The 57,671-nt window shown below is 32.2% G+C and carries 55 protein-coding genes (1 of these 55 running past the window's edge); 20 read left to right on the top strand and 35 right to left on the bottom strand.

The window, feature by feature from the left end:
* Window positions 1-81: 81 nt before the first annotated feature.
* From GBO31_RS01350 to GBO31_RS01275, 16 genes are all read right to left on the bottom strand, one after another.
* On the bottom strand, window positions 82-966 hold the full coding sequence (locus tag GBO31_RS01350; protein WP_219006502.1) for a thiopeptide-type bacteriocin biosynthesis protein: 885 nt from the start codon (window positions 964-966) through the stop codon (window positions 82-84).
* Entirely contained in the window at window positions 966-3,200 is a 2,235-nt protein-coding gene (locus GBO31_RS01345) for a lantibiotic dehydratase family protein (RefSeq protein ID WP_219006501.1), read from the bottom strand. The genes GBO31_RS01350 and GBO31_RS01345 overlap by 1 nt, the downstream gene beginning before the upstream one ends.
* A gap of 17 nt (window positions 3,201-3,217) precedes the next feature.
* Window positions 3,218-4,438, bottom strand: a complete 1,221-nt coding sequence (locus GBO31_RS01340; RefSeq protein WP_219006500.1) for a lanthionine synthetase C family protein — start codon at window positions 4,436-4,438, stop codon at window positions 3,218-3,220.
* 137 nt (window positions 4,439-4,575) lie between these two features.
* Window positions 4,576-4,728 carry a hypothetical protein gene (locus GBO31_RS01335; protein ID WP_219006499.1) on the bottom strand — a complete coding sequence of 51 codons (153 nt, stop codon included), beginning with the start codon at window positions 4,726-4,728 and terminating at the stop codon, window positions 4,576-4,578.
* A 213-nt stretch (window positions 4,729-4,941) separates the two neighbouring features.
* Entirely contained in the window at window positions 4,942-5,094 is a 153-nt protein-coding gene (locus tag GBO31_RS01330) for a class I lanthipeptide (protein WP_219006498.1), read from the bottom strand.
* A 154-nt stretch (window positions 5,095-5,248) separates the two neighbouring features.
* Complete coding sequence (locus tag GBO31_RS01325; RefSeq protein WP_219006497.1) at window positions 5,249-6,979, bottom strand: helix-turn-helix domain-containing protein; 1,731 nt, start codon at window positions 6,977-6,979, stop codon at window positions 5,249-5,251.
* 136 nt (window positions 6,980-7,115) lie between these two features.
* The gene (locus GBO31_RS01320) at window positions 7,116-7,256 is read right to left on the bottom strand and encodes a hypothetical protein (protein WP_219006496.1); all 141 of its coding nucleotides are present in this window, start codon (window positions 7,254-7,256) and stop codon (window positions 7,116-7,118) included.
* Between the two features lie 92 nt (window positions 7,257-7,348).
* Window positions 7,349-7,522: a hypothetical protein gene (locus tag GBO31_RS01315; RefSeq protein ID WP_219006495.1), complete on the bottom strand. Its 174-nt coding sequence runs from the start codon at window positions 7,520-7,522 to the stop codon at window positions 7,349-7,351.
* Between the two features lie 204 nt (window positions 7,523-7,726).
* Window positions 7,727-7,876, bottom strand: a complete 150-nt coding sequence (locus GBO31_RS01310; RefSeq protein ID WP_219006494.1) for a hypothetical protein — start codon at window positions 7,874-7,876, stop codon at window positions 7,727-7,729.
* Between the two features lie 102 nt (window positions 7,877-7,978).
* Window positions 7,979-9,715: a helix-turn-helix transcriptional regulator gene (locus GBO31_RS01305; protein ID WP_219006493.1), complete on the bottom strand. Its 1,737-nt coding sequence runs from the start codon at window positions 9,713-9,715 to the stop codon at window positions 7,979-7,981.
* Window positions 9,716-9,791: 76 nt separating this feature from the next.
* Window positions 9,792-10,178, bottom strand: a complete 387-nt coding sequence (locus GBO31_RS01300) for a thiol-disulfide oxidoreductase DCC family protein (protein WP_219006492.1) — start codon at window positions 10,176-10,178, stop codon at window positions 9,792-9,794.
* A gap of 27 nt (window positions 10,179-10,205) precedes the next feature.
* On the bottom strand, window positions 10,206-10,874 hold the full coding sequence (locus GBO31_RS01295) for an ABC transporter ATP-binding protein (RefSeq protein WP_219006491.1): 669 nt from the start codon (window positions 10,872-10,874) through the stop codon (window positions 10,206-10,208).
* Window positions 10,871-12,079: an ABC transporter permease gene (locus tag GBO31_RS01290; RefSeq protein WP_219006490.1), complete on the bottom strand. Its 1,209-nt coding sequence runs from the start codon at window positions 12,077-12,079 to the stop codon at window positions 10,871-10,873. The genes GBO31_RS01295 and GBO31_RS01290 overlap by 4 nt, the downstream gene beginning before the upstream one ends.
* Window positions 12,080-12,149: 70 nt before the next feature.
* Window positions 12,150-12,509, bottom strand: a complete 360-nt coding sequence (locus GBO31_RS01285) for a TfoX/Sxy family protein (protein WP_219006489.1) — start codon at window positions 12,507-12,509, stop codon at window positions 12,150-12,152.
* Window positions 12,509-13,174 (bottom strand): DUF2461 domain-containing protein, encoded by a 666-nt coding sequence (locus GBO31_RS01280; RefSeq protein WP_219006488.1) that lies wholly within the window; start codon window positions 13,172-13,174, stop codon window positions 12,509-12,511. The genes GBO31_RS01285 and GBO31_RS01280 overlap by 1 nt, the downstream gene beginning before the upstream one ends.
* 128 nt (window positions 13,175-13,302) lie before the next feature.
* Window positions 13,303-13,665, bottom strand: a complete 363-nt coding sequence (locus GBO31_RS01275; protein WP_219006487.1) for a VOC family protein — start codon at window positions 13,663-13,665, stop codon at window positions 13,303-13,305.
* A gap of 92 nt (window positions 13,666-13,757) precedes the next feature.
* Here GBO31_RS01275 and GBO31_RS01270 point away from each other — a divergent pair, with 92 nt between their 5' ends.
* From GBO31_RS01270 to GBO31_RS01260, 3 genes are all read left to right on the top strand, one after another.
* Window positions 13,758-15,161, top strand: a complete 1,404-nt coding sequence (locus GBO31_RS01270; RefSeq protein ID WP_219006486.1) for a hypothetical protein — start codon at window positions 13,758-13,760, stop codon at window positions 15,159-15,161.
* 85 nt (window positions 15,162-15,246) lie between these two features.
* On the top strand, window positions 15,247-15,825 hold the full coding sequence (locus tag GBO31_RS01265; RefSeq protein ID WP_219006485.1) for a Crp/Fnr family transcriptional regulator: 579 nt from the start codon (window positions 15,247-15,249) through the stop codon (window positions 15,823-15,825).
* A gap of 103 nt (window positions 15,826-15,928) precedes the next feature.
* A complete protein-coding gene (locus GBO31_RS01260; RefSeq protein ID WP_219006484.1) occupies window positions 15,929-16,375 on the top strand; it encodes a nuclear transport factor 2 family protein in 447 nt (148 codons plus the stop codon).
* A 151-nt stretch (window positions 16,376-16,526) separates the two neighbouring features.
* Here GBO31_RS01260 and GBO31_RS01255 read toward each other — a convergent pair whose 3' ends face one another.
* Genes GBO31_RS01255 through GBO31_RS01230 form a run of 6 tightly spaced genes read right to left on the bottom strand, consistent with a single transcriptional unit; the run spans window position 16,527 to window position 25,016 of the window.
* On the bottom strand, window positions 16,527-17,837 hold the full coding sequence (locus tag GBO31_RS01255; RefSeq protein ID WP_219006483.1) for a TolC family protein: 1,311 nt from the start codon (window positions 17,835-17,837) through the stop codon (window positions 16,527-16,529).
* Complete coding sequence (locus GBO31_RS01250) at window positions 17,824-20,970, bottom strand: efflux RND transporter permease subunit (protein ID WP_219006482.1); 3,147 nt, start codon at window positions 20,968-20,970, stop codon at window positions 17,824-17,826. The genes GBO31_RS01255 and GBO31_RS01250 overlap by 14 nt, the downstream gene beginning before the upstream one ends.
* A complete protein-coding gene (locus tag GBO31_RS01245; protein ID WP_219006481.1) occupies window positions 20,967-22,082 on the bottom strand; it encodes an efflux RND transporter periplasmic adaptor subunit in 1,116 nt (371 codons plus the stop codon). The genes GBO31_RS01250 and GBO31_RS01245 overlap by 4 nt, the downstream gene beginning before the upstream one ends.
* Before the next feature lie 6 nt (window positions 22,083-22,088).
* On the bottom strand, window positions 22,089-22,451 hold the full coding sequence (locus tag GBO31_RS01240) for a hypothetical protein (protein WP_219006480.1): 363 nt from the start codon (window positions 22,449-22,451) through the stop codon (window positions 22,089-22,091).
* 11 nt (window positions 22,452-22,462) lie between these two features.
* Window positions 22,463-23,713 (bottom strand): hypothetical protein, encoded by a 1,251-nt coding sequence (locus GBO31_RS01235; protein ID WP_219006479.1) that lies wholly within the window; start codon window positions 23,711-23,713, stop codon window positions 22,463-22,465.
* Complete coding sequence (locus GBO31_RS01230; protein ID WP_219006478.1) at window positions 23,700-25,016, bottom strand: DUF4270 family protein; 1,317 nt, start codon at window positions 25,014-25,016, stop codon at window positions 23,700-23,702. The genes GBO31_RS01235 and GBO31_RS01230 overlap by 14 nt, the downstream gene beginning before the upstream one ends.
* Window positions 25,017-25,243: 227 nt before the next feature.
* Between GBO31_RS01230 and GBO31_RS01225 the strand changes: the two genes are divergently transcribed.
* The 7 genes from GBO31_RS01225 to GBO31_RS01195 all read left to right on the top strand — a co-directional run bounded on the left by GBO31_RS01225 (window position 25,244) and on the right by GBO31_RS01195 (window position 30,602).
* Window positions 25,244-26,152, top strand: coding sequence for a DUF6268 family outer membrane beta-barrel protein (locus GBO31_RS01225; RefSeq protein WP_219006477.1), 909 nt, complete (start codon window positions 25,244-25,246; stop codon window positions 26,150-26,152).
* Window positions 26,136-27,155, top strand: a complete 1,020-nt coding sequence (locus GBO31_RS01220) for a Kelch repeat-containing protein (protein WP_219006476.1) — start codon at window positions 26,136-26,138, stop codon at window positions 27,153-27,155. The genes GBO31_RS01225 and GBO31_RS01220 overlap by 17 nt, the downstream gene beginning before the upstream one ends.
* A gap of 78 nt (window positions 27,156-27,233) precedes the next feature.
* Complete coding sequence (locus tag GBO31_RS01215) at window positions 27,234-27,578, top strand: DUF4907 domain-containing protein (protein WP_219006475.1); 345 nt, start codon at window positions 27,234-27,236, stop codon at window positions 27,576-27,578.
* 31 nt (window positions 27,579-27,609) lie between these two features.
* Window positions 27,610-28,635: a sensor histidine kinase gene (locus GBO31_RS01210; protein WP_219006474.1), complete on the top strand. Its 1,026-nt coding sequence runs from the start codon at window positions 27,610-27,612 to the stop codon at window positions 28,633-28,635.
* A gap of 1 nt (window position 28,636) precedes the next feature.
* Window positions 28,637-29,365 (top strand): LytR/AlgR family response regulator transcription factor, encoded by a 729-nt coding sequence (locus GBO31_RS01205; protein WP_219006473.1) that lies wholly within the window; start codon window positions 28,637-28,639, stop codon window positions 29,363-29,365.
* A gap of 148 nt (window positions 29,366-29,513) precedes the next feature.
* Window positions 29,514-30,095 carry a hypothetical protein gene (locus GBO31_RS01200; RefSeq protein WP_219006472.1) on the top strand — a complete coding sequence of 194 codons (582 nt, stop codon included), beginning with the start codon at window positions 29,514-29,516 and terminating at the stop codon, window positions 30,093-30,095.
* Window positions 30,096-30,101: 6 nt separating this feature from the next.
* On the top strand, window positions 30,102-30,602 hold the full coding sequence (locus tag GBO31_RS01195; protein ID WP_219006471.1) for a nuclear transport factor 2 family protein: 501 nt from the start codon (window positions 30,102-30,104) through the stop codon (window positions 30,600-30,602).
* Window positions 30,603-30,607: 5 nt separating this feature from the next.
* On the opposite strand, the gene GBO31_RS01190 is transcribed toward GBO31_RS01195, so the two are convergent.
* The 6 genes from GBO31_RS01190 to GBO31_RS01165 form a co-directional block, all read right to left on the bottom strand.
* The gene (locus tag GBO31_RS01190) at window positions 30,608-31,261 is read right to left on the bottom strand and encodes an HAD family hydrolase (protein ID WP_219006470.1); all 654 of its coding nucleotides are present in this window, start codon (window positions 31,259-31,261) and stop codon (window positions 30,608-30,610) included.
* 15 nt (window positions 31,262-31,276) lie between these two features.
* Window positions 31,277-33,685, bottom strand: a complete 2,409-nt coding sequence (locus GBO31_RS01185) for a TonB-dependent receptor plug domain-containing protein (RefSeq protein WP_219006469.1) — start codon at window positions 33,683-33,685, stop codon at window positions 31,277-31,279.
* Window positions 33,686-33,688: 3 nt separating this feature from the next.
* Window positions 33,689-34,408, bottom strand: coding sequence for a DNA repair protein RecO (recO, locus tag GBO31_RS01180; RefSeq protein WP_219006468.1), 720 nt, complete (start codon window positions 34,406-34,408; stop codon window positions 33,689-33,691).
* A complete protein-coding gene (locus GBO31_RS01175; protein WP_219006467.1) occupies window positions 34,408-36,690 on the bottom strand; it encodes a two-component regulator propeller domain-containing protein in 2,283 nt (760 codons plus the stop codon). Before GBO31_RS01175 ends, recO begins: the two co-directional genes overlap by 1 nt.
* Before the next feature lie 123 nt (window positions 36,691-36,813).
* The gene (gdhA, locus tag GBO31_RS01170) at window positions 36,814-38,157 is read right to left on the bottom strand and encodes an NADP-specific glutamate dehydrogenase (protein ID WP_219006466.1); all 1,344 of its coding nucleotides are present in this window, start codon (window positions 38,155-38,157) and stop codon (window positions 36,814-36,816) included.
* Between the two features lie 103 nt (window positions 38,158-38,260).
* Window positions 38,261-39,400: a cystathionine gamma-synthase gene (locus tag GBO31_RS01165; protein ID WP_219006465.1), complete on the bottom strand. Its 1,140-nt coding sequence runs from the start codon at window positions 39,398-39,400 to the stop codon at window positions 38,261-38,263.
* Window positions 39,401-39,652: 252 nt separating this feature from the next.
* Between GBO31_RS01165 and GBO31_RS01160 the strand changes: the two genes are divergently transcribed.
* Window positions 39,653-40,342 (top strand): DUF3298 and DUF4163 domain-containing protein, encoded by a 690-nt coding sequence (locus GBO31_RS01160; RefSeq protein ID WP_219006464.1) that lies wholly within the window; start codon window positions 39,653-39,655, stop codon window positions 40,340-40,342.
* Here the strand turns inward: GBO31_RS01160 and GBO31_RS01155 are convergent.
* On the bottom strand, window positions 40,337-40,792 hold the full coding sequence (locus GBO31_RS01155) for a DinB family protein (RefSeq protein ID WP_219006463.1): 456 nt from the start codon (window positions 40,790-40,792) through the stop codon (window positions 40,337-40,339). The two genes, GBO31_RS01160 and GBO31_RS01155, sit on opposite strands and share 6 nt — an antisense overlap.
* Before the next feature lie 160 nt (window positions 40,793-40,952).
* On the opposite strand from GBO31_RS01155, the gene GBO31_RS01150 reads away from it, so the two are divergent.
* Both GBO31_RS01150 and GBO31_RS01145 read left to right on the top strand, forming a co-directional pair.
* Complete coding sequence (locus tag GBO31_RS01150; RefSeq protein ID WP_219006462.1) at window positions 40,953-41,306, top strand: arsenate reductase family protein; 354 nt, start codon at window positions 40,953-40,955, stop codon at window positions 41,304-41,306.
* Window positions 41,299-42,198: a DMT family transporter gene (locus GBO31_RS01145; protein ID WP_219006461.1), complete on the top strand. Its 900-nt coding sequence runs from the start codon at window positions 41,299-41,301 to the stop codon at window positions 42,196-42,198. The genes GBO31_RS01150 and GBO31_RS01145 overlap by 8 nt, the downstream gene beginning before the upstream one ends.
* Here the strand turns inward: GBO31_RS01145 and GBO31_RS01140 are convergent.
* A complete protein-coding gene (locus GBO31_RS01140; RefSeq protein WP_219006460.1) occupies window positions 42,182-42,658 on the bottom strand; it encodes an acyl-CoA thioesterase in 477 nt (158 codons plus the stop codon). The genes GBO31_RS01145 and GBO31_RS01140 overlap by 17 nt on opposite strands.
* Before the next feature lie 88 nt (window positions 42,659-42,746).
* Between GBO31_RS01140 and GBO31_RS01135 the strand changes: the two genes are divergently transcribed.
* A complete protein-coding gene (locus GBO31_RS01135) occupies window positions 42,747-43,655 on the top strand; it encodes a helix-turn-helix domain-containing protein (protein ID WP_219006459.1) in 909 nt (302 codons plus the stop codon).
* A 2-nt stretch (window positions 43,656-43,657) separates the two neighbouring features.
* Here the strand turns inward: GBO31_RS01135 and GBO31_RS01130 are convergent, their stop codons facing one another.
* Window positions 43,658-44,029 (bottom strand): hypothetical protein, encoded by a 372-nt coding sequence (locus GBO31_RS01130; RefSeq protein WP_219006458.1) that lies wholly within the window; start codon window positions 44,027-44,029, stop codon window positions 43,658-43,660.
* Window positions 44,030-44,161: 132 nt separating this feature from the next.
* Here GBO31_RS01130 and GBO31_RS01125 point away from each other — a divergent pair, with 132 nt between their 5' ends.
* From GBO31_RS01125 to GBO31_RS01100, 6 genes are all read left to right on the top strand, one after another.
* Window positions 44,162-44,929: an SDR family oxidoreductase gene (locus tag GBO31_RS01125; RefSeq protein WP_219006457.1), complete on the top strand. Its 768-nt coding sequence runs from the start codon at window positions 44,162-44,164 to the stop codon at window positions 44,927-44,929.
* An 80-nt stretch (window positions 44,930-45,009) separates the two neighbouring features.
* On the top strand, window positions 45,010-46,011 hold the full coding sequence (locus tag GBO31_RS01120; protein WP_219006456.1) for a bestrophin family protein: 1,002 nt from the start codon (window positions 45,010-45,012) through the stop codon (window positions 46,009-46,011).
* Window positions 46,011-46,967, top strand: coding sequence for a YheT family hydrolase (locus tag GBO31_RS01115; protein WP_219006455.1), 957 nt, complete (start codon window positions 46,011-46,013; stop codon window positions 46,965-46,967). The genes GBO31_RS01120 and GBO31_RS01115 overlap by 1 nt, the downstream gene beginning before the upstream one ends.
* A gap of 215 nt (window positions 46,968-47,182) precedes the next feature.
* The gene (locus tag GBO31_RS01110; protein WP_219006454.1) at window positions 47,183-50,827 is read left to right on the top strand and encodes a S8 family serine peptidase; all 3,645 of its coding nucleotides are present in this window, start codon (window positions 47,183-47,185) and stop codon (window positions 50,825-50,827) included.
* Window positions 50,828-50,936: 109 nt separating this feature from the next.
* Window positions 50,937-51,452 (top strand): GNAT family N-acetyltransferase, encoded by a 516-nt coding sequence (locus GBO31_RS01105; protein WP_219006453.1) that lies wholly within the window; start codon window positions 50,937-50,939, stop codon window positions 51,450-51,452.
* A gap of 24 nt (window positions 51,453-51,476) precedes the next feature.
* Entirely contained in the window at window positions 51,477-52,199 is a 723-nt protein-coding gene (locus GBO31_RS01100) for a phosphodiester glycosidase family protein (RefSeq protein WP_219006452.1), read from the top strand.
* A gap of 563 nt (window positions 52,200-52,762) precedes the next feature.
* Here GBO31_RS01100 and GBO31_RS01095 read toward each other — a convergent pair.
* From GBO31_RS01095 to GBO31_RS01080, 4 genes are all read right to left on the bottom strand, one after another.
* Window positions 52,763-53,419 (bottom strand): CoA transferase subunit B, encoded by a 657-nt coding sequence (locus GBO31_RS01095; protein WP_219006451.1) that lies wholly within the window; start codon window positions 53,417-53,419, stop codon window positions 52,763-52,765.
* Window positions 53,420-53,506: 87 nt separating this feature from the next.
* A complete protein-coding gene (locus GBO31_RS01090) occupies window positions 53,507-54,205 on the bottom strand; it encodes a CoA transferase subunit A (RefSeq protein ID WP_219006450.1) in 699 nt (232 codons plus the stop codon).
* A gap of 101 nt (window positions 54,206-54,306) precedes the next feature.
* Window positions 54,307-56,631 (bottom strand): transglycosylase domain-containing protein, encoded by a 2,325-nt coding sequence (locus GBO31_RS01085; protein ID WP_219006449.1) that lies wholly within the window; start codon window positions 56,629-56,631, stop codon window positions 54,307-54,309.
* A 22-nt stretch (window positions 56,632-56,653) separates the two neighbouring features.
* A protein-coding gene (locus GBO31_RS01080) for a penicillin-binding protein 1A (RefSeq protein WP_219006448.1) crosses the window boundary here: on the bottom strand, window positions 56,654-57,671 show its final stretch. It continues 1,313 nt past the right edge of the window; only the last 1,018 of its 2,331 coding nucleotides appear in the window; the start codon falls outside the window, past its right edge — the gene reads right to left on this strand; it ends in the stop codon at window positions 56,654-56,656.

Genomic DNA, 57,671 nt, shown 5'->3' with positions numbered 1-57,671 from the left:
TATTATAAGAACTAAATTAAGACGAATTCTTTTTGGAAATTTCGAAACAAAAAATCTATTTACGAAATCTCTTAGATTAGACTATGTTTTATTTTTAAACTTTCGAATTCCCCAAGCAATTTTATAGTTTCTATATAGTAAATCGTAAAGTACCATTTCGTGTATACGGTTTTTGGATCTAAATAATCTATTCATCAACATATGGATGTAGCTACCCATTCTGTCATCTAATGTTGCAATATCTACTTTGGATTTTATATCTTCAATCAAAGCACTGCTACTTTTGCTTTTCTCTTCTAATACATCAATAATTGGACTATAATCCGGATTCGTTTCTTTATTTAAACTTAAGAAGCTTTTAATCTTATCTTGCTCATTTCTGAATTTTTTATCCATTTGCTTCTTAAGATTCTTATTCATCCCAAACTCTGCCCCAAATCCAGTTTTTAGTCGTTCCATTAACACCATCTTCTGGTCTTCATCATAGCCAAAATCAGCAAGCAATTGATCTATAGCTCTTATACTAAACAACCATCTTAACTCTTCCCCTTCATCTCCATCAATTAAATCCAGAAAATCCACAATCATCTTACTATCTAGAAAAAATATCTCTTCTGAGGCATCCATCGTATCAATTCCGTATCGTTCTATCTCTCTTTGATATGTATCTAACTGTATTTTCCAAATCATATCTTCATCAGAAAATTCTTTTAATGATCCATATAGGGTATTAATAACTGTTGCTACATTTTCTGGTTTGTTATAATGAAATCTAACTCTAATATGGTGCTTAGGATCATTATAACGAATAAAAAACCACTTATCAATAACACCAAGCTCCAAGAGATGTTCAGCAGTTGGTTTAATAATTTCGGTAAGAATTAAGTCTGAAGTCTTGGGGCCTGTATATATTTTATAATATAACCATTCGCTGCCAACAATAAAAGATCTTTGTATACCCATCATTAATTCTGCATATTTTTTAGTTTCTTTTCATTGTAAAAAGACACTACAATTTGATTTGTAAACGCTTTACTTTTACTAGTTACTACACTATCTTCCGTATGTAAAAATTCCTTCAATTTAAACCTTCCCCTTTTCTTTACAGTATTTAATAACATTTTCATGGATGTTACATTTCCTGTATTGACAAGCAACTCATTATCTCCATCTGCCAAAAGCACAAATTGAGGTAATTTTTTAGCATCGATTAATTTTTTTAATTCTGCTAAGAACTTTTCTTCATCTTTTAGTGTATCTAAAAGTGGTTTTATATCGGTAGAAGAAATATTCCATGAAGCACTAGAAAGTATGATATCTCGATACTCTACTCGCGGTAAAAACTCATATTCGTCTGCAAAAGGTCCCCAATCGAATCCGATACCACCTCTTAAGTTTTGTGTTTGCATATTTGCTAAAAACTGGTAAATAGGTAACGCATTATTAGAATAGTTATGTGCATTTGTAAGATGTGGAATAACCTCTTTATCGAATTTTTTAGATCTCAATTTCACCTTTCCATTTGGAGTTGCGGAAATCATTAAATCATCTAATAATAATTGATTTTCATCTTCTATAATAGACTTAGCCAAATATGGGATTTCATGCCTTCTAAAATTCGGTCTCATCAAAATATTTCCTACTCTTGACTCAGGTAGATGAACAATTTCTGCTAGAATTTTATCTGGATTTAACTTTGCCTCTACGTCAATTATTTCCTTGGTATACGCATCTAAATCCTGATCTCCGTGACAAAAGCGCCCTAAGAGATTTGCTGCACTGGAACCACCACAATTGGACATTTTTATTTTTTCTTTACCATCAATACGAACCAGTTCGATCATAGATGAGATTGTATCTGGTAGATCTTCCCAGTTCTCTTCTAATCCTTTAAAGTCTTCATCGGCGATTTCTATTACATGTTGATCATCTTTCATACTTTTCACTAACTTCTTTTGAAGAATAGCATCAATAGAAGACCATTTAACATCTCTAACAGACACTTTTGAAGGCTTGTAAGGTAAAACGATATCATCAATAATTTGACTTACATCTCCCGAGTCTTTATCCTGTAAAAATCCTATTCCCAGTTCCACATCTAAAGCATTAGATAAGGAAACCTCTCTACTTTCGTAACGTTCATAAAATGCTGTTCTAAATCTAGAAATAAAAGTTTCTTTTGGAGGTAACGTCAGTTTGTTAAGTAATGAAAGTCCCTTTCTGATTTTCTTTACCGTATCATAGTTAAGAGTATTTGCCTCTACAGATAAACTCATATCTGTTTGAAACATAAATTTCAATTCAAAATCAGTTCCTAATTTCTTTAAGGATTCACTCAGATCAGTATACTCTTTAGCTACATTCCCTAAGCCTTGATCAATTCGATGTAAAGTTGTTTGAACATTTTCTAATTCAGAAACAATATGTTCGGTTCCTGATAATTTTTTAAGAACTGGCATTATTTGCTCTAGAAACTCTGGTCCAGAGACGGAAGGTTCCAACTCACTAATCAATAATTGGCCATCTACTAATTGATCAATAAATCCAGAAGCTTCTTCAATCGTAATTTCATCATCAACTAAGGAGCTTGCTAAATCACTTAGTAATGCTCCTTTTCTTGCTTGTTTTAGTATTTTCTGTAAATACTCAGAATCTTCTACAGCTACAATGTGGTGTACCCTTCTACTTTTAATGTATGAGTATTCTACATATCTCAATTGTTTTCCAGCCTTGTATATACTTGTATTTGGGTAAAAGAGCAACTGACTTTTAATACTTTGATCTTTTACAATATCCTGAGATAAGGCTACCAAAAAATTCATATCCAATCGTGTATGACGATTGTTTTCTGATTTGTCTGAAAGCTCAATGTTTTCTGTTTCTGAAAATGTTCCAACGGATGTTCCCGCAAAAAGACCAAATGGTGTACATCTTGAAGACATTCTACTTAAATATTTAAGCACAGAATACATCATTCGTTCTGAAGCTGCTTTTTCCTTAAGATTGCCCTCTAACCACTTCTCAAATTCTTGATATAATGACGGTGAAGCCAAAAAAATTGCTTCTTTAATAATTTCATCTTTACATACTTCTTTTAGTTTTTCCTCTTTTAGTTCTTCCCCTTCTGTTAATTCTTTAAAAAAAGAGAAAGAAAAAAGCGGTGCACGCAAAACATACTTTGAAAAATTTCTATAGCTCATACGATCGCTATTTCAAATTAACTGATTAGTAAACATTCATCCCATTCTGTTTCGAATGGTGCTAAATAAGAGATGATACTTAAGCCAATACCTGCAATACCTTCCAATAAATTCATTTCTGTTCTCCAGCCCTCTTCTTCACCTCCGAACCACTGTTTGTAGCCAACATATCCATCTTTATGTGTTGCCATACTAATCCCTTGGTCCATCCAGAAATCTGCAGTTTCCTTAAAAATCTCTTTTTTAGTTTCTTTATACATTGAATTGTATATCTGCACCATACCAAAGGTGCCATGACACAGACCATTGTCTTTTACTCTGGTTTCTGTAAGATCCCTTCTTTTACAAGAGTTCTCTACTGTGGTCAATCCTTTTTGAGTAATCACATTATCGTTTAATACTTTTCCAACTCTATACAAAGTAAGTCCAATACCCAAATCTCCATAGCACCAAGCTAGACGCTCCTGACCATTTTTTTCCATACCGTCATACACCCAACTTGGAAAAGATGAAGAGCAAGATACATCATCGTTTGCGTATTTAAGAATAAACTGTGTTGCTTTCTGAAGTATTGGCATTACCTGATCTCTAAAATCATCATAACTAACTAAACGAGATAAAAAGTTAATAATACTTGCCATACCATGTGACAGACTCAAATTAGCTCCGATAAGAGCTGTTTCTTTACTAAGAGAAGTCTCCCATCTCATGGTATCGTCCTCCTCTATAGCCGTTCTTTTAAGAGAGGCTACAAGCTCTAATAGTTTCGTTTTGTATGATTTTTTTAATGCCTCGGACTTTGTATTTTTATATCTTTTGAAAAAGTAAAAACCAATTCCAATTGTACCATGTAAGAAATCATAGAACTTATCTTTTTCTCCCATTTGTATAATAGCACTGCTTAAGTATTCGTCTAAATCTACCAATAATTCATCACTATCTACATCTACAAATCCTTCTTTAGCTAATAATTCTATAGTCCAACCAGCACCTGCAATACCTGTGCAAAATGTTGGAAAACTATAGCCTTCATTAATTTTTTCAATAACGGTTGATATCATTTCTACTCCTATATCTGCATAGGCATCATTATCAGTAAACTTTGCGTAATAAAATTGAAACAATGCAATTCCAGATATTCCTGATAAAACCCCTACATGTTCGTTAGTTGTATAATTCTCTGAAAGGATATTGCTAATTTTTTCTAGCTTATCTAATAAAACTGATTCTTTGTTCATTTTCTCTTTAAAAATGTTTTAAAAAAAAACTGCCTAAAAATAAGGCAGTTTCTGCGTTCAAAATATTAAAAAAACTTGTATTATGACGTATGTTATGAAATCATTTTAGAAAACTATAACACTATCATAGTTTTTTATTAGAAACAATATCTTCCTGGAGGAGGACAGCTATTAAAAGCATCTAATGTAGGACAGCAATGTGTTGGATCAAGACCTCCTTTTACTTTACTAAGATTTAAGTCACTAATTGTTTGTTTTTTAAGCTCCAACTTTTTCAATGATTTTTTCATGAATGTAATTTTAATTAAGATACCTACTCTGTTCTTAAGGTTTTCGGTTGCCCCTTCTCAAAACAGATTGTCAACAATATTCCATTTTGATTCTCCCACCAAATTAGCACAGAGAAACGCAGTAAAAAAGTGTCATTTCCTCATTTTGGATAAAATAAGGCATAAAAAAAAGCCTTGAAGATTTTCAAGGCTTTCCGTCTACTTTTTTTAATTCTATGGAACGTGACTATGATCACAATATACATCCGACTCACAATGTTGTGTAGGTATACAATCACCTCCCTGAATTTTTCTCATACCATCATCATTAATTCTGGCAACAGTAAGCTTTTTGAGACTAATACTTTTCTTTAATTGCTTTTTCATTATGTAATATTTATAAGACCCTAAAACCGTTAAAAAACAAATAAGATCTGTAGAGTTAAGATAAATGAAATATAATTTTTATCCCTTAAAATTCATAATTAGCAAACCTCATTTTGTTCAAAATGAGGTGTCTTAACACTTATTTTTAATGGCTTTACGATTTTACAGATAATTTCTCAATATTCTTGATATAATAGGAAGGATTCAGTCCTGTTTTGGCTTTAAAGTGCTTAGTAAAAGAATTATCACTTTTATAACCAATCTCGGTAGCAATCGAACTAATAGAAAATGATCTAAACTTATTGTCATTCTTTAATCGCTTTAACACATAGTCAATTCTCAAATCATTTATATAATCATTAAAGCTTTTACCCTTGTAATTATTAATAATTCGAGAAAGATAAGTGGCATTTGTTTTCACCTTTTTTGCAATAGATCTTAAATTACAATCAACACTCAAAAAATATTCTTGCTTTTCTAGCTTATCCAATCCTTTTAAAACAGCGTTAATTTTTTCATCATCTATAGTTATTTCTTTTACAGATTCTTTGGTTTCTATTATTTCCTTGGTATCCTTAGCTTCCAGATCCGAAATCTTTTGAATAAGTCTATTAAAAAGTTTCTTATTCGCTTTTTGTTTTTTGAAATAAGTTATGAGAATAGCAATAAATAAAATAAATACTACACTCAACGCTATTAGAATGTAACTCTTATACTTTTGTTCTGTTACCTGCCTAGTTTCTAGTTTTTTAATTTTATCATCGAGTTGTTGTGTATTTTGATCATGAATTTTGTGAACTGTTTTGTCTTTATCCTTCTGAAACTGATCTTGTAATTCCTGATGCTTAGAGAACCAGATTATAGAAGCTTCTCCATCTCCTATTTCTTTATAACTCTTAGCCAATAACATATGAGCATCTATCACTCTATTTTTTCTAAGGTCATTTTCTTTTAACCCATTGATTGTTTTTAGCAGATAGTCAATAGTTTTTTCATAAGATCGTATGTCATAGAAATAACTCGCCAAGAAATAATTTACATTGATTCTTTGATTGGATCTATCACTAATTTTTAATTCGTTTAATATCGTTTCTGCTTGATATAAAAAATTTAGCGCTTGATCATAGTCCTTTCTTTCATAAAAGACAATTCCTTTTTTGGTGTATAAATCTGCTATCCCTATTTTATAGTTCAAAGGAGTGCTAATTGCAGTGCCGATATCTGCATATTTTAAAACCGAATCGAACTGTTCTAAATCTAAATATACTTCGCTTATAATAGTTAAAACATTTACATGATTTTTACCATTTTTAAATGATGTCTTGTCGATAAAGTTTAATAAATTTCTACAATCTTCTAGCGCTCTATCCAGTTGATTCATCCTGCGGAGAACAATGGCTATATTGGATTTGACAACAATTTCTTTTTTTAGATTCCCTCTTTTCTGAGCCATTTGCAATACTTTATGATAGGTATCCAAGGCTTTTTGATTTTGCCAATCTTGTAAATAAGAATTTCCTAGTTTTAGATACGCATTAGAAAGGGTTTCATTATCATTATTGATTTTTGCAAGATCAATTGCTTTTTGAAAATATGAAATGCTTATTTCAGATTCTTCTTTTCTATAAAAACTATATCCTATATCAATGTAAATCTCTGCAAGTTTTTGATTTGGAAGTTTTTTGCTTTTTAATGCATTTTCGTACAACGCAGCTTTTTCCTTTGTAGAGGTTTTGATCAGATCTATTATCTGATCAATACTTTTAAATTGGATACTATCCGTATTTTCAATGTTTTGAGCGCTTAACTCTATAAACAAAAAATTAGATACAAATATCCAATAAAATATACATTTCAACGCATATCTCTTAACAAAGAAGCCCATTTAGATTCGTATTGTGTGATCATCAAATGTAGCAATTCTTTTTAATCCGTTTCGTCAAATTATATTCCTTGATTTTACAGTTAAAAAGCTCTTCAACTAATGAAGAGCCTTTTCTTAAATATAGTAGCTCCTATCTCTAATGAACATGTGGAGGACAATCAATTCCACCATTTCTAATACATAGTAAACCTGTTATATCTTCACCACCTTTTACAGATAGTTGTTGTTTCTTTTCTAGAACACAAACATTTGCTATTTCTAAAATTTTATCTAACATAACTATTAATTTTATATGCCTACTCTATTTTAAGGTTTTCGACTTCCCCTTTTATCCTCTAATTTTAGAAAACTTCAGATTGTAAGCAGTTATTAATGAAGTATTTGATAACAAGTTCCATTTGGAGCACAATGACCTGAACAAGTTGCCAGACATTTCTGAAATTCTGAATCCGGACAAGTAGAACAATGTCCTGCTAGAATTGATCGTTGTTCCTTATGATTTAATTTTTTGACTCCTTCTAAATTTAAAATGTTATTAAGCATAATTATATGTTTTAAGTACCTACTCTATCTAAAAGGTTTTCGGTTTCCCCTTATCAAAACAGATTGTCGACATCCTATTGATTTTGATACTAAAGTAGCTTTGAAATTTGCCGATTAAAAACAAAACAACCCCGTTTTTGACAAAACAGGGTTGCAAAAAACTCTTCACATAAAAGAAGGTTTTTGAGTTACACTTTTCTGTGATCATGGATCTGTAATACAGTCTCCTTCTGCGGTATGCCTTGGACCTGTATGAACACTGCTTCCTCCCTTTATTCGATTCATACTATCTCTGCTCACTCTAGCAATAACAAGCTTTTTTAGATCGATTTTACTTTTATTATTTTTCTTCATAAAAGATGATTTAATTAATATTTCGTTTTCTTTTTAAAGATATTTTTTATCAAACAATCATCACAATGTAACAACCCTTTATTGGACAAAAACGGGTTGCTTTTATGCATTGTTACTATCATCATTATTCTTGGATAATTTCCCTATATTTTTTATATAATATGATGGATTTAATCCTGTTTTTGCCTTAAAACGTTTGGCAAATGCATCATCACTTTTATATCCAACCTCGGCAGCGATGGATTTTACCGAAAAAGCCCTGAACTTAGCATCGTTCTTGATTCGCTGCAATGCATACTCTATTCTTAAATCTGTAAGATATTCGTTAAAATTTTTGTTTTTATGTGCATGAATAATTTTAGTGAGATAGGTTGTATTCGTTTTTACTTTCTTTGCGGTATTGCTTAGATTACATTCCATTTTTAGAAAATATTCTTGTTGCTCCAATTTATCGAGTCTTCTTAAAACATCTTTTACCGTATCATCATTAATTACAATAGGTGTATTCTTAAGACTACTTTCATTTTTAGGTTTATTAATTTCTAAAACATTAACCTTTTCGACAAGTTCAGAGAATACAGCTCTATTTTTTTGTTGTTTTTGATAATATCGAAACCCTATCAATATGAACCCAAACAAAAATATGACAGCACCTATCAGTACATTGTTCATTCTGCTTTCCTTCTTTTTTAATTGTGCGATTTGATGCTCATACTTGCTAGTTTCTCTTTCATAAATCTTATCTACTGTTTTATTTTTATCCTCTTGATGCATTTCATTAAGTTGTAGGTATTGATTTTCCCAATAATGTGCTTGTTCAAAATCTTTCTTTTCAAAATAACAATTTGCTAATAGCAAATATGATTGTATCACTGGTAATTTACCTAAGTCATCAGTATCAATAAAATCCATAGTTCTGCATAAGGAAGCAATAGCATCATCCAACTTATCCTGTTCAAAATAGCAACTCGCTTTATAGTAATTAACCTTTACAATAGGAAAAACGTTATTGTTAATCTGATAATTTTGTAAGAGTCCTTCTGCATTTTGTAAATACTCAAAAGCATTTGGATAATCCCTTTTATTATAAAAAACGATACCCATTTTAATATATAAATCCACCAAACCTTCTTTAAAGTCCAAAGATTTACTAATTGCTATTCCTTTTTCTGAGTAAAATATCACAGAATCATACTGCTCTTTACTTAAGTAAACTTCATTGATATTAGTAAGAATTTTTGCATGATTAATACTGTTTTTGAAGGAACTGTTGTTAATTAGAGTTAAGGTTTCTTTAGAAAGTTCTAGTGCCAAATCAAGTTTATTCATTTTTTGTAAAACTAGAATTAAACCAGAATTGGCTATAATTTCATTTTCAAGATTACCTTGCTCTTTGGCAATTTGTAGCATTTTCTCATAATAATCAAACGCCTTTTCATGATATCCTTGTCTTAAAAAACTAGCTCCTTTTAATAAAAGACTACCAAATATAAGCTCGTCATTTTCTAATTTTTCTCCTATCTTTAAAAGCTTATCAGAATATTCAAAAGTCTTTTTAAAATCTTCTTTCCTAAAGAAAAAATACGCTAACTCTTTATACACAAGACCTGTAGCAATATCGTTATCTTGAAGGTTTTCCAATACTTTTTCATACATCTCATAATTCACAGAATCAGAGACTATAATTAAACGCGCTAGCTCTTGAGGTGATTTCAATCTTAGGCTGTCTGAAGTTTTAGAACCTAGCTCCTGAGCAGAAATAATGGTGGTAATAGCTATAAAAATGGTGATGAGGCAAATCTTTAATAAAGATAAAACCCTTTGACTAAAAAAAATCATTTTTGTATTCGAGTAGTGTGATTCTCAAATGTAATAATTCTTTTTAATCTGTTTTAAAAACCTTTAGGAAGAAAAACTATCTAAAATTAATGGTACAACTAGTAGATTGCCCGAACCATTTTACTCTATTACGAGAAGCTAACTTATAAATACCATCACGAATCATTCTCGGTACGAAAGCTAATAAAGCCGCTACAAGCTTCCATCGTGGAATCTTAGAAACTATTCTTAAAAAGCCATCAGAATGTGTATGAGCTCCATTTTCATCTATTAAAATAACGGTATCTAATCTTTTCGTTGGATATCCATGTTTTTTTAATAGCTCCTGACCTTGCGGAGACTGAAAAGGAGTAAAATGAAAAAGATCTTTTGGAGCGAATTTCATTAACCAACCAACAACACCATTACATAAATTGCATTCACCATCAAAAATAATAATACTTTTGTCAAAAGAAGTTTCCATTTTATTGATTTTTAAGTTTTTATACGATCATAGTCGTACAACTCCATCAATCATTTCAATACTTCTATCAGAATTATGATAAATTTTAGAATTGTGGGTAGCAATTACTACTGCTTTATTTTTAGATCCAGTGATTTCCTTGAGTAATTCAAATATTAGTTCTGAGTTTTTTTGATCTAAATTTCCAGTAGGCTCATCGGCTACAATTAAAGAAGGGTTATTTATCAATGCTCTAGCAATCGCTACTCTTTGTTGTTGACCTCCAGAAAGTTGATATGCAGGACGTTTTGCAAAAGATTTCATTCCAACTTCTTCCAGCAAACTCAAGGCATCACTTTCAATCTCTTTCTTACTTTTTAAAGAAAGCTTCATAGCAGGTAACATTACATTTTGCAACACATTAAATTCTGGAAGCAAATAGTGAAATTGATATACAAAACCGATATGTTTATTTCTAAAATCAGTAAGTCCTGTAGCTGTTAAGCCTTTAATTTCCTGATTATATATCGTCAGATCTCCATAAAAATCGGTATCTAAGGTTGACAAAATGTATAGTAATGTAGATTTACCACTTCCTGACTCGCCAAATACAGAAACTAATTCACCTTCAGAAATGGATAAAGAAACGTCGTGTAAAACCTGATGTCTTTCTGGCTCCGTAAAGTATTTATTGATATGTTTTGCTTCTAAAATCATATGCCTCTAATAATCGTTACAGGATCCACTTTACTAGCTTTTCTGGATGGAAAATATCCAGCAAAAATGGTGGTTAAAACACCAAATAAAAATCCTAATATGTAAAACCATAGTTTAAAATTAATAGGATACGTTTCTACAATAATAAAATCTGAAGTATCCAAAGGAGTAGTGGAGATTACATAACACATACCATATCCTAATAGCACTCCAAAAAACGCACCTAAAACACCAATGATGATAGACTGAATAAGGAAAATAAAAACAATATCATTACTAGAATAGCCAATTGTCTTCAGCACAGCAATATCCTTTCTTTTTTGAATTACTGTAATATTCAGAATATTATAGATCCCGAATCCTGCTACTAACAGTAATGCAAAAGAAACAGACCAGGTAAGAATATCTCTCACTTTATTTCCTATAACAATAGTTTTATTACTATCCTTCCAATCTTCGGTAGTAATGCCATCAAACTTTTGAATAAGATCATTTTTTACATCTACATTATTTCTATCTTTTAATTTAATATGAATATTGGTGATCTTATTGGTGTATCCAAGTAAATTTTGAATCGTTTTTGCCGAAACATAAGTTCTTACATTATCAATCGTAGTGATTCCGAAGCTAAATATCCCTGCGACTATCAACCTTTTATTCTTTCCATTTGGAAGAATCATATTAATGGAATCTCCTACTGAAACGTCTAATCTTTTTGCAAGACTGATACCGATAAGGATTGTATTTTCTTTGGATAAACTTTGAAAACCTTCACCTGCTATCAATCTTCTTTCAAGATCTACCATCAAACGTTCTTCGTCGGCAAAAACGCCATTGATACTTCCGGGAAATTGTTTTGAGTTGCTTATTAAAATTGCCGGAGAAATAGTCTGATGAGCAAATGCTTTTATATTCTGTTGTTCCTCAAGAAAAAGATCAATCTTGTCATAATTTTCTAAAAAACTTCCTTGACCCAATAAGGAATTAGACTTTTTTACATCTTTACCAATAATAATATCAGGACTCCCACTAAAAACAGCATCATCTAAAAAGTCATTGACTCCTGTCATAAAATTAATCATCACTATAAAAGTAGTGACTCCTAATAATACACCTATCATTGCCAAAAAGCTTTGTTTTTTTCTAGCAAATAAATATTGCAATGCTATGAATGTATTGGTTTTTGTATAGACTGTTTTAGACATATCCTATAGGTCGATATCACACTTTGACAATTACAAAGATATGTCTGCTAAGGTAAAATAATAATTGTAGCTATTTTTTCTTACTACTTTTTGCCATTGGATTAAAATCAAGGCATAATTGTATCCAATATTCTAAGTCTTCATCCAAATCAAAACCATCTGGGCTAACAAAGACATATCCTTTCATTGGTCTTCCTGTAAAATCCATTGGGTAGCATCCATTTTTTTTGATTGCACTGGGGTATGCATCTTCCCCAATTCGAGCCATCAGTAAATCCGTTTCTCTTTTTTTATCGAAATGGATTCCGCAGCACATTTTATCATCCACCATAAAGCAGAGACCACCCATCATCTTTTTGGTATAGAAATTCGCCCTTTTTTCTCTAAAGATCTGGTGAATTCGATCTGAAAGAAATTCATTATACGCCATTACCTAATTGCTTTAGTTAAATATTCATTTACAGGCCTCATCACCTTCCAATATTCCATTAGTTCTTCAATTAGCGATTCACTAGTTAGTAGAGAGGGTGATTCCTCTCCAACAAAATAAAATTGTTTATTCGCAATAAGCGGTTCTTTTTCATACGTTTCTTTCCATTCTTTTGGAATTCTTTTTAGTGCTCGGCCTTTAATTTCTCCAAATCTTTGAACAAAATGCTCATTATCTATTAATTTTCTAAACTCAGAGATATCTTGACTCATTGTAGTCCTTAAATTATGTAATTGTTCTTTTGTAATCCCAAAACATCCTCCCATAATACCAACCATAACTGGTGAAAAACGTAAAAATAATCCTGGTATGCTTTTATCTTTTCGTCCTCCTTTTGATATAAAAGCGGTATAATGAATATTATAAGGTGACTTATCATCAGAAAAACGAATGTCTCTATTTATTCGTAGTATACAATCTTTAGGTTCGATTTGTAACGCAGCGTCAAACTTTTGAATTTCTTGAATCATTCTACTCACAAAAATCTCAAAAGGCTTTTTGACGCTTTGCTCGTACCTTTTTTTATTAGCATGAAACCATTCTTTATGATTATTCTGTTCCAACTCTTCAAAGAAGGTTACAAAATCGTGTGTGAAATATGGCATAGTTACATCTATTATTGATTAAATATAACCAAACTCTATTTGGTCAGCAACAAAATGAAAAGGATCGAAAACCGCTTTCTGCCTATTTTCAAAATAGATTCCAAATAGAGTTTGATAACAAAAGTTTTCTATTTCATAGAATGAAACGCCACTCTATTTCCTTCAGTATCTAAAAAAATAGCCATAAAACCGTTTTCTCCTATTGAAGTTTTTGGCATTAAAACCTTTCCTCCAGCTTTCTCTACTCTTGCTAAAGGAATTGATAAATCATCACCTCCATTAAGATAGGCAAATGTTCCTTCTTGAGAAGGTGTATTTCCATTTCCATGAGTTACACATCCTCCTACTCCTCCATCTTTATATGGAAAAAATGCCATTTTAAAATCCATTTCCATAGGTTGAAGTTTTGTGTCTAAGAGCTCACTATAAAACTTTACAGCCCTTTCAAAATTTGTGCTTGGTATTTCAAACCAACTAATTGCATTTGACATAATAAATATTGTATTGATTAAGAATAACTCAAAGGTATATGATAAGTGTCTTTGAAAAAAGTATTAATTTTACAAAAACATAGGTTTCTAAAATGAAAAAAAACGAAGAACTATTTTACCTTATCAAATCATTAACCAAGAGTGAAAAGCGTTATTTCAGGCTCAGTTCCAAAAGTGGAGAAGATGCCGAATACCTACTTTTATTCGATGCTATTGAAGCTCAAAAAACATATGATGAAGCTTTGATCAAAGTACAGTTTTCAGACAAACCTTTTATTAATCAACTCACCACTATAAAGAATTATCTAAAACAGCGAATTTTACAATCACTCCGTAACTATCATGCAAAAATTTCTATACAAGCAGAGTTAATAAGTATTATTAAAAATGTAGAAATTTTATTCCACAAAGGATTATATACTATTTGCAACAGCGAATTAAAAAGAGCCGAAAAAAAAGCTATTAATTTTCAACAAAACGTATTACTATTCCAGATTAAAGATTGGAAAAGAAAAGTTCACCAAGCACTCAATCCTCAAGATTTTGAAACATTGAAAAGTATTATTTCCGAGCAAAAAAAATGCCTAAACTCTACCTCTGATTACATAAACCTTCTGCTAGCTAATACAGACCCTATAAACTCTTCATTATCTCACAAAAAGACACATCACCTCCAAAACAAAACCCTAAAAACACTCCATTCTTATAGGAAATACCTCGCTTCAAACAATCGAAAAAAGGCAAAACAACTTATAGAAAAACTGATCAAAGAATGGGAACAACAACCAGAATTATTGAAAGAATATTTCACAACATACTTTTCTGTTTATAATAATTATCTTGGATACCTCGTTTTTGAAAAATTGCACAAAGAAGCGTTTATTAGAATATTAGTTTTAAAAAAGAAAGCTTCGGAAATCACAATCAATTCTGCCGCATTAATTAAAGAAAAACTCCGCCTTTACAATATTGAATTAGAAATACATAGAAATTTAAAAGACATACATAACACACAGGAAGTGATCGAAAACATTCATGATTTTATTTTAAAAAACAAAAAAGTAATTCCAGACAGCTACTTGCTCTCTTTTAGGTTCCAGTTTGCAAACATTTATTTCCAAAAAAAAGATTTTCAGAAATCACTTCACTGGATCAACGACATTCTTAACAATCAAACAAAGAAGGATCGAAAAGATCTAATAACCTACACCTATTGGCTTAATATTTTAACACATTATGAACTTGGAAATGCATTCTCAATGAGATACTTGATTGATGCGCTTAAAAAACGTATCAAAAGACAAAAAAACATAGAATTCTATGAAAAGGCCATATTCAAATTTTTAAGCAAAACGATTGAACTTTCAGAAAAAGATAAGAAAGATGCTTTTGGGCAATTAGCTATTGATCTAAAAAAAGACCCAATTCCTGATTTCATTCTTGGTTATGTAGATTTTACTCAATGGATAGATCGGAAATATGAATTATCGTCTTAATTTCTTACAGTCAGATAATTTTGTAATCTTTTTTCTTAAATAATACTTTTACAATTACGTATCAAACACCAAGAGTAAGACCAGCATGAATGATGCAATCAATCTTCTAAAAACCACCTTAGACAACTTCCATAAGCTTACAGATGAAGAGTTTCATGATTTTTCGAAAATCTCCGAATTCACAAGCTTCCAAAAGAAGGAATTTCTCTTAGAAAGTGGACACTATAATCATGGAATATTATTTATAACCAAAGGAATTCTAGGTTTATATGAAACTATAGAAACAAAGGAAATTTATACCTCTTTTTTTCAGGTATCAGACTTTGCAACAGAAATTACAAGTTTAGCATCTCAAAAAACTTCTCTAAAAAACATAATTGCAATTACTAATGTAGAAGGGTTTTACATAAAAAGAAATGACCTATTACAACTATATGACAAATCTATTTCTTTTGAGCGTTTAGGAAGAAAGTTATTAGAACATCTCTTAAGTGAGCAGCATAGATTTACTACAATGCTTACTTCTTTAAAACCTAAAGACAGGTACAAATATTTATTAGAAAACAATCCTAAACTGATTCAGCAAATCCCGGTTCAATATTTAGCATCTTACATTGGAATTGCTCGAGAAACCCTAAGCAGAATCCGCAAAAGAATGTCTTAGCAAATTCCAATCAATATTAATTTCATTTTGTGATAATCGTCACAAAAATCTCATATCCTTATACCTAGTTTCACATTGTTTAAAATTCTAAAAAATTATAACAATGAAAAACTTAGTAAAAATTGTGTTATGCGTGGCATTTCTTGGTACCGCTGATTGTAAATCTCAAAACTCACAAAATGATATGAAAAATGAAATTATAACCATTATAAACAAATTTGTAATAGCAGGAACAGAACGAAATATAGCTGCTTTTGATGAAATTTTACATCCTGATTTTAGGGTTGTAGTTAATCAATATCCTACACCAGACAAAACTGCAATTATACCAAGTGCAGGATATATTGCACTAATGACTCAAAAGAAAATAGGTGGTACAGCATACCATACTGATATACTACATTTGGACGTCAAAAAACACTCCGCAACTGTAATTGTACTATTAAAAACTCCTAAAAACAGTATGCAAGTAACTTTTTTACTTGTTAGAAATAAAGAGAATCAGTGGAAAATTATCTCTGATTTCGCAATTCAAAATCCAAAAGTGTAATGTGATGTAAAAGCCCGTAGTTTTACACTACGGGCTTATTCGATTTATAGTTATTGATTATGAAAAACTATAGTGAGCTTAATTAAGTTATAAAAAATCAAACTATAAATCTATTGTAAACAAACCTAATTCATCAATCATTCACAACTTATTATTCAAATAAGATACCAGCTAACTGGAGTAAGTTTATCTCCGCAATCTTAAGATCATATTTTGCCTTCGCATAATTATTCCGAGCATTAAATAGGTTAATTTGCGCCTGTCTAAATTCAATTGCAGATACCTGACCAAGCGTAAATTGTTTCTGTGTTTTATTAAAACTTAACTCACTAGTAATTATATTTTTATCTTCTGCTTTTAGAACAAACTGTTTATTCGAATAATCTTCATACGCATTATACACCTCTGTTTTTAATTCTTCCTGAGCCTTATATAATTCTATCTCTCTATTTTGTTTTGTTATTTTAGATGTTCGAATTTTAGTTCTATTTTTCCCGCCATCGAATAAATTCCATGACAAACTTAACCCCAGATTTACACCATAACTTTCATTATTAAGAGCGAATGAAGTCACTGGGTTTTTACTTTCATTCCAATTATAACTTGCGCTACCATTAACTTTAGGAAGGAATTTAGCCTTATTTATTTTTATCTCTAATTCACTTAATAATACATTCTGTTGATTCAGTATAGATCTCACATTATTACTCATAGCACTTTCGAGTATTTGATCTTCATTAAGTTTTTCTGAAAAGACTACTGTTGTGTCTATATTATACTCTTGGTTGACATCTCTACCTAACAATAAATTTAAGTTTCGCTTTAAATTTTTATAATCTTTATAAGCAGATTCATATGAAATACTATCATTATTAAGGTCAACTTGCGCATTGAGCTCATCTAATTTCGTGCCTTGTCCATATTTCAATTTTCTTTTTGCTCGTTCTAAACGATCCTTAGAATTCTCAATATTCAATAGAAGATTATCTGTAATCTGTTTTTGATAAGCTACGTTATAGTAGGTGTCATATAAAGAAACTATAGTGTTTTCTATAAGTTGTCGTTCTTCTATTTTTTTGAGATTAAAATTCTCATCATTTCTTTTAGCATTGAACTTACGTTCTAATCCATCAAAAATTGTGTATTCAGCAGTTAAGGAAGCATTATAAGATTCTGTAATTGCATTATTTACTTTGGTACTGGTTCCATCAGCAAAAGTCACATTTTGAGTTTCATCAGCATAATTTACACCTCCAGAAACTGAGACTTTTGGTAAGTACCCCTTATTAAGTAATCCTCTTTCGATATTCGAAATATTTGTGTTATTTTTTCCAATACGAACATCGTAATTTTTCTCTACTGTTATTTTTATTGCTTCATCTATTCTAAGTAAATCTTGTGAAACTACCGGAGAAACAATAAACATACCTAATAATACTACCAAGATCTTATTCTTCTTCATTTGCTACTTTTTGTTCTATGATTGCTCGCTCCACTTCTTCCTTATTTGGTTTTTTACCGGTTTTTATATATCTGATATATACTTTGATAGTATTCGAAAAGGAAAGAAAAACTGGAAGTATAAATAGTGTTAACGCTGTGGCAATAGCTATTCCATAAGATATTGAAATTGCCATAGGGATTAAAAATTGAGCTTGAAGACTTCTTTCTAACATTAAGGGTGCGAGTCCTGCTATCGTAGTTATTGAGGTTAAAAAAATAGCTCTAAAACGCGCCCTTCCCGTTTGATAAAGCGCTTCTTCAAACGATAAGCCTTCTTTTAAAAATGAATTAAATTTATTGGTAAACACTAACCCATCATTTACTACAATACCTATCAAACCTACAATACCTAAATACGATAAAATACTCATTGAAAATCCATGTAAATAATGCCCCCAAGCTACTCCTATTATACAGAAAGGGATAAGTGACAATAGTATAAATGGCTGGCTAAAAGATCTAAAAGTGAACACGATTACCACATATATTAAAAAAATAGCAGCAGGTAAAACCGAAGCAGCCGAATCTGCTATTTTATTAACCTCCCTATTTTGCCCTTCTGCAGAAACTGCAACTTCAGGATACTTACTTTCAATAATATCAGCAACTCGTGTTTTTAAATCTAACATTATTTCTGACGCACTAACTTTTGCATTTGCAATATCAGCTTCAATCGTTACTTCTCGAATTCCATCTAAATGATTAATGGCCACTTCACCTCTTTCTATAGTATATGAAGCAACTTCGGATAAAGGAATACGTCCATTAGATGTACTAATCTCAATGGTATTAATATTATTAATGGTAGATCTGTTTTCCTTATCATATCGCACCCATATTTTTACTTCATCTTGACCACGTTGAATGCGTTGTACTTCATTTCCATAGAAGGCATTTCGAACTTGTGTCATTAAACTATTATAACTTAAACCCAAAAGCTGAGCATTATCCTTCATTTTTAAGTTAATTTCTTTGATTCCTTTTGGTCCAGAATCTGTAATATCTTTAACATCTGGATTCTTCTTTAATTCTGTAAACACAATCTCCTTTGCCTTATTGATTTGCTCAATATTATTTCCTTGTAGAGATACCGAAATTGGAGATCCTCCAACATTTGCACCTGAATTAAACGATAATTTTTCAACTATTGGAATATCTCCAACCAAAGCCCGAATTTTTTCGGTGATTTCAACTGATGAAATAGAACGTGTTTCGCTAGGAGATAAGTTAATCATAATACTACTAGATGAACTGCTTGGACCAACTCGCTTTACTGTGCCAATGATATGAGATCCATTAACTTCATTAGGTCCTAACTCTTCATTAATTTCCCAAACACTATTTTCAATATAAGATGCAATAGAATCTGTAACACGTTCACTGGTACCTTGAGGTGTATTGACTGTAGCGATTATTTGATCACTTGCGTTTGTCGGGAAAAAAGTTAATTTGATAATACCGCTATTAAAAGCTCCCATTGTGATTATAAATAAGAATAGAATAATAGCGAATGACAAAAATTTATTCTCAAGGCATTTTTTATAAATGGGACTATATACCTTATCCCGTAAGAAGTTCATAAACCGTTCTCCTAGTTTATTGAATTTACTAACCTTCGTTATATCTTTAATATCTCTAGAGTGTGCTATATGAGCTGGAAGAATTAATAAAGCTTCTATTAAAGAAACAAGCAGTGTTAATGTAACTACCATAGCGATATCGCCAAAAAAATCTCCAATTTGCCCATCTAAAAAGAAGAATACTGAAAAGGCCAATATTGTTGTAGCGATTGCAGAAAGAATTGGTTTTAATACCTCTAAAGTACCGTTAATGGCGGCTTTGATAGGAGATTCCCCTTTTTCTCTTCTACTATAAATGTTTTCTGCGATTACAATACCATCATCTACCAATATCCCAATTACCAAAATCATCCCAAACATAGAAAGCATGTTTAGTGTTACACCATAGTTTGGTAAAAGAATGAACATTCCAAAAAAAGATATAGGTAATCCGAAAGCAACCCAAAATGCAACACTAGGTCGTAAAAAAAATGACAAAAGCACTAAAACTAAAAGCATTCCAACAACAGYATTCTCAAGCAACAAGGAAATTCTATCCTCTACGAGATCTGCTGTATTAAATATTGATTTTAACTCAATGTTTTCATTTTTTGCATTAAAATCTTTAATATATTTTTTTACACTATCTACACTGCTAATTAGATCTTCAGAATTAGTATTCTTCAAGTCAATTTGGATTGCCTGCTGTCCATTGTAAAACAGTTTATCCGGATTCTCGCTAAAAGTATCATTTAATTTGGCAATATCCCTAAGGTATACTTTTGGTCCATTGACAGATGATTTAATCACTATATCACTAAGACTTTCTGCAAAATATGCTTTATTATTAGCCCTAATCAAAAACTCTTCATCCTTTGTTTTTATGGAGCCTCCAGAAACATTAACATTCGCTTCTGACACAGCTTTTGCAACTTGCTCGAAAGTCATATTATAATTTCTGAGCTTGGCTTCAGAAATAGAAATTTCTATTTCTTCATCTGGAAATCCTGCCAATGAAATTTGAGAAATACCGTCGAATCTTAATAATTCATCTTGGACTTTTTGCGCATACTGTTTTAATATTCGTAATGGAACATCTTTACCTGTAATGATAAATGTGATAGCAGATCTTGTCGGTTTAACTGTTTCAATTACAGGAGGTTCTATTGTTTTAGGGAATGAGGGAATTCTATCAACTGCATTTTTCACATCGTCTAAAATCACGTTAATATTAAAATCAGATAATGTTTCGATGGTAATTGTGGCATTATTTTCCTGTGAAACTGAGCTGACTCTATCGATCCCAACAATGCCCTTAAGGTTTCGTTCTATTTTTTCCACTATACCTTCTTCAACTTCTTCTGGAGAAGCTCCTGGATAGGTAACCGTAATCTGTATTGTTCTAGCTTCTGATAAAGGAAAAAATGAAGAATTCATTTTTTGATATCCTAAAAAACCAAAAATCAAAAATCCAATGATAAAAATATTTACAGCAACTGGATATTTTATAAAATAGGCCAGAAAGTTCTTCATAATTTTTGATTCATTTTTATTGACATACCTGGATAGGCGTTAGCAATATTTTGATTGGCAATAATATCTCCTTCCTCTAATCCTTTAACAACTGAATTATTTCCTTGATAATTGATTACTTGTATTTTTTTCAATGCCAATTGATTATCTTTTACTACATACACCTTATTACCTTCAAGAATTAGCGCATTATCTATTATAAACACATCAATTAATTCTTTCCCATTGATCTGAGCCTTTAAATATTGACCATCTTTTAGAGACTCATTGGCTACTTCAACAATAACATTAACACTCTGCGTATCCTGATTTATTTTGCCATTGATCCTTGAAATTTTGCCTGTAAAAGAACTAGAATCATCTATTGTTTTAAGATTTACAGAAATTCCTTTTTTTAGATATTTATTATCTGATATTGGGATTGAAAGATTTAGCTCGAAATTAGAATCATCTACAAATTCTCCGATTTTCTGACCACTTCTTATTAATGTTCCTATATTTATATTAGACTCTGTAACTATACCATTGAAAGGAGCGGTTATATAGTATTTGTCTAAACGTTCTTCTAAATTGAGAATGTTATAATACGTGCTATAAATGTTTTTCCCAGATATAAACAGTTTTTCTTCATTGGAACTAAATTCTGGTAGTATTGGTGTTCTAGAATTTACACTAAGGCTTTCTAAATAAACCTCCCATTTTTTGTACATATCTGGATAGTCAATTTCCATATCTGGAAGCATTGCTGCTATTTGATTCATTAAATCACTACGAGCTGATTTAATTTGAGCGGCATGCTCTCTACTATTAATAGCTATTAAATGATGGCCTTTTCTAAATCTATTCCCAATTTTAAAACTGGTATTTGTCTTTTGAACGATTCCCTGTACTTCACTATATAATTCTATCTTTTCAGTCGCTTTGAGTACACCTGTAGCTTCCGTTATATAGGGCACATTGATTAATTTAACAKATTTTACCTTAATTACCTTTATAGGCGACTCCATGATATCATCATTTGCCTTATTGCTTTTTACACCTAGTAAGTAAAAGACTAAGATTCCCAAAACCACAAGTAAAATTCCTAAAATTATGCTTATGTATTTTCTCATTTCCTGTTACATTTTCATGTTTTTCTTCATATGATCTCGAATATCTGGTGCCACATCTTCTTCAAACTTTTCTAGTTGCTCAGTGGTCAATACTTTTTCCAATTCAGACAACTTTTGTTTTTTTATCTCTTTCATATCTCCAATTTTACCAAACATGCTTCCGTCAGCTTCTATTAAAACAACCATTTCACTAGTGTATTTGAGGTTAATCGCTTCCACCTTTTCAATTTGTTCATTATTTAAATCTAATTCTTGAATCATTTTTTGAGTTTGATAGTCTGCCATTTCATTTACATCCATTTTTTGTTGTGCAACAATAATGGTGTTCGTAATAAGAGTGATTATTACGATAAGGATGTTATTTTTCATCTAAACAATTTTTAATTAAACTTCAATTTTCTAAACCATATATCCTTTAGACTAATATTCACATTAATCATATTAAAGTTCTCTTCCACGAGAATTCCCGAAACGGTTCCTCGTTTCCCCGTTGCATATGAAATATTAAGCTTTGAACCACCCCTAACACTTATAGGAAAACCTATACCAACCGTCATACTATAATTATCAATCGCTTCATCATTTACTTTTAGATATCCAGAATCATAATTAAATCCTGCTCTAAACTCGATATTTTCCCAATACTTTAATCCAAGTTCTTTGGCTCTATACTCAGCTCCAAAACTGAATATACTTTGATCCACATAATCACCTATATCATCACTTTGATTGGTAAAACCCCACAAATTTCCTTGGTAATCCAAATTGATTGTAAGTGAATTGAAAAAGGTAGCTTTAGCTCCTAAACCTAGCTCTAACGGGAGTTTAAATTTTTGAATCTTTAGATTATTTTCATCTTCCACTTCAGTGGGAATGAAGTCCAAACTTTTAGAAACACTTCTATCTTGAGATCCATTAAGAGAAGTAGGAGAGTTTGACGTAAAACCTATAGTATATTGATCATCTATTTTATATTGTAATCCAAACCCTAATCGAAAACCATTATAATAGTTCTCTTCGATAACATTTAGAAATGTATTATTAAAAATGATGTTTTCTGTTTGATCTATTGAACCGAATAAAAAAGATGGTCTTACCCCTAGACTAAAATTATCAAACAATTGATATCCATAAAAAACACTCAAATCATTGAGGCCTCCGGAACCTGTTATATTACTAATAAATTCTTCCTGAGATCCTTCTATATTAGTTTTAATTCCAATTAATGCATAACCAACATCCGTAAACGGAACTATTGATATTCCCATTCCTGACCTTTTGTTAATACTAAAACCCATAGCCAAGTTTGAGAAATTAGAGGAAAATCTGTTTTCATCTTTGTCATTCGTAGAAACTTTATTTAACTCTCCTAAGAAACCTATATCTAGTAAAAAGCTCTTATCAGAAATACTTGCAAAAGATGCCGGATTAAGTGTATTCAGTAAATCATTACTTTCTAAAGCAATTCCACCTCTTCCAAGTCCACTATTTCTTCCTATATTTGAGTTAGTTTGTACTCCAAGTCCAAATAGTGAATACGGTGATCCTGTTAATGAATTAGTTTGCGCTTTGATAATTGGCATTGAAAAAAACAATACCCCAAATACTATTTGATACTTATTCTTCGTCATAAATGGCATATGTCAATATTAAACGAGCTTTAAAATCTGAACTACTTTCTCCTTCCAGTAATATGCGATCAACAGTCTGATTAAAATCTTGTGAAAAAAGAACTAAGGAATTGTCTACTAACGGAGCTTCTTCAAGTTCTTGTTCTAGATAAAATCCAATAGGTATTTCATATATGACTTCATTAAATTCTACATTTTCTTGATTGATTGTAGCAAAAACGTTTCCTCGACCATTAAACAACCTATCAACCAAATCATTATTTTGGTCAGCAATATCTACTGAAAGAGAGTCCCTAATAGGCAATAAATCATCAAAAGTTTGAGGAGGTGGTTTTATTTGCAGCGTTGCATTAAGAATTGTGCCTGTACCTGGAATATCATAAATTTTATGAATAGAAGGAAATTGAATTCGAGTAACATAACCTACTCCTGCCTGAATATAACTTCTGTTATTAGTATCATCAGATGATGCATTAATTTCTTGATCCACGAGTGAATCCAAAAACGTGTTTGATACATTACTTTTAATGTTATTAAAAGATGTTGGGGAAATTGTTGCAGGATCTATAAACAAATCAAAGGTTTCCTCGTCATCACCAAACTCTCCTGGAACGGTATAAAAAAATCGGAGATACGTATTCTCTTGATTTTTAGAAAACCCTACTATAGATGCATTGTCATTCTCTCCTGGTTGTAATGAAAAACCTTTGAAATTTCTTCTCAATTCTTCGTCATCTTCAATATCTCCATCTTTAATTTTATCAAATATGTTTTGTCCAAAATCCCTTGGTAAGGAAACATGAAGAGAGTCTTCTTTAAAAGGTTTAGGAGAATAACTTCTACTTACAATTGGTATTGATTCAAACGGTAAAACACTTGTATTATAGAACACATCATCTTCTGGAATTACATCATCCGTTAGTACATGAATATTTACCTGACAAATTCTAGTTGTATCACTATAAAAATACCTGTCGTATCCTAATATCATAGCAATACTATCTAACTCAGCATCGTCTGGCAAACTATAATCAGAAGGAGTAAGCTCGAAGTAGTTAGAAGCTCTAATAATACCAAAAACATCATCATGATACTGCCCAAGTAACAGCCTATTACTATTAGAAGTATTAATACTATCAAACTTAAATGTAGATAATTCAACAGAGAAGGTATCAATAGAAATGATCCTAACATTAGAATCTGTGAAATCCTGACCTACTTCAAGCGTCGGAATATCACCTTCTTGATCAGAACAGGCAAGTGTACAAAATATACTTATTAATATACCCATTAGTTTCTTCATTCTATTACTATTTTGAGTAGCAAAACAAAGAGACTTTTGAGTAACAAAAAATCATAATCTACTGATTAGCAACAATCCTATACCAATCTTTTTTTTTAATCTACCAACCACCAATATGGAGTTTCATCGACACAAACGCTTTATTCGTATATAAAAAACAACCACAAGTATATCTTTTTTTATGATACTTCAGCCCTATTCTACTTTTATCCCAAAATCATTATAAAGTGAAGTATCCATTTACATTAATAATTATAGTTTCTGGAATCACCAATATACTATGGAGTCAAAACCCTAAGGGTGAAATAGGAGGTTTGGAATACGGTATTATTCCAAATGTTGGAGATACTCAAATTGAAAAATATGCTTTCAATCTGAACTTTGGATCTCAATTAGGAAAAAACGTTTTTGGATTTGGTTTTTCCTATACTTTATATGATTTCTTATTTAAAAAAGATTCCTTTATTGATCTAGATCTTACAGATTACGAAAAAATTCAAGACATACAATTAAGACTGTTTTATCGGTATAAGATTAATGACTCTTGGTCTGGTAACATCATATTTTCCCCTTCTTTATCATCTAATTTCAAAGGAAACATTAGCGGTAATGATTTATTGATAAATTCAATAGTTTCAATATCTAAAAGATGGGGTAATTACAAAAAACAGGCAATACTAAGGTTTGGATTAAGTTTTGGTACTGGATTAGGAAGACCTCAATTACTTCCTGCAATTTCTTTTAGAAAAACTATCAACCAAAATTGGAGCTATTCTATTGGCATCCCAGAAACAGGAATAGATTATAATTTTAGAGAAAGAAATACTATATCTATAAAAGCAACCTTTGATAGTCTTTATGGAAATGCCTCTTCATCTGTTACATTTCCAGACTCTGGTAGCCTAACAAATACGAAATTACTATATACCTCCTTGAATACAGGTTTTCAATATAACTATAGGATTCAACCCAACTGGACAGCAACTATCAATCTTGGTTACACACCTTGGAATCAGCTAAGAATTTTAGATGGAGACAATAATGAATTATACGATATAGGATCGGAAAGTTCTGGGTATATATCCATGGGATTAAAGTTTAACTTAAATAAAATGATGAATGAAAACAAAAAATAATCTATTTATAATTTGGCGAATACAACTCCAAACGTTGAGTCTACTATCAATGGTTTTTCTGATAGTTGTAGGATGCTCTGATGACGATGATGATGAGCTATTAGGAAATTGGGTTGATCGATCTGTATTTGATGGGACTCCTAGAAGTAGTGCGGTAGCATTTTCTATTAATAATATTGGTTATATGGGTACTGGTTTTGACGGAGACGATTATCTAAAAGATTTTTGGAAATACGATATGGAAGGAAATTTTTGGAGTCAACTAGCTGATTTTCCAGGTATAGAACGAAGTGCTGCTGTTGGCTTTGCCATTAATAATAATGGATATATAGGGACTGGTTTTGATGGAGACAATGAACTAAATGATTTCTATCAATATGATATATCTACAAATACTTGGGTTCAGATTTCAAATTTTTTAGGCGGTAATAGAAGAGGCGCAGTTGGTTTTAATTCTGATTCTGCAGGATATGTAGGAACTGGTTTTGATGGGGATAATGATAAAAAAGATTTTTGGAAATACAATCCTTCCACAGACGAATGGACAGAGTTAGTCGGATTTGGAGGTGACAAAAGAAGAGACGCTCTAACTTTCACTATAGCTGACAAAGTATACCTGGGAACAGGAATTTCTAATGGAATAAATCAAGAGGATTTTTGGGTTTTCGATATTTCTAATGAGACTTGGACTGCATTAAAAGATTTAGACGACAATGATGATTATCAAATTACAAGAAATAATGCCGTAGGGTTTAGTATAGGGAACAAGGGATATGTAGCTACAGGAAATATAGGTTTTGGTCCATCAACATCAATTTGGGAATACGAGCCTTCAACTGATCTTTGGGTAGAAAAAACGGCATATGAAGGAATTACTAGAGAAGATGCTATTGCCTTTTATAATGGTACGAAAGCTTTTGTTGCATTAGGTAGAAGCGGAACATTATACCTAGATGACAATAGAGAGTTCTTTCCCCTTGAAACGGAAGATGAAGATGATTAATAATTATGATCAGGTAGTATACTTGTTTTGCCACACTACACCTTCCGTGCACATGCTACCTGATCTATTTTAAAAACTATGAAAAAGTTTCTTAGATATTCAATTACATTTACACTAATCGTTTCCAGTGCAGTTCTATTAATTTTACTTACTCAAAAAACAGTTTCTAACGAAAATGAGTATATATATACCCTTAGACTAAAAGAGCTCTCAGGAAATACCTGGTATTACGAAATATATACAAGGAACAAGTTAATTATTAAACAAGAAACTATTCCAGGTATTTCAAAAATACAATATTTCAATACCAAAGAAGAAGCCGAAAAAATTGGGCTCTTAGTAATTCGTAAACTAAAATCAGGTATTATCCCGACGATATCAATAAATGAATTAAACCAATATGATATCACTTTCAAAAAATAACTATCTTAATCCTTACAAAAAAGTAATTCTATTGAAAAAAGGCTATAAGATTAATGAAATTTGGATCCATATTATTATTTGGCTATGTTTTTTTACACTGCCTATAATAATTGCTATTCCCGAATTAGAAGAAATACGAATAGATTTTATTTTTAGAGGTCTTAGTAGCGCTTGTCTATTTTATATAAACTATTTAGTGCTTGTTCCAAGGCTTTTGTTAAAGAAAAAAATATTCTTATATATTATAGTGTCTATAGGAGTTTTAGTTTCTTTTAATTACTTACTAAGAAATTTTTACCCCATCCCTCCATTAGAAAAATTGGATAAGTATTTAGAGTTGGAAAATGACCGTCCTATCAAAAATTTAAAATATATCATCCCCGCAATTTTCTCATTTGCCTTTTTCCTATTAGGAGGTATATTTAGTCTCATGGTGGATTTTTATAAAAGAGAACAAACTGCTAAAGAAATAGAAGCAAAAAGAACAGAAAATGAGCTTCGATTTTTAAAAACTCAATTAAATCCTCATTTTTTATTTAACTCTTTAAATAGCGTCTATTCATTAGTTCGTAATAAATCAAATGAAGCGCCAGAGGCAGTAATCACTTTGTCAGAATTAATGAGATACATGCTATATGAAGCAAATCAGGAAATAGTTTTTCTGAAAAAAGAAATTGAATACATAAAAAATTATGTCTCTTTACAACGATTAAGACTTGCAAATAGCGAAAATGTAAAACTTTTAATAAAAGGAAATTATGAAGATAAAAAAATATATCCGCTGCTATTGATCTCTTTTATTGAAAATGCTTTTAAATATGGAACAGATTTTAAAGGAAATACCATTATTGATATCAAAATTCAAGTTGAAGAGAATACTCTTAAAGTAACCATAAATAATATCATAGGAACGTATAAGAAAAATGAAGACTCTTCAGGAATTGGGCTAACAAATATCAAGAATCGTTTAGAGCTTTTATACAAAGATGCGCATACGCTATATATTAAAGAGGAAGAAAACTATTATAAAGTTGATTTAACACTAACACTACAATAAAATGAAGTGTATTATCATAGATGATGAACCATTGGCACTAAACATCATAAAATCATATTGTGATGATTTAGGAACTCTAGAAGTAGTGGGAACCTTTACGAATGCGTTGGAAGCATTAGATATTATAAATAGTCATAATATCGACCTTGTTTTTTCTGATATTGAAATGCCTCAAATTAACGGTATCGAATTTATTAAAGCACTTAACCATAAACCGCTTTTTATTTTTACAACAGCGTATTCCCAATATGCTATTGAAGGATTTGAGCTAAATGCCGTAGATTATTTAGTAAAACCAGTTCCTTTTCCAAGATTTATTAAAGCTGTAAATCGAGCAAGAGAAATTTTCGAACTAAAAAAAAACTCTACCCCTATATCAATTTCTAAAAAAGAAGAAACCCAATCAAATACTGCTCCGCATCAATTTATTTTTGTGAAATCCGAATATGAAAACATCAAAATAGAATTAGCACTGATTAAATATATTGAGGGCCTAAAAGATTATTTAAAAATTCATACTAACACCGGAAAACCTATTCTTACCTTAATGAGCTTTAAAGATATCCAAGCCAAGCTTCCGGAAAACAACTTTGTAAGAATTCATCGATCATTTATTGTAAATATAGGCCACATTGAAACTGTCCAAAAAAGCAAAGTGATTATTGATAAGACTAGAATTCCGATTGGAGACAGTTACAAGGCTGATTTTCTTAAAAGAATTGGAATATAATACTACCTAAACTCTGATTTTGGAATATATTTATTAGAACGAAAATGTATTAATCGTAGTTTTAATACGCAGGCAAATATCCATAAGGTTTTTAATTTTTAGTTGCAACGATATTGTTTATTTTTGGTCTGTTATTCAAAACCATACAATGAGATTATTGCTTTCTATATTATGCTTACTTACCATTTTCTTTTCTGGTTGTAAAAAAGAAAATACCAATACCATTCAAGAGGAAAATGATATTGTTCAATTGGATAGTTTATCTAAAGAAAAAGCGACTATTGATATTTTAAAGTTATCTCCAGAAGCTTCTAAAGATTTAGAAAGTTTCGAAGATTTCCAGAATCTTAAAAATCTGGTTATATCAATGAAAGAATCTAATCCATTTTATGTTAAAAAGTATGCTGATAGTATGAATTTAATGGTGTTAAACTTCAAGGAAAATATTTCTGAAGATCTTAAAGTAAATACTATTATTTCTCGTATAGCCGTTTTAGCTACAGAATCGGGTTTACTTTTACAATTAAGTGAAAATAAAACGCCGGATTCTCAAAAGCTAATCAACGCCAATATTAGGTTAATTACAGCATATAACAGCCTTGTTATTCAGCTAAATGAATTATCTCTTGCCATTCCTGAAAATATAGAAAAAGAACTATTACGAGAGCGAGATATTTTGAGAGATTCTATCGAAAATCCTGAAGAAGATATTATAGAAATTGAAGAATAGCTTATTATGAAAAAAATTATTGTCTGTTTATTTTTATCGATATCACTAAACTGTTTTGCTCAGCAAAAAAACGAAGCAAAACAAGATATCAATGAAGTGTTAGAACAATGGCATAAAGCAGCCGCTGACGCCTCTTTTGACACGTATTTTGGATTAATGACAGAAGACGCCATATTTATAGGTACTGATCCCACAGAAAACTGGGATTTAGCATCTTTTAAAGCGTTTTCAAAGCCTTATTTTGACAAAGGAAAAGCATGGAGTTTTAGTACGCTTGAAAGAAACATCTTCACCCAATCAAAATCCAACTTAGCATGGTTTGATGAGCTATTGGATACTCAAATGGGTATATGTAGAGGTAGTGGAATATTAGAAAAAACAAATACAGGCTGGAAAGTTAAACACTATGTATTATCCATAGCAATACCTAATGAAAATGTAAAGGAAACTACTGCACTTAAAAAAACGTTTGATAGTGACTTAATGGAAAAATTAAGAGCTCAATAAATCTTTTAAATCAGTGAAGTAAGAAAGTCTTCTAAATTTGGATAACATTGAGTAGCCCCGTTATCCATTAATTTCTCTCTATTCTTTTCTCCTATTCCAATAAAATCTAAAGAAAGGTTTTGTGCAGTTTTTAAATCCCAAAGTCCATCACCAAGAGACACTATTTTCGCAAAGCCTGATGTGTCATAAAAAGACTTTGCTCTTTCTATTGCATCCATAACGAATCCCTCTCTAGATTCATGAGTTTTAGAAGTTGCTAATAACCTTTCATCATACCAAATATCACATTGGTCTAACTTTAAAAATGCTGGTTTGGGCAATGCTCCTGTAGCAAAACAAAATGGTATTTGATGGTCTTTAAAATGGTTTATTAAATTTTTCGCTCCTTTGATCTCCTTTACAGGATCAAATTCATTCATTGCAACTATCAAATGGTGCTCAAATTCATCTAATAAATCAACCGGAACACTTTTATCAAAATTACGTTCATAATTGTAACGTAATGCATAGCTATCCGTATGATGCTTGTAGTTGTTATAATCTGTATCTATATCAATAATATTCAAAGCCTGCATAGCTTTAGTAACAGACATAAGATACATAGGAACACTATCCGTTAAAGTGCCATCTATATCAAATATATATAATGTATCGCTCAAGAATGTATTTTTGATTTACAATGAATATTTTAAGGAAGCAATAAAGTTTCGACCAGCTCCAGCAATACCTGACGAATACGGTCGGTATCTTTGATCTGTAATATTTTCCACCGTAAAAGTAGCCTGTAAGCTTTTAGTGAATTGATATCTGGAACGCACATTGAGTGTATACCAAGAAGGTGAATAAGGATTACCATTCTCATCCAATGCATACAAAAAAGCATTATTTTGCTGAGATGGTGCTAAATCTTCAAAATCAAACTGACCATTATAAATAGCAGACACATCAACCATCCATTTATCATTTGCATAGGTCAGGTTAGTAGTTCCAAACTGTGGCGCAACATGTCTAGATGGCGAAATTGATCCATCATCTAACTCTTCTTCTCCTCCTGTAAACGTATATTTAGCAGCCAGATCTAAGTTCTTAGCAAAATTATAGCGAAATCCTGCTTCAAATCCATAAACCTGTGCATTTGCTGCATTCTGTATTGCTTGCACATTGCTTAATTCACCTCCGAACAAAATTTCAGTTTCTCCATTAAGAGCAAAATCTCTACGCACCAAAGCATTGTCAAGCTGTGTATAATACGTTGCTAGATCAATCTTAAAATGTTTACCCACATTTGCAGTTACACCTAACTCTCCATTATAAGCATATTCAGGTTCTAAATCGGGATTAGGAACTACAACAGATCCAGGTTCGGAATCAAAAATCTTTCCTACATCATCAATATTCGGTGCTCTGAATGCTGTGGAAAAGTTCAATTTCCAATGGAGTATATCATTCGGAAGCCAGCTAATACCTGCAGTACCTGTAAATGCTTCAGTATCTAAATTAGCTTCAGTAAATGGAAAATCAAAGAAGTTATGATCAAATTCAGAATATAAAATAATCCTATTATAGCGCAATCCTCCTTGAAATCTTAATTGTTCACTTAGCTTACTTTTAAGACCAACATACGCAGCTATAGACTGCCAAGTAGATCCATCCGGATACCTAGATGGTGCAGCAGCAATTTCATTGGTCGATATATTGAGTTCAGAACCTTCAGAACCTACTTGGTTCAATATATATTCTAAACCATAATGTATCGTTGTCTTATCGTCAAATTTTTTTTCAAAATCTAAATTTGCAGAATACGCGTCAACATTTTCTTTTGTACGGGTTAAAATAACGTCTCCAAAATCTCTATCATTCCTACTTTCCTGGAAATTTTGATAGGCAGCAGTAAACTTTAATTTATCATACATTTTATTCTTCCACTTGTTGGTAAGTTGAAGATTTCCCATTAACCATATTTGTGGCCCATAAAACCATTCCGCAGATCTTAAATTCCCATTTGTGCGTCGAATTAATCGATCATATCTTGGGTAATTTGAAGTTTCAGTATAAATAAATCCCGCATTAATATCCCATCTTTCGTTTGGGATAAAATGAACTTTTTGTAAAAAATTAATTTGATCATACCCTGTAAAAACCTGTTTTTCAGGTTCATCATTCTCAATCACAGTATCAACTCCATCAATAGTCTCTACGAATTCAGTTCGTAAATAGTCTTCGGGACCATGGCTACCCATTCTTAGATCATCGAAATCGGTATAACTCACACTTGTCAAAAATGCCCACTTTTCTAAACCTACATTAAAATCAATATGTCCGGTCTTTTCATTACTCGCACTTGCATATCTCACTATAGCATTACCACTTAATTTATTTTTACCACTAATGGCAAATTTTGGTTGTGGAGTATAAAAGTTCATAACACCTCCCACCGCGTCACTTCCATAAACAACAGATCCAGGTCCAAGAATTACCTCTGTTCTATCAACAGTAAAAGGATCGATAGATATTATATTTTGAACATTTCCACCTCTAAAAATAGCGTTGTTCATTCTTACCCCATCGACTGTAAGCAATAATCTATTAGTAGAAAACCCTCTAATAATAGGACTTCCTCCACCTAACTGACTTTTTTGAACAAAAACCTGACCGCTATTTTGTAAAAGATCCGCTGAAGTTTGCGGAGTTGAAAAAGCAATTTCATCCGAAGCAATACTAACAATTTTTTGAGTTACATCTTTTTTATCTTGCTCCCATTTAGAAACCGAAATAATAACTTCTGATAATTGATTTTCATCAACATCCAAATACACAATATTAGAAGAAGCAAGTATTTTAGTTTTTGTAGCAGAAGAAGTAATGTGAGATATATGCACAAAATACAATGTTTCAGATTTTGAAAAAGCAGAAATATCAGCTACACCATCAAAATCAGTGATTGTTGTTTTTGATTTCGCTTTATTGTGTATAGTAACACTTGGAATAGGCTGATTATTAGATCTACTAAGTACCGTAATACTTTGAGCAGCACCATCCATGATAAAAAATAAGGTAAATACAACAACGAAAAATAAGCGCATTACTTAACTAAAAATTTCATTCAAAATTGAAAGTGATCTTGGTTTTTTAAAGCCGTGCAAATGTAGCTCAAAATATACTAATAACATGCTAAGAATCTCATTTCTTGCCATTCTGGACAATTTAATATCCATACTCTCCTCAAATGTCGTGCCTAAAAACTCTTTAAAGTAAGAAACCGTTTGTCCATCCATACAATAAATATTAGAGCTATCATTTTGAAAACAGCCATCTTGCATATTAAAAACCGTTAAAGAAATATTAGATACATCTGGATAAAAACCAAGAAATTGCATAAGCTTTATCAAAAATGATATATGAAAATTACTTATGTTCTGATGCGCATCTAGCCAAAGAAAAGTAGTTTCTAAATAATGAAATAATTCTTCATTTACTTCTTCCTCCTGAATTGTATTTTTTAATATTTCGGAAAGAAAAAAGACTAGAGAACTTTTAACAAAATCAGTGTGTAAAGATTTATAAGGAACCAGGATTTTGGCTTCTTTAATTCTTTCTAAGGTTCCTTTATTTCTATGGTTAGCTTCAATTTCTAGCAAAGTTAAAGGCTGAAATAAAGAAGCTCTAATTTTTCCTCGTTTTGATTTAAGAACACCTTTAAGGAGATATGATCTTAATCCACTTGTCTTGGTTAGCAAAGAGACAATCAGGTCACTTTCACCATATCGTAAAGAATGAATAACTATAGCTGGAGTTTGTACAGTCATTATCTTACAATCAAAAGCTTAGAAACAGTCGTTTCTGCTTGATCTTCTCCAGTAACCAAAATTAAATATACTCCAGATGCAACACGATGCCTACCGAAAGCAGTAGTATCCCACTGGATGCTTCCTCCTTCACTTACTTCCTCGTATACTAAGTTCCCCTCGATATCCGTTATTTTCACATTTGCTCGACTTGTCAATCCTCTAATCGTAACACGTCCATTAAAACCAGGTCTCACAGGATTAGGAAACGCCACAACTTTATCCAAATTACTTTCTGGTCCAGTCGCTGTACCTTTAAACTCTAGTAAACCTTTTCCTGTGGCAAAATATACTGAACCCGTAGAATCATCAATCGAAATATCTCTAACATTATTTGTAGGCAAGGGAGAATTGTCTTCCGTGAAATGTGCTAATGTTTCCTGTCCATCAGGAGAAAAATAAAACACTCCTGAAGATGCTGTTGCCACCCATTTATTATTTGATCCATCAGCTTCTATATCTGTGATAGTTTCATCAAATAACAATTCTTGTGGAACACCTTCATCATCTAATATAATAATCTGACTTGCTTGTGGATTACTTTGTTGAAATGCTCCAGAAGGATTAAATAAAACTCTAATTCCTCGAAAAGTACCAATCCATAATTGATTATTTCTATCCATTTCTAACGCCAGTACATAGTTACTAGGCAGGTTAGAACCTTCTGCTTCTCCCAGCAACTGAAATTGATCATTTGTATTAGGATTATACCCAACTACACCCGATGTTTGACCTCCAACAAACAAATTTCCATCTCTGTCAATTACCGTATCTGAGAATCCAAGGTTTGATCTGGCATCTGATATAGACTCACTCAAATCTACATTCAAGATCTGTGTAGCTCCTGGAGAAAACCTTTTCAAACCATTATCAACTCTAGAATTATTGACCCATAAATTTCCGTCATTATCGAATACCGAACCATTTAAAAATATAAAATCTCCATCCGCTACAGTTGATGTAAAGGCCTCAAACCCATCAGATACTTGATACAAATTGGTAACAGTATTATCATTGATTTCTAATAATCCATCTTTTAAACTGCTAATAAAAACCTGATCTTCATTATTTGGGTTTATGGAAATATGAGATAATGAGGTAGCTCCTAAAACATCATCTCTAGAGATATTTAACCAACCTTCTGAAGTAAGTTTACTGATACCTCTTCTTTGTAATGGGAACGGATTAAAACTCACATCATATTGCCCAAATACTACCCATAAATTATCATTTAAAGCTTCCAATCCAAACACAAAATTGTTTAATGGACCTTCGGGTGAAACCAAAGTTTTAGTTGTTGGGTTACCTAGATCTACCTCTAATAATCCTCTAATACTCGTTCCTAAATAAATAGTATTACCTACACTTACCGATGTATTTAGAGAAAAAGAATCATTTGTGGTACTTAATACAGAACTTACTTCTGAAAAGTTTGTATCAAAAACTAAAGCTCTATCACTCAAAGAAACCGTTAAGTTTTCAGAGTCCGAATACATATCCCTAATTTCAGATGGCGTAGTTAACACATCGGTTAACACATTGTTTTCTAAACTTCGAATTAAGTCCAAATTTTGATGTACCAAAATTTGATTATTAAATGGTATAATTCCTCTAAAACTTCCTGGAATAGGATTGGCCCATTGATTAAAATCAACCAAATTTGGATTCGTAATATCAGCTACAAATATTCCATTATTAAAAGTTGTAGCATATAAAGTATTTCCTGAAACAGCAGTTCCAGAAATATTTATCTGCGACCCTCCAGGACCAATAAAAAAAGTATCTCCAAATTCAATTCTTTCCAAATTGAACTCTACAATTCCGAATTCTGTAGCTATATATAAGTTATTACCATTTTCGAAAAAATGATTTATTCTTTTTTCTGTTGGCGGAATCGTTGGAGCATCTACAATATCAATAAACGTTCTAACCTCATCATCTAAAATCAGTTCCAAAAGACCATTATCATAACCAATCACAGTAATATCAAACACTGTACTATGATAAATAGAAGATATTGTTTCTCCAGATAAACCGTTGACCGTTGAAAAAGTTTCAGAATTATTTGTCTCTGTATCGAAAATAAAAATTGAATTTTCGGATGCTGCATAGATTTGATTTTCTGCTGCATAAGAATCATTAATCTCAAAATAAGAATAATGCCCGGTCCATTGATTACTAAAATCTTGAGAAAAAAGAAATAATGGAAAAATTAGAAGTATTGATAATTTGAGATATTGCATAATTTTTGAGTGATATTAACTCTGCATTGATAACACGCTAAAATACTAATTATTGCTTTCAAATAACGAAAAAAGCCGTTCTAATACAGTGAGAACGGCTTCTGATATAATGATTATTAAAATTTAAACCACTCCTTGTGCTAACATAGCATCTGCAACTTTTACAAAACCTGCAATATTTGCTCCTTTTACATAATCCACATAGCCATTATCTTCAGTTCCATACTCTAAACAAGCAGAATGAATATCCTCCATAATCTGCTTTAATTTTTCATCTACTTCTTCACGTGTCCAGTTATAACGTAAGGAGTTTTGTGTCATCTCAAGACCAGACGTCGCAACTCCTCCTGCATTAGAAGCTTTTCCAGGTGCGAAAAATATTTGTGCTTTGTGAAAAGCAGCAATAGCCTCTGGAGTACTTGGCATGTTCGCTCCTTCACTAATACAATTACATCCATTCGCAATCAATTGCGCTGCATCCTTTCCATCAAGTTCATTCTGAGTTGCACATGGAAGCGCAATATCACATTTCACACTCCAAGGTCTTTCTCCTTTATGAAACTCCGCAGAAGGGTACTTCTCAACATATTCGCTGATTCTTCCTCTTTTGACATTTTTAAGCTCCATTACAAAAGCTAATTTTTCTTCATCAATACCATCCTTATCATAGATATAACCCGATGAATCTGATAAAGTAACTACTTTTGCTCCTAATTGCGTTGCTTTTTCTGTTGCATATTGCGCTACATTTCCAGATCCTGAAACGGTAACTACTTTTCCTTTAAAAGAATCATTTTTAGTAGCTAGCATATTTTGAGCAAAATAAACCGCTCCATATCCAGTTGCTTCAGGGCGTATTAAAGATCCACCCCAAGTAATTCCTTTACCGGTAAGTACTCCTGTAAATTCATTACGCATTTTTCGGTACATCCCGAATAGGAATCCAATTTCACGACCTCCTACTCCAATATCACCAGCAGGAACATCGGTATCTGGTCCAATATGTCTAAAAAGCTCACTCATAAAACTATGACAAAAACGCATAATTTCGTCATCTGATTTTCCTTTAGGGTCAAAATCAGATCCACCTTTACCACCACCCATTGGCAATGTTGTTAGACTGTTCTTAAACACTTGTTCAAAGGCAAGAAATTTAAGAATACTTAAATTTACAGAAGGATGAAAACGTAACCCTCCTTTATATGGTCCAATAGCAGAATTCATTTGAATTCTATATCCTCTATTTACATGTATTTCTCCTTCATCATCTACCCAAGGCACGCGAAACATAATAGCTCTCTCAGGCTCAACCATTCTTAAAAGAATGTTTTTTCCATTATATATTTCTTGTGTAGCGATATACGGTATTACAGTTTCTGCAACTTCTTGAACCGCTTGTAAGAACTCAGGCTCATGAGAATTACGAGCTCTTACTTCGTCCATAAATGCATCTATTTTTGCTTGCATATGTTAATAGGATTAAAAGATTCTTATTTAATGGTTAATTTAACTTGTCAAATATATCATATTATCAAAATAATACCTATATTTTTTTGAATTTAATAACATACTATCCGATAGCTTGTTCCAAATCTGCAATTAAATCATCGACATCTTCTATTCCAACGCTCAATCGAATCAAAGAATCAACTACGCCGGTTTTCTCTCTTTCTTCCTTTGGTATCGAAGCATGTGTCATACTTGCAGGGTGGCCAGCTAAACTCTCTACTCCTCCCAGAGACTCCGCTAGGGTGAATATTTTAAGATTTTCAACTATTTTTATCGCCTCATCATAATTGCTGTCTTTGGTAACAAATGATATCATTCCACCAAAACCATCCATTTGATCTTTTGCCACATCATGATTAGGGTGATCTTCAAATCCAGGCCAATATACTTTTTCTATTTTAGGGTGATTTTTTAGATAACGAGCGATTGCTTCTCCATTTTCGCAATGACGTTGCATTCGAACATGTAACGTTTTGATACCTCTTAAAGCTAAAAAACTATCCTGAGGACCACAAACCGCTCCACTAGCATTTTGAATAAAATATAAGCGTTCTGCAATTTCATCATCTTTTACAATCAAAGCTCCCATTACTAAATCACTATGACCACCAATATATTTAGTTGCACTATGCATTACTATATCGGCACCTAGATCTAGAGGTCGTTGTAAATAAGGTGTAGCAAATGTATTATCAACAGCCAATAAAAGATGGTGTTTTTTGGAAATTGCTGCAATGGCTTTAATATCTATTACATTCATCATTGGGTTTGTTGGAGTTTCAACCCAAATCAGTTTGGTATTATCATTAACATAATTTTCAATAGTATTGGCATTTTCCATTCCAATAAAATGGAATTTTATTCCAAAATCTTCAAAAATCTTCGTAAATAATCTATAAGTTCCTCCATATAGATCATTCGTAGAAATGACCTCATCACCAGGCTTTAATAATTTAATCACAGCATCAATTGCTGCTAATCCCGAACCAAACGCTAAACCATGTTTGCCATTTTCTATACTCGCAAAAGCATTTTCCAAAGCTTTTCTAGTTGGATTATGAGTTCTACTATATTCAAAACCTTTATGACCTCCTGGTGTAGTCTGTGCATAAGTAGAAGTCTGATATATCGGTGGCATTACCGCTCCATATGCAGGATCATGCTCTTGGCCACCATGTATTGTTTTTGTATTAAATTTCACACGTTTAAATTTTAGTAATATTTCTTAATTTTTTGACGTTTTTGTAATCAAGTTTTACTTTTTCGTATCGAAAAAATCAACTTGCACAGTAATGTGTTAAAAAACTGAACAAATGTATGATTAAATTCGTTCTAATCATATTTGAATGAATACCTTTAGTAGATGATTAACAGAAAAACTAACACTCCAATAAAAATCATTTTTTTTATAACAATTCTTTGCTATTTCTATAGTTGTAAAAAGAATGAACCTTTGAGTTTCCAGAAAAAAATTGTGAGCATAGACGATTATTTAGATTGTGAAAACACAGATTGTGTAATTACGGAAGTTTTGCTCCTAGAGTCTTTAGCTGATGACGACATTTCTTTAAGGATAAATGAGCAAATAGAACAGAAAGCTTCCTCCATTTTAGATATGGATGAAAACAAATCTCTTAGCAATATGGAGGATGCTCTAAAAAGCTTTAATACTTCTTATCAAGAAATTAAAAAAGAATTTCCTGAAGAAATCATTCCTTATGAAGCTAGCATCAATTGCGATATCAGCTTCCAAAATAACGACCTACTATCTGTACTTATTGAATCATATATTTTTACTGGAGGAGCACACGGAAGCGGTAATTCTAATTATCTAAATTTAGATATAAAAACAGGTAATGTGATTCAAATCAAAGAAATCATCAAAGATCATAGAGGTTTTCAAGCATTTGCTGAAAAGGTATTTAGAGATACCCACGCTATCCCAAAAAGCCAATCTATAAACAGTACTGGATTCTTTTTTGAAAATGATACTTTTTATCTTCCTTCTAATATTGGATTTACTCAAGATCATATAGTTTTACTATATAATCAATATGAGATTAGCTCTTATGCAGATGGTCCTGTAGAATTAAAACTTCCTAAGGAAGAAGCGTCTTATTATATAAGTGAAAAAATATTATAACGATTTTTTTAAGGCTAAAACGTATCCTAGATGTATTCCTTCATGAAAATTATTGAAACCCATCGCATCTTCGGCTGATTTTAATACAAAACCTGTGCTGGTAGGATATTCTTTATATTCTTTAAAAATAGCTGCATCTATATCTTTTTCTGTTTGATCAAGTGTACTAAACATAAGCTCTTTAACCTTTTCAACCTCTTCTTGATCTGCGAAACCTTCAGTTTTAGTTCCCTTACGATACTTAGCAACCATTTCTTCATCAATCATCATAGGCAAACCACTTAATTTGTATACCAATAATTGCTGAGTAACCACAACATGTGCTATATTCCAGATCAAATTATTTTTAAACCCTTCAGGAACTTTATTAAGATCTTCTAACGAATAATTATCCATGATTTTATTTAGTAATCTTCTATTCGTTCTTGTAATTTCTAATTGATCCTTCATTCGTTCTTTTATTAAAATACTGGTTTATTTATTTTCAAAATTGTTTTAAGTCATTCTACGCTCTAACTAGTGAATGTTCTTAATTTTTAGCCAAAAATATAAGTTTTCATCGTGAAATGAATTTCCTTTGTACGGATTTTAAAATTTTAACTTACTTTCTGTGAAAAAAATATACCATCTATCAACTTGCGATACTTGTAAACGAATTTTAAAGGAGCTAAATCCATCTACAGATTTTGTTTTACAAGACATTAAAAATGAATTAATTACTAAAGAACAGCTTGAAGAAATGAAATCACTTTCTGGAACCTATGAGTCACTTTTTAGTAAGAGAGCAAGACTTTATAAGGAAAGAGATTTAAAAAATCAGGCACTTACCGAAAATGATTTTAGAGATTTAATTCTTGAACACTATACTTTTTTAAAACGTCCAGTAGTCTTATTTGATAATCAGATTTTTGTTGGAAATAGCAAAAAAGTGGTGGAAGCTGCTAATAACGCCATAAATGGATAAAAGAACGGTAGCCTTACTCGCTGCTTTTGGGGCAAGCCTAATTTATGCCATTAACCATACATTGGCTAAAGGTGTTATGCCCACCTATATAAAACCTTACGGGTTTATTCTTCTGAGAGTCATTGGAGCTACATTGCTTTTTTGGCTCGCTTCTTTATGGTTTCCTAAACAAAAAATTGAACGATCTGACTGGCTAAGAGTTTTAGGATGCACAGTATTTGGGATGGTTATTAATATGTTGATGTTTTTTAAAGGACTTCAATTATCAACTCCTATCAATAGCTCGGTAATGATTACGATTTCTCCAATTTTGGTATTCATTTTATCTGCTATTTTTCTAAGTGAAAAAATTACCTGGTTACGTACTATAGGAATCTTATTAGGTTTTTCCGGTGCCTTAGGACTTATTCTATTTGGTGCCGAAGTACGACAAGACGCTCCTAATATACCCTTGGGAAATGCATTATTTATTATAAACGCAGCTTCCTATGCTATTTACCTGGTAATGGTAAAGCCATTGACTGCTAAATATCACGCCATTACTTTAATGAAATGGTTTTTCTTACTAGGTGTTATTATCAATTTACCGTTAACCATTTCTGAGTTTACTGAAGTACAATGGACTTCATTACCATATCACGTTATATGGAAAATGGTTTTTGTAGTAGTAGGAACTACTTTTTTCACCTATTTGCTTAATGTATTTGCATTAAAAACTTTAAAAGCGTCCACCATAGGAGCTTTTATATACCTACAACCTTTATTAGCTATAAGTTTTGCAATGGCAATGGGTGCTGACTCATTAAAACTTGTTCAAATCATTGCTGCTATCTTAGTATTTGTGGGTGTTTATTTGGTTACCAAAAAACCAAAAATTAATCCAAATCATTAGGTATTTTGGCAAATTTTCGAGTATCCTCTTTACTAAGTATTCTAAAGTTATCTGGGCGCTCTACTTTGTCCATAAATTGACGTATCTCTTCTGGAAGAGGAATCAATTTGCGAGTTTTTAGATCCAGCCAAGCTCCCATCATTTCACATCGTGCAAAATTTCTTCCTTTATAATCATAAAAATTATGCAAGAACTCAAAAAACTTACCATCTTCACTCATACCAACCAACTCTAGAGAAACTCTAACAGGTCTTCCATAAAAGACTTCTTTGAAATAATAAATATGCTCATAAAAAACTACCGGCCCGATATTAAGTTTACCCAATAATCTTTGATCAAAACCTAATTCAGACAAAAATGTCATTCTGGTATGAGCAGCATACTCTATGTAAGCCTTATTTGCCAAATGACGATTTGCATCTATATCATTCCATCGAATTTCGAATTCCTTTAAATACATACTTCAAAATTTAGAGTTCAAAAATACAAAAACCGATAGTACGCTTACATAATAAACTTCAATTAAAATTGTACCTTTAATCCAAGACATGGAATCTTCATCAAACATAAAATCCTATAATAAACTATCCGATCTTTATGAGGATGAAAATGTAGGTAAAAAAATTTCTCAAGATTCAGATTTCACCATTCAAAGAATGGAAATAGTACATAGTGATCCTATCATATCACCTGTTTTTAGAGCAAATTACTTTTCTTTCATTCTCGTTGAAAAGGGGAAAAGTTTTTATACCATTGATCATCACAAATTCAACACAAAACCAAACACTCTTTATTTTACCAATCCAGGTCACTTAAAATCCTTTGGGATTGAAGAAATTGTGCATGGTTTTATTATCACTTTTTCAGAAGAATATTTAAAAGAACATGTTCATATTGATGTTTTTGATGAATTTTCATTTTTACTTACCGAAATAGTGCCTCCATGTTTTTTAGATCAAAGTCATTTTTCTGAATTACTTCATTTAGCGGAACAGATTATTGAAGAACAAAACAAAAAATCAATCTTGAAGCATAAAATCATTAGCTCACTTTTTTTAGTATTTCTTCTAAAAGTCAAAGAATACCTAATGAAAGACAACTCTTTTAAAATAGCTTATGATAGAGATAGTGCAATTGTAAATCAGTTTAAAAAAGATCTTGAAAACATATTCAGGTCCAAAAATTTGATAGCCAAAAACCTACAAGTATCAGCATTTGCTGAAACCCAACATTTACATCCGGCGTATTTCTCTACAGTAATCAAATCAAAAACGGGGCAATCTGCTAATAAATGGATACAAGACAAAACTATTATTGAGGCTCAAGCTTTACTTTCAAAATCTAGTATTACAATAAAAGAAATTGCCTACTCACTGGGTTTTAATGAGCCTACTCATTTTTCTAAATTCTTTAAAAAACATATGGGTCTAACCCCAAATCAATATAGAAATAAGTGATTTTATCCGAAAACCTCTTTCCATGGAATTATAAATGGCAATACCACACACCATATGATAAAAAACAAAGCCATACCTTCTGGATATGGTTTCTTTTGTAAAGTAGCAGGAATAGCAACGAAAATTAGCCAAGAACTTTTATATAGTAGCTGAAAAACTAACACCAATATCATTTTTTTAGGAAAAAAAATTCCCAAAACGGATAACAGAAAAATTGCTCCCCACAAAGCCCCCAATAGTCTAATAGCTTCAGAATATGCATATGCATTAGAAAACACAGATGAAACTGCTTTCTTCGGGAAAAACAAACTGGTAATACTTATCCAGCCAGCTACCAGAATATTTGCTATGTATATTATTTTCAGACCTATCATTATTCTCTTTTTTTATTTAAAAATAACTAATCTAAAAAATATACCATACTTCCTAAAATATGTGTCTTTACTCACCTGATCTTATCAGAGATATTTGCAATGTATTTATTAATAATCATAAAAACATATCATATGAAAACTTTAGAAAACAAAATTGCATTGGTCACAGGAAGCAGCAGAGGATTAGGAAAGGAAATGGCCATTCGACTGGCAGAACAAGGTGCAGATATTTTAGTAACCTATAATACTAATAAAACGCAAGCGGATGAAACCGTAAAAGAAATTGAAAACTTAGGAAAAAAGGCATTTGCTTTTCAACTCAACGTAGCTGATGTTAATTCTTTTGATTCTTTTTTTGCCAATATAAAGAATAAATTAGAAGCACATTGGAGTACTTCAAAATTTGATATATTGGTTAATAATGCAGGTGTTATTGCTCACGAAATGATTGAAGGAACTTCTGAAACTACATTTGATAATCTTATGAACATTCAGTTAAAAGGACCTTTTTTCATCACACAAAAAGCGCTTTCAATGCTTAATAATAATGGGAGAGTCATTAACATCTCTACTGGATTAGCTCGTTTTAGTTTACCCGGATATGGAGCATACGCATCTATGAAAGCAGGTATTGAAGCTTTTACAAGATACCTAGCCAAAGAACTTGGAGCGAGACAAATCACAGCAAATGTAGTGGCTCCTGGAGCAATAAACACTGATATGAATAAGGATGCTCTGGAAAATAATCCGGAATTAGAAAAAACACTTTCTTCAGTTACGGCTTTGGGTAGGGTTGGCGTAGCAGAAGATATTGGAGGAGTGGTTGCTTTTCTAGCCAGCGAAGATGCTAGATGGATCAATGGACAACGGATTGAAGTTTCTGGTGGAATGTTTCTGTAAATTTCTACTCCTATCAAAATATGACTTCGTTGGTTTTGAAAACCAGCGAGGTCTTCTTAATTTAGAACAAAAATTCACACATGTATATCAAACGTAATATTGGTTGGGGACTTATCCTACGATTTGCCTGGAAAAACCTACTCTTTTTCATTCTTTACACGGCTAGCATTTTTTCCCTCTATTATTTTTTCGATTTACAATTTATAGATATCCCTTTTCAACCTCTTTCAGTTATTGGTATTGCTGTAGCTTTTTATATTGGTTTTAAAAACAGTCAGAGTTACGATCGATTTTGGGAAGGAAGAAAAATTTGGGGAGGTATTGTAAATTATAGTAGAACTTGGGCGAATCAGGTTTTGAGCCTTGTAGATGACTCCTACGAAACGAAGAAAGTATTAATACATCGCCATATCGCATGGATCAATGCTTTACGAATTCAGCTTCGACAACCTTCTTCTTTTTCAATGAAAGAAAATGCTTCTGTGGAACGCTTACTAGAAAAACATGGAGAACGCAATCCAGCCTGTGATGTTACCAAAGGTTTTGTTTCTAAAGAAGAGTACGACGATCTTCTTACAAGAAAAAATGCTGCAACACATTTAGTCAAGAACCAAGGTCTTCATCTAAAAGAGCTTTTAAAAGCTGAAAAAATAAGTCAATTTGACAACCAACTTCTTCATGGAGTATTAGAAGAACTATATAATTTACAAGGTAAATGTGAACGAATAAAAAACACTCCTTTTCCTCGACAATACGCTTATTTTAGTACAGTTTTTACCTGGATTTTTGTTTTATTACTCCCATTTGGCATTTTGAATGTTTTTGAAAGTGAACTTGGTGATATGTCACAGCATATACAACCATGGTTTATTTTTTTAATGATTCCTTTGTCTGTATTAATATCATGGATATTTACTACTATGGAAAAAGTAGGTAGTAACAGTGAAGATCCTTTTGAGGGAAGAGTTAATGACGTTCCCATGACAGCATTATGCAGAACCATAGAAATAAATCTAAGAGATATGTTGGACGAAAAAGACCTTCCGGAAAAAGTAAAACCAAAAGATAATATTTTGTATTAATGCCAATAGTTTCATCTGATTACAAACCTCCCTTTTTATTCAGAAACGGTCATTTTTCTACTATCTATCCAAATCTGGTTAGAAAAATAAAAGGAATTGACCAGCATCGAGAACGATTGGAATTAAGTGATGGAGATTTTATAGATATTGATTGGAGTTATGCTGATGATTCAAAATCAAAAGGAAAAGTTGCCATATTGATCCATGGATTAGAAGGAAATGCTCAGCGACAATATATTCTAGGGCTATCCAAACACTTTATCAAAAATAACTGGAATGTTGCTGCAGTAAATCTAAGAAATTGCAGTGGTGAAGTTAATCGACTCTATAGATCATATAATGCAGGAGTAAGTGAAGATCTTGCAGCTATAGTATCCCATATTATAGAAAAAGATTATCATTCAATTTCCATATGCGGATTTAGTCTTGGAGGTAATATTACTCTAAAATATTTAGGGGAAAGACAAACACCTAAACAAATTAAAGCCGCAACAGCTATATCAGTTCCTTGCGATCTTTATGATTCGTTAAAAGAAATCAATAAACCAAAAAATTATATCTATCAGCAACGTTTTATTAAAAGCTTAAAACAGAAGCTTTTTGAAAGACATGAAGTATTTCCTGATGAAATTTCTAAAGAAGATATCATTGCATGTAAATCACTAATAGATATCGATAACCTTTACACCAGTGTGGCTCATGGATATATTAATGCTATTGACTATTATACAAAATGTAGTAGTAAACAATTTTTAAAAGATATTACAATCCCTACACTAATTATCAATGCTAAGAATGATACTTTTCTTGGAACAAATTGCTATCCAGTTGAAGAAGCCAAAAAAAATTCAAACTTATTCTTAGAAACTCCCGATTTTGGGGGTCATGTGGGGTTTTATTTGAGTGGAGAAACGTTTTATAATGAATATAAAGCAGTAAAATTCGTACAACAGTAGCACATAAAAAGCTACTTTTTATCGAAAATCGTAATCCTTTACCTACAAATCAAACAAATGAAACAAACGTTAACTCTATGTTAAGGTTTTGTGTGGTGTTTATTAACCTCTTTATCGAAAAATTTTTGTCAATTAAGAATAATTTAAGAGTTTTGGTTGTTTCTCAGAAAAATCATCAGAGAAATTAAATTATAGCTAACTCAAACTCAATAAAAATGAAAAAAAGTTACAAAAACCTTAGTGGGGTTTTTGGCTCTATGCCAAAAAGGTTTGGAAAACTTCAAACCTTTGCGTTTTCCACAATGTTTCTTCTTTCTTTAGGAGCATTTGCACAAACACCAAATCAAATTTCTAAGATTACTAAAGAAAGTAACATCACAGAACTTAATGAATTACAGTCCGAATTACAGAAAAWATCCATTTCTGAAAAACAAATAGCAATTCAGACTGCTAGACAAAACGGATGGCCTGTTAAAACTACATTAAAGGATGGAAGTTTTGCTGAGCTGCAAAAAGTGGCAAAAGATTCAAAAGGTAATTTAACACCTGTTTATTATGTAACGTATAATGTAGACGCAGCAGAATCTACAAGAACAGATCATCTTAATTCTGGTGGTTCTTTAGGATTAAATCTTGATGGACAAAACATGACTGCTCACGTATGGGATGGAGGTCATGCAAGAGTATCTCACCAAGAGTATGATGGTCCTGGTGGAACCAATCGTGTTACGATCCAAGATGCTGCTTCTGAAGGTGGAACTCAGTTAAATTTTCATGCTGCTCACGTAACAGGAACAATCATGGCATCTGGTGTACAAGCTGCAGCAAAAGGGATGGCTCCTCAAGCAAGAGTAAATGGATATATGTGGAATAATGACGTTGCAGAAGCAACAACTGCAGCTGCAAATGGAATGATTATATCCAATCACTCTTATGGATTTAGAGGTGATTTAGTACCAGACCAATATTTTGGTGCTTATATTGACGAATCCAGAAATTGGGATGAAGTGATGTTTAACGCTCCTTTCTACTTAATGGTAGTAGCAGCAGGTAATGATGGTAACCAAAACAGTTACAATGGTCAACCATTAGATGGAAATTCTTCTTATGATAAACTTACTGGACATTCTACTTCTAAAAATAATTTAGTTGTTGCCAATGCACAGGACGCTAACATAGCTTCTGATGGTAGCTTAAACAGTGTTACTATTAATAGTTCTAGTAGTGAAGGACCAACTGATGACTACCGTATCAAGCCGGATATTACTGGAAATGGAACTGGAGTTTATTCTACATACCACAATAGTAATACAGCTTACAACAGTATCACGGGTACTTCTATGGCATCTCCTAATGTTGCTGGATCACTTTTATTATTACAACAACATTATAACAATACAAACGGTAATCTTATGAGAGCTGCAACTTTAAAAGGTTTAGCTCTTCATACCGCAGACGATGCTGGACCTTCTGGACCTGATGCTGTTTACGGATGGGGATTATTAAATGCTAAAAGAGCAGCTGAAACCATTTCAAACTCCGGAAACGAGACAAAAATTGAAGAGTTAACACTTAACAGTGGACAAACGTATACAATTACAGTGGACTCTGATGGTACAAGCCCATTGATGGCATCCATTTCTTGGACAGATCGACCAGGAACTGCAACGACTGCAACAAATTCTAATAATGCAGTGTTAGTAAATGACTTAGATATTAGAGTAAGTAAAGGTTCAACAAGTTATGAGCCATATAGATTAACAAGTATCACTACAAACGGTACAGGTGATAATGATGTAGATCCATTCGAAAGAATTGATGTATCAGGTGCTTCAGGAACTTATACTATAACAGTAACTCATAAAGGTTCTTTAACTGGAGGAAGTCAAAACTTCTCTCTAATTGTTACTGGATTAACTGGAACTCCAGTAGTTTGTAATGCTACTGTTCCTTCTGGAGTTGGTGCATCAAACGTTTCTTACGATAGCGCTACGATTAACTGGACTTCAGTACCAGCAGCTACTTATGATGTAAGATATAGAGTAGCAGGAACTTCTTCTTGGACTACAGTAAGTGATGTAAGCGGTACTTCTACTTCTTTAAGTGGATTAACACAATTAACTTCATATGAAGTACAGGTAAGAAGTAAGTGTTCTGATGGAACTACTTCTTCATATAGCAGTACTACTAGCTTTAGCACTACAGAATTCCAATTAACTTATTGTGCATCTAATGGAAACAGCGTAGCTGATGAATATATTGGTCGTGTACAATTAGGTACTATTGATAATGCGTCTGGTGCTGGAAGCGGTGGTTATTCTGATTTCACTTCTGTTTCTACTAGTTTAGCAAAAGGAGATTCTTATACAATCACTGTAACTCCTACTTGGTCAGGTACCGTATATAGTGAAGGTTATAGCGTATGGATAGATTATAATCAGGATGGTGACTTTACTGACTCAGGAGAGCAAGTATGGACACAAAATGCTACACAAACTACTCCAGTAAGTGGAACTTTTACAGTACCAAGTGGTGCTACCGATGGAAATACAAGAATGCGTGTATCTATGAAATACAATGGAGTACCAACTTCTTGTGAATCTTTCCAGTATGGTGAAGTAGAAGATTATACAATAACGATTGGTGGAGCTACGGCAGATACTCAAGCACCAACTGCACCAGGTAGTTTATCTGCTTCAAATGTAGCAGAAACAACTCTTACACTATCTTGGAATGCTTCTTCTGATAATGTAGGTGTAACAGAATATGATGTTTACCAAGGAAGTAGTGTAATYGGTTCTACTGCAAATACTACTGCTAATGTAACTGGACTTACTGCAAATACATCTTATTCTTTCAGCGTACGTGCAAAGGATGCTGCAGGAAATGTTTCTAGTGCAAGTAATACCGTTAATGTAACTACTACTGGAGGAGGTTCTGGAAGTGGTTGTAGTTCAGGAATTACTTCATTCCCATATAGCGAAGGATTTGAAAATACTATTGGAGCTTGGACACAATCTACAGCTGATGATTTAAACTGGACTGTAGATGCCAATGGAACTCCTTCTAGTAACACAGGACCATCTTCTGCTACTCAAGGATCTTATTACATCTTTGTAGAAGCTTCAGGAAATGGAACAGGATATCCAAGCAAACAAGCAATCATTACTTCTCCTTGTTTTGACCTAAGTGGTCTTAGTCAAGCTAATTTCTCTTTCGCATACCATATGTATGGAGCATCAGACATGGGTAGTATTGCTGTTGAAGCAAGTACTGATGAAGGTGCTACTTGGACTAGCATTTGGAGTGAAACTGGAAACCAAGGAAATTCTTGGCAAACAGCTACTATCGATCTTGCATCATATGTAGGTGGTGGAGTTCAATTACGATTTAACAGAATTACAGGTAGCACTTGGCAAGCGGATATTGCTATTGATAATGTATCATTAAGCGATTCTAGTGGACCAGTAGATCAATGTGCAGGAGTTCCTGCATGGAGTTCTACTCAAACTTACCAAGTAGGTGATAGAGTTACATACCAAGGTTCTTTATATGAAAGAACAGCTACTGGATGGACTAATTTAGGACCTTGTGGAACTACAACATCATTTGCAACAACATCTGATGATCCTCTTGGACCACCAACAGCATTACTTTCTGTATATCCAAATCCTGTAGAAGGAGCTATTTTAAATGTTAGCAATGGAAAATCTGGTGCGCAGGACTACTTAATTTATAATATGCTTGGACAAACAGTTCTAAAAGGAACTTTCTCTAACACTATAAATGTTCAAAGTCTTGAAGCTGGAGTTTATATGCTACAAGTGAATACAGAACAAACTCGTTTTGTAGTAAAATAAAAATTATAGATAGATAACCTTAATTTTTTATAGAAAAGCCCTGAAACAATGTTTCAGGGCTTTTTATATACATTTATTTATTATCTTCATTCTCATACCAAAACAAAGAATGAAACATTTTGAAACTGATCGATTGCTATTAGTCCCTGCAGATATTAATGATGCGGCCTTTTATCTAGAACTTCTGAATACTCCAAAATGGCTACAAAACATTGGAGATCGCAATGTAAAATCTATTGAAGATGCAAAATCTTATATAGAGCAAAAAATGACGCCACAATTGGATCGATTGGGCTTTTCGAATTATACAGTTATCAGAAAATCGGATAAAGTAAAACTAGGTTGTTGTGGCTTATACGATCGAGATGGAGTTGATGGATTCGATATAGGTTTTGCTTTTTTACCCAATTACGAAAAAATGGGATACGCATACGAAAGTGCTTCTAAGCTAAAAGAAGTAGCTATTACACAATTTAAGATCCATAAGATTAGTGCAATTACAATTCCAAAAAATAAATCCTCTCAGAAATTATTAGAGAAATTAGGTTTTAGTTTCGTCAAAATGATCACCATTCCAAATGATGACGAAGAATTGATGTTATATGAATACATTGCTAAGACATAAGTAAATTATGAATATCCTATTTTGATGAAAAAGAATTATTTGAAATTTATCTTATTGTTTTTTTTGGTATGTACCAGTTTTAATTATTCATTCAAAACCAAAGAACATTCAAAGTATATTAGCTATGAAGTTGATCTGAAGAAGCAGCATCTTAAATTCTATTGGAAAGATAAAAAGAAGGAGAATTACAGAAATTTCCAAGAGCTAAAGGAAGCCCTTAAAAAAGATGGACATGAACTAGTTTTTGCTATGAATGGTGGTATGTATAATAAAGATTTATCCCCACAAGGGTTGTATATTGAAAAGGGTATAGTTAAATCTAAACTTGACACTGCTCAAAATGGATATGGTAACTTTTATTTGCAACCAAATGGTATTTTTTTCATTACAGATAAAAATATACCACATATCAATACTACTCAAGAATTCACTTTCGCAAAGGATATAGCCTATGCTACTCAATCGGGACCAATGCTACTAATAAATGGGAAAATTCACGATAAATTTAATGAAGGATCTCCGAATGTTCATATCAGAAATGGTGTTGGAATTCTTCCGAATGGAAATTTACTCTTTGCTATGTCTAAAGAAAAAGTAAATTTCTTTGATTTTTCAAATTTCTTTAAAGAGAAAGGTTGTAAAAATGCACTTTATCTGGATGGCTTTGTTTCCAAAACCTATTTGCCATCCAAAAATTGGGAACAATTGGATGGAGAATTCGGTGTAATTATTGGAGAGATTAAATGAATCTAAAGCAACAAAAAACCTGTTAAGCTTAATAGACTAACAGGTTTATTCATCGCGACTTGGGGAGGTTGCGATTTATTAACAACAAAAAATCACATAACAAAAATATTGTCTTTTGTTAAAACAAAAATACTTTCTTTGCTAAATACATACAATTAGAAATCAATTCGATTGTAGGTTTAACTGACTTCTGAATACGATTTAAACGTTTTTTCATAATAGGGCAATGTGTGAGGGTTAAAAATTAAATTAATTCTTAAAAAGAGAACATTACTTATGTACTTTTTTAAAGGGAATGCTAATATGCAAAATAATTTTCAAAATAACGTTTAAATACAATTAAAATCGACGTAAAACTCAAAATTTTAACATTTAATAACAATTGATACCTATTTATGGGTTAAAGCAAAGGTTTAGGTAAGTCAAAACTGTAAGTGTATTGTAGTTTTTTTCTTACAAAAAGAAGATTTAATAACCTTTTTCTTATAACGTATCTTTTTGCAATTTATTATTCGTTAGTATAAATTAAATAATCGTACACCTGTAAATAGAATTTGACAAACCTAATCTAATATCATCTCAGGAACGTTATCACCTACAATAAGTTTTCCTTCTGTAGCATTTTTGATTTCCTCCACACTTACTCCAGGAGCTCTTTCTAATAATTTAAAACCATCTTCAGTAACTTCTAATACAGCCAGATTAGTTACTACCTTTTTTACACAGTTAACTCCTGTTAAAGGCAAAGAGCATCTAGTTAATAGTTTAGAAGCTCCTGCTCTATTGGTATGCATCATAGCGACAATAATGTTTTCTGCACTCGCCACCAAATCCATTGCTCCTCCCATTCCTTTGACCATTTTACCTGGAATTTTCCAATTAGCAATGTCTCCATTCTCTGCAACTTCCATAGCACCGAGAATTGTAAGATCCACATGCTGTCCACGAATCATATTAAAACTAGTTGCCGAATCGAAAAAAGAAGCTCCAGGCATTGTAGTAATAGTTTGCTTTCCAGCATTAATAATATCAGCATCCTCTTCTCCTTCAAATGGAAAAGGTCCCATACCCAAAACTCCATTTTCACTTTGAAATTCTACTTCAATTCCTTCTGGGATATAATTAGCTACTAACGTAGGTATTCCTATTCCTAGATTCACAAAATATCCATCTTCTAGTTCTTTGGCTATACGTCTCGCTATTCCGTTTTTATCTAACATATATTTATATCTTTTCTAGTACTTAGTTAAACTCTCACAACTCTCCCATATAAAAAGTCATGTTAACATCTAAAATAAATTCAGGTTTTATCTTTTTCGAACTGTTCTTTGTTCTATTCTTTTTTCATAGTTTTTACCTTGAAAAATTCTTTGTACAAAGATTCCAGGAATATGTACTTGATCAGGATCTAAAGTGCCAGCTGGAACTAATTCTTCAACTTCAGCGACTGTAATTTTAGCAGCTCCACACATACAAGGGTTAAAATTTCTTGCTGTCCCTTTAAAAATGAGGTTCCCTGCTTCATCCCCTTTCCAAGCCTTTACAAACGCAAAATCAGCCTTAAAAGCCTTTTCTAGTATATACATTTTACCATTAAACTCTCTTGTTTCCTTTCCTTCAGCCACCTCTGTGCCATAACCAGCTGGTGTGTAAAACGCAGGAAATCCTCCTTGCGCAGCTCTACATCTTTCCGCTAGCGTCCCTTGCGGAATCAATTCAACTTCCAATTCTCCGCTTAACATTTGACGTTCAAACTCGTCATTTTCTCCTACATATGAAGAGACCATCTTTTTTATTTGTTTTTGTTGTAGTAATAGTCCCAAACCAAAATCGTCTACACCTGCATTATTAGAGATACAGGTTAATCCATTAATATTTTTTCTAACCAATTCTGCAATAGCATTTTCTGGTATTCCACAAAGTCCAAAACCACCAAGCATAAAGGTCATATTATCTTTTATACCTTTGGTAGCTTCTTCTACTCCGTTAACTGTTTTACGAATCATACTGTTCAATTTTTAGCGGATTAAATGTACCAAAAAAAACAGTACTAAAACGTTTGAAAACTTATAGTTTTGGAAATATTTAAGAGATAGGATTTTAGCGCTTAAAAAAGCAATTCATCTTCGTCTTTAACTTCTTTTTTATAGCTTTCACAATCTAATTCAACTTGAAGATTTTCTGGTTTTTTAAATTCAGATTGAGATATGCCCAAATTTGGATCTCCATAACATTTTTTCATGTAAAGTGCCCAAATAGGTAATGCCATTGTAGCTCCATTTCCATAAGCAGTAGATTTAAAATGCGTTGATCTGTTATCTCCACCTACCCAAACTCCAGTACATAAATTTGGAACAATCCCCATAAATAAACCATCACTTTGATTTTGAGTAGTTCCTGTCTTGCCTGCAATAGGATTTTCGAATTTATAAGGATGTCCAGTAACCACATTTTTATAAATATATTGATTGGATGCTTCGGTACGTAATCGTTTTCCAGAACCTGTTTCTGTTACTCCTTCCATTAAGTTTAAGGTTAGGTAAGCAGATTTCTTATTAATAACATCCTTTTTATTCGGTATATTTTCGTAGAGCAAAGCCCCATTCTTATCTCTGATATGCGAAATAATATATGGTTCACTATATATTCCCTCATTGGCAAAAACACTGTAAGCCCCAACCATCTCTGAAAGTTTAATTGTTTCAGTTCCTAAAACAATAGAAGCAACAGTATCCAAATCAGATTTAATACCTAATTTTTTTACTAAATTGATCACAGGTGCCGGTCCGATTCTGTCAATTAATCTCGCAGAAACCGTATTAACTGATCCCGCTAATCCTTCTTTTAGTGTTACTGAACCTACATAATTATTATCAGTATTAGTAGGAGTCCAATCCTCTCCCGAAACTCCATGCCTACCAACGGGTATCGTAATTTTAGCTCTTGGTATTTTATAACAAGGAGAATAATTCAATTGGTCGATCGCAGCGGCATATACGAAAGGCTTAAAAGTAGAACCGACTTGTCTCGCTCCTTGGTTTACATGATCGTATTTAAAATACTTATTATTAATTCCTCCTACCCAAGCTTTAATTTCTCCTGTTTGTGGATTCATGGACATCAATCCTGTATGTAAAAAGCGTTTGTAATACAAAATAGAATCCCTTGGAGTCATTATTGTATCGATGGTACCTTTCCAAGAAAAAACCTTCATTTTTGTAGGTTTATCAAACGATGCAAGAATTTCGTCTTTATCTATTCCTTTATTCTTCATTATCTTGCTCCTTGGAGAATTCCAAATTGCATTATTAACGATGCTATTAATTTGTTTAGAAGAAATTCCTCGAAAAGGTGAAGTTTTATTGTGTATCTCTTGTCTGTCAAATTCTTTTTGAAGATTCGTCATATGCTCTTTTACCGCTTCTTCAGCATACCTTTGCATCCGTGAATCAACCGTAACATAAATTTTTAACCCATCTTCATATATATCATGAAACTCTAAATTGCCCTCTTTATCTTTTCCCTTTGGGTTTTCTTTAATCCAGGTTTGTACTTTTTTCTTTACCACATTTCTAAAATACGTAGCACTCCCTTCAGAATATCCTTCTGGAGTGTATTGTAATTTCAAAGGCAACTTTTGTAGGCTATCTTTTTCCTTATCTTTAATATAGCCATATTTAGCCATTTGAGATAATACAGTATTTCTTCTATTAAGAGCTCTTTTCGATCTAGATATTGGATGATAGTAGGTAGCACTTTTTAACATCCCTATAAGCACAGCTGCTTCTTCGATATTTAAATCCTTAGGTTTCTTATTAAAATAAATCCTTGATGCAGATCCAATCCCAATAGCTTGTCTTGCAAAATCATATTTATTAAGATACATTACGATGATTTCATCTTTCGTATATTGTCTTTCTAATCTTGCAGCAATAACCCATTCTCTAATTTTCTGAGTATACTTATCAATATTTTTAGATCTCAAACCAATAAAAAGTAATCTTGCCAACTGTTGCGTAATTGTACTGGCTCCTCCTCTTCTGCCTAATGAGGTAAATGCCCTTAGTGTTCCTCTGGCGTCTACTCCAGAATGTTCATAAAAACGTACGTCTTCTGTAGCAATAAGCGCATCTACTAAATGCTGTGGTAAGTCATCATATATAATTGGTGTCCGGTTCTCATCAGGTTTAAAAATAGTCCCTAATTGCACACCATCCGAAGAAATTATTTGTGCCGCTAAATCATTCTTAGGGTTTTCCAGATCTTCAAAAGTCGGCATTTTACCAAGTTTACCCCAACCAGCCAAAAAAAATAATAAAACTCCAATTCCTAATAAAGAACAATAGATAATCCAAAAAGACTTGATATATAACTTTGGGTCAAAGCTATATGATCCTTTTTCCGCTTTTGTTGTTAAACTTTTGTTCTCCATTCTTTATTTAATGGATATTTTACTAAAGACCAAATTCGTCTTCTATAGGATCTTCAACCTTTATAGTCTTTTTGAACTCTTTACAATCTACTTCTATTGTTAGATTATCTGGTTTTTTAAACGCCTCTTTAGAAACATTCAAAGATTTATCAGCATAGCACTTTCTCATATAAAGCGCCCATATTGGTAAAGCCATTGTAGCACCTTGTCCATATCTAGTGGAATTAAAATGAGTCGCCCGATCGTCTGCGCCAACCCAAACTCCTGTACATAGATTTGGTACTATTCCCATAAACCATCCATCACTTTGATTCTGTGTTGTACCAGTCTTACCTGCTATTGGATTTGTAAATTGATATGGATATCCTGTAATTACATTTTTATAATCATATCGATTGGATGGTCCAGATCTAAGACGTGCTCCAGATCCAGATTGCGTAACTCCTTCTAACAAGTTTAGCGTTACATATGCTGCCTCTTTACTAATCACATCTCGCGTTTCAGGTTCAAATTGATATAATGTAGTACCATTTTTATCTTCAACGCTAGTTATCATTACTGGTTTATTATAAATACCTTCATTTGCAAAAGTACCATAAGCTCCTACCATTTCGGATAATTTAAGATCAACAGAACCTAATGCGATAGATGCTACTTCAACAATTTCTGATTCAACTCCAGATTTTTTCGCTAATCTTACAATAGGCTCTGGACCGATACGATCCATTAATCGTGCTGATATTGTATTTACAGATTTTGCCAAGGCTTCTTTCAAACTTAGATATCCTGTATACTCCGCATCACTATTTTTTGGCGTCCAATCTTCCATTACACCATGCGTGCCAGCTGGTATGGTAATTTGAGACATTGGCAAGGTGTCGCAAGGAGATAATTTAAGTTGATCTATGGCTGTGGCATATACAAATGGCTTAAATGTAGAACCTACTTGTCGTGCTCCTTGATATACATGATCATACTGGAAATGCTTAATATCTACTCCACCAACCCAAGCTTTCACCTGACCCGTTTGCGGTTCCATT

It is taken from the genome of Aquimarina litoralis (assembly GCF_019295435.1).
Taxonomy (GTDB): domain Bacteria; phylum Bacteroidota; class Bacteroidia; order Flavobacteriales; family Flavobacteriaceae; genus Aquimarina; species Aquimarina litoralis_A.
Note: the sequence above shows the minus strand (reverse complement) of the source record. Positions and strands in the feature narration are given on the sequence as shown.

Excerpts from the sequence above, each read along its gene's own strand:
- GBO31_RS01275 (WP_219006487.1), bottom strand. The coding sequence starts at position 13,665 with ATGTCAAATGCAATTAGTTGGTTTGAAATACCAAGCACAAATTTTGAA.
- GBO31_RS01230 (WP_219006478.1), bottom strand. The coding sequence starts at position 25,016 with ATGAAGAAACTAATGGGTATATTAATAAGTATATTTTGTACACTTGCC.
- GBO31_RS01345 (WP_219006501.1), bottom strand. The coding sequence starts at position 3,200 with ATGAGCTATAGAAATTTTTCAAAGTATGTTTTGCGTGCACCGCTTTTT.
- GBO31_RS01120 (WP_219006456.1), top strand. The coding sequence starts at position 45,010 with ATGTATATCAAACGTAATATTGGTTGGGGACTTATCCTACGATTTGCC.
- GBO31_RS01200 (WP_219006472.1), top strand. The coding sequence starts at position 29,514 with ATGAGATTATTGCTTTCTATATTATGCTTACTTACCATTTTCTTTTCT.
- GBO31_RS01280 (WP_219006488.1), bottom strand. The coding sequence starts at position 13,174 with ATGCCATATTTCACACACGATTTTGTAACCTTCTTTGAAGAGTTGGAA.
- GBO31_RS01265 (WP_219006485.1), top strand. The coding sequence starts at position 15,247 with ATGAATGATGCAATCAATCTTCTAAAAACCACCTTAGACAACTTCCAT.
- GBO31_RS01085 (WP_219006449.1), bottom strand. The coding sequence starts at position 56,631 with ATGGAGAACAAAAGTTTAACAACAAAAGCGGAAAAAGGATCATATAGC.
- GBO31_RS01305 (WP_219006493.1), bottom strand. The coding sequence starts at position 9,715 with ATGATTTTTTTTAGTCAAAGGGTTTTATCTTTATTAAAGATTTGCCTC.
- GBO31_RS01285 (WP_219006489.1), bottom strand. The coding sequence starts at position 12,509 with ATGGCGTATAATGAATTTCTTTCAGATCGAATTCACCAGATCTTTAGA.
- GBO31_RS01320 (WP_219006496.1), bottom strand. The coding sequence starts at position 7,256 with ATGTTAGATAAAATTTTAGAAATAGCAAATGTTTGTGTTCTAGAAAAG.
- GBO31_RS01195 (WP_219006471.1), top strand. The coding sequence starts at position 30,102 with ATGAAAAAAATTATTGTCTGTTTATTTTTATCGATATCACTAAACTGT.
- GBO31_RS01135 (WP_219006459.1), top strand. The coding sequence starts at position 42,747 with ATGGAATCTTCATCAAACATAAAATCCTATAATAAACTATCCGATCTT.
- GBO31_RS01090 (WP_219006450.1), bottom strand. The coding sequence starts at position 54,205 with ATGATTCGTAAAACAGTTAACGGAGTAGAAGAAGCTACCAAAGGTATA.
- GBO31_RS01115 (WP_219006455.1), top strand. The coding sequence starts at position 46,011 with ATGCCAATAGTTTCATCTGATTACAAACCTCCCTTTTTATTCAGAAAC.
- GBO31_RS01215 (WP_219006475.1), top strand. The coding sequence starts at position 27,234 with ATGAAAAAGTTTCTTAGATATTCAATTACATTTACACTAATCGTTTCC.
- GBO31_RS01335 (WP_219006499.1), bottom strand. The coding sequence starts at position 4,728 with ATGAAAAAATCATTGAAAAAGTTGGAGCTTAAAAAACAAACAATTAGT.
- GBO31_RS01105 (WP_219006453.1), top strand. The coding sequence starts at position 50,937 with ATGAAACATTTTGAAACTGATCGATTGCTATTAGTCCCTGCAGATATT.
- GBO31_RS01100 (WP_219006452.1), top strand. The coding sequence starts at position 51,477 with ATGAAAAAGAATTATTTGAAATTTATCTTATTGTTTTTTTTGGTATGT.
- GBO31_RS01205 (WP_219006473.1), top strand. The coding sequence starts at position 28,637 with ATGAAGTGTATTATCATAGATGATGAACCATTGGCACTAAACATCATA.
- GBO31_RS01325 (WP_219006497.1), bottom strand. The coding sequence starts at position 6,979 with ATGGGCTTCTTTGTTAAGAGATATGCGTTGAAATGTATATTTTATTGG.
- GBO31_RS01155 (WP_219006463.1), bottom strand. The coding sequence starts at position 40,792 with ATGAAGGATCAATTAGAAATTACAAGAACGAATAGAAGATTACTAAAT.
- GBO31_RS01175 (WP_219006467.1), bottom strand. The coding sequence starts at position 36,690 with ATGCAATATCTCAAATTATCAATACTTCTAATTTTTCCATTATTTCTT.
- GBO31_RS01350 (WP_219006502.1), bottom strand. The coding sequence starts at position 966 with ATGATGGGTATACAAAGATCTTTTATTGTTGGCAGCGAATGGTTATAT.
- recO (WP_219006468.1), bottom strand. The coding sequence starts at position 34,408 with ATGACTGTACAAACTCCAGCTATAGTTATTCATTCTTTACGATATGGT.
- GBO31_RS01185 (WP_219006469.1), bottom strand. The coding sequence starts at position 33,685 with ATGCGCTTATTTTTCGTTGTTGTATTTACCTTATTTTTTATCATGGAT.
- GBO31_RS01145 (WP_219006461.1), top strand. The coding sequence starts at position 41,299 with ATGGATAAAAGAACGGTAGCCTTACTCGCTGCTTTTGGGGCAAGCCTA.
- GBO31_RS01255 (WP_219006483.1), bottom strand. The coding sequence starts at position 17,837 with ATGAAGAAGAATAAGATCTTGGTAGTATTATTAGGTATGTTTATTGTT.
- GBO31_RS01235 (WP_219006479.1), bottom strand. The coding sequence starts at position 23,713 with ATGACGAAGAATAAGTATCAAATAGTATTTGGGGTATTGTTTTTTTCA.
- GBO31_RS01330 (WP_219006498.1), bottom strand. The coding sequence starts at position 5,094 with ATGAAAAAGCAATTAAAGAAAAGTATTAGTCTCAAAAAGCTTACTGTT.
- GBO31_RS01290 (WP_219006490.1), bottom strand. The coding sequence starts at position 12,079 with ATGTCTAAAACAGTCTATACAAAAACCAATACATTCATAGCATTGCAA.
- GBO31_RS01300 (WP_219006492.1), bottom strand. The coding sequence starts at position 10,178 with ATGGAAACTTCTTTTGACAAAAGTATTATTATTTTTGATGGTGAATGC.
- GBO31_RS01315 (WP_219006495.1), bottom strand. The coding sequence starts at position 7,522 with ATGCTTAATAACATTTTAAATTTAGAAGGAGTCAAAAAATTAAATCAT.
- GBO31_RS01130 (WP_219006458.1), bottom strand. The coding sequence starts at position 44,029 with ATGATAGGTCTGAAAATAATATACATAGCAAATATTCTGGTAGCTGGC.
- GBO31_RS01270 (WP_219006486.1), top strand. The coding sequence starts at position 13,758 with ATGAAAAAAAACGAAGAACTATTTTACCTTATCAAATCATTAACCAAG.
- GBO31_RS01240 (WP_219006480.1), bottom strand. The coding sequence starts at position 22,451 with ATGAAAAATAACATCCTTATCGTAATAATCACTCTTATTACGAACACC.
- GBO31_RS01095 (WP_219006451.1), bottom strand. The coding sequence starts at position 53,419 with ATGTTAGATAAAAACGGAATAGCGAGACGTATAGCCAAAGAACTAGAA.
- GBO31_RS01125 (WP_219006457.1), top strand. The coding sequence starts at position 44,162 with ATGAAAACTTTAGAAAACAAAATTGCATTGGTCACAGGAAGCAGCAGA.
- gdhA (WP_219006466.1), bottom strand. The coding sequence starts at position 38,157 with ATGCAAGCAAAAATAGATGCATTTATGGACGAAGTAAGAGCTCGTAAT.
- GBO31_RS01340 (WP_219006500.1), bottom strand. The coding sequence starts at position 4,438 with ATGAACAAAGAATCAGTTTTATTAGATAAGCTAGAAAAAATTAGCAAT.
- GBO31_RS01140 (WP_219006460.1), bottom strand. The coding sequence starts at position 42,658 with ATGTATTTAAAGGAATTCGAAATTCGATGGAATGATATAGATGCAAAT.
- GBO31_RS01295 (WP_219006491.1), bottom strand. The coding sequence starts at position 10,874 with ATGATTTTAGAAGCAAAACATATCAATAAATACTTTACGGAGCCAGAA.
- GBO31_RS01260 (WP_219006484.1), top strand. The coding sequence starts at position 15,929 with ATGAAAAACTTAGTAAAAATTGTGTTATGCGTGGCATTTCTTGGTACC.
- GBO31_RS01310 (WP_219006494.1), bottom strand. The coding sequence starts at position 7,876 with ATGAAGAAAAATAATAAAAGTAAAATCGATCTAAAAAAGCTTGTTATT.
- GBO31_RS01220 (WP_219006476.1), top strand. The coding sequence starts at position 26,136 with ATGAAAACAAAAAATAATCTATTTATAATTTGGCGAATACAACTCCAA.